A 57,520-nucleotide genomic window follows, 5' to 3' on the forward strand; every position below is an offset into this window, starting at 1 on the left:
TCTCCCGGCTCTCGCCGGGCCACAGGTGCACGCCCTTGTTCTCGTCGCCCAGGTCGCCGAACTGCGACCGGTCGAACTCGAGCACGTTGCGGACGTCCGGCGTCAGCGGGCCGACGCGCAGACCGACCTTGGCGTCATGGCCCCTGCCGATGTTCCTCACGGTGATCGTGGCGCGCATCGGCTCGGCGATGTCGTACGACGGCTTGTCGAAGCTCGCCGTGACGGTGATGGTCGGGCGGTGGCCGACGTCGGGCACGTCGACGTCGCTCGGCACGACGGTGAGGTCACGCGTGACCGTCTGGTCGGCGACGATGTCGACGACGAACTCGTTGCCGTCCTGCGGCTTCCACTTGCCCGCGACCTGCAGCACGACCTTGCCCGGGGTGAGGCTGTAGATCCTCAGGTCGCCGTTGCCGTCGACCAGGATGGTGTCCTTGATCGCGCGGCGCGTGACCGGGTCGAGCACGTTCACGACCGCGCCGCGCAGGAGCTCGCCGTTCTCGGCGTTGACGACCTTGCCCTCGAACGCGCCGTTCACACCGGTGACGTCCGCGCGGACGTTGCCCCCGTACGCGGCACCGGCGGTGTTGCGTCCCTGGTTGCCGAAGAAGCAGTTGGCGTAGATCCACGGGTTGGTCAGCTTCGGCATGTCCGTGGTGACGGACACCGTCAGCTCGCCGCTGGCCGGCACCGTGACACCGGGACCGTCCGGGCGCAACGCCGAGAAGGTGTCGCTGTTGAGGTACCCGGAGATGTTGCCGTTGCAGACCGCGACGACGCGTTCGAGCGGCAGGTCGCCGGAGTTCTTCAGCGTGATGTTCAGGCCGGGCTTCTCGGTGGCGTGGTAGGTCGACTTGGTGAACGCCATGGTCGCCGTCAACGACTCACGCACCGGTGCCACCACGGGCACCTCGAAGTACGCCTGCTTGCCGACCTCGATCACGAACTCGTTGTGGCCGGGCTTCACGGCGCGCTGGTCGTTCCCGACCTGCGAGATCGTGTACTTGCCGGCGACGGCGCTCCACACCCTGAACACGCCGTTGGAGTCGCCGTGGCCCCAGACGTCGCCGATCGGCGTGCCGCCCCTCGCGACGAAGTACGAGTTCGGGAGGCCCTCGCCCTGGTCGAACGCGCCGTTGTTGTTCGCGTCGACGTAGATGACGCCGGTCGCGGATCCCGTGCTCTGACGGATCCGCAGGTACAGGTCCCTGCCGTTGTCACCGGGCGTCGGGTCGGCGATGCCGTCGACGGTCGCGCGGAACTGGAAGGGCACCGACTCGGTGGTCGGGTTCGACGGCCGCAGCACGACGCGGAAGGACTTCTCCGCACCGGGCGCGAGCGACGGGCGGCTGCTCAGGTCTCCGGCACCGGAGACCAGCCAGGCCTGCGTGCTCTCGTAGCCCAGCCGGACGTTCACCGCGGGCGCCTGGCCCTTGTTCCTCACCGTCAGCGTGAGCCCGAGGTCTTCGCCCGCCGGGAACTCGGCGTGGTCGGGGGTCACGGTCACGGCGAGGTCGGGACGCTGCTCGTCCACACGGGCGATGGCCGGCGGCACGTCCTTCTTCTCGTCCTCCGGCTTGGTGTCCGGCTTGTCCGCGGGCTTGTCCTCCGGAGTGGACGGTGGCGTGGCCGGCTCGCTCGGGGGCGTGCTCGGGTCGGCCGGGGGCGTGCTCGGGTCGGCCGGCGTGCTCGGCGGTGTGGCCGGCTCGCTGGACGGTGGCGCGCTCGGCTCGTTCGTCTGCGTCGGCTCCACGGCCGACGTAGGCGCTTCCGGCTCCTGCGCGTAGGCACCCGTGGTGGCGGTGCCGAACGCGAGGACTGCAGCGGTGGTCAAGGCCCCGATTCTGAGCAGGGCACGACTGACCGATCTCTCGGACACTAGGAATCCCCCAAAGACCCCGTAGGAAGTGGTCTGCCTGAGCGTCGACGCCCCCGCACGTGCCTGGCAGACCTCGGCAAGCTACCGGATGAAAGACGAGAAAGGGAACAGGGCCGGTGCCGGAACTCCGGCACCGGCCCTGTGACCATTCCCAGCTAGGCGGTGCGACGGCGGCCGATCACGCTGGCGCCGAAGCCGAACAGCACGAGCAGCGCGCCGAGCAGGCCGAGCCCGAGCACCGAGGCACCGGTCTTGGCGAGCGCGTCGGCCGAGCCGCCCGTCGAGCCGCCGGCACCCGCCGCCGGAGCGGGCGGGGTGATGATGCTCGGCGCCTGGTCCTTCGGCAACGGGTAGCCGGGGTCCTCGACCTCGGGCCCGTCCACCAGCCACAGCACCTGCTCCCGCGTCTCGCCACCGATCCGCACGTGGAAGTACGGGTTCATCCGGCGGTACTCGACCTGGAACGGACCCGGCACGACCACGTCGTAGCGGCCGACCGGCAGGTTGGAGAACTTGAACCTGCCGTCCTCAGCGGTGATCGTCCTGGCGACGACCTTCTTCGACACGTTGTCGACGAGCACCAGGGTCGTGCCGGGAACGGGCAGGTCCTCGACGGAGGGCCCGTCCTTCACCAGCAGACCGACGGCGTCGGCTCGCTGGCCGGGCACCCGGAACTCGTCCCGCGCGTTGGCCGCACCGGGGTCGGACGTGTCGGGCGCGATGTTGCAGCCGACCGTCGCGTATCCGATGCGCGCCGACTCCTCCGGCTGCGGGCCGGAGACCTGGAACGTCCGCGTCTGCCCGTTCGGCACGGCCACACCGGCGCCGTTGCCGGCCAGCGGACCCCAGCCGGCGTCCTCCCAGTTGTAGATCTCGCCGGCCTCACCGGCACCGCTGCAGAACGCCTTGACCGCGGGCAGGTCCGCGCCGGTGTTGTTGGTGATCGTGATGGTGGCCTCGTAGCGCTCGCCCGGCGCGTAGACGCGCTTGGCGAACCTGATCGACGCGGGGAGCTTGTCGGAGATCGGCCGGACCGCACCGACCTCGAACACCGACTCGCTGTTCGCGCTGACGGTGAGCTCGGCGCGCTCGTGCCGCACCCAGCCGTCCTTGTAGTAGGCCCACACCTGGAAGACGCCGACCGGCAGGCCGGGGAAGCGCGCACGGCCCGACGCGTCGGTCTTGCCGTCCTTCCAGATGTTCGGGTTGCTGCCGCCGGACACCGTCACGGTCGTGTCGGTGAGCTCCTCGCCGGCGTCGCGCGTGCCGTTTCCGTTGCGGTCGCCGTAAAGCACGACCACGGCGTCGCCGTCGAGGAACGTGATCGTGGCGTTGCCCCAAGCGATGTCGTTCGCGGAGTTCCTGTCCTCCCACGACATCGTCTTGAGGTTGAGCGTGACCTTGTTGTTGTCCCGCAGGTAGGACGGCGCGCGGCCGACGACGGTGAACTCACGGCTCTCGCCGGGCCACAGGCCGACCTGCTTGCCGTCGGCGAACTCGCCGAACTGCGACTTGTCGAACTCGAGCTCCGAGGAGCCGCTGACCCACTCCGTCGTCAGGCTCACGTCGGACTTGTAGCCCGTACCGACGTTCTTCACCGTGACGTGCATGCGGATCGGCTCGGCGATGTCGTAGGAGTCCTTGTCGAACTTCGTCGTGACCGTGAAGTCCGGCTGGTGCTTGGCGAACTCGGGCACCTCGACGTCGCTCGGTACGACCCGGAGGTCGGCGGTGACCGAGGTGTCGGGCGCGATGTCGGCGGTGAACTCCTCGCCGCCCCCGGGTGCCCACTTTCCGGCCACCACGAGCACGACCCTGCCGACCGGCACGTCCCAGACGGACAGCGTGCCGTCCTCCCAGGTCCTGACGTCCTTCACCGGACGGCGCGTGAGCGCGTCGAGCACACCGACGGAGGTGTTGCGGACCGGCTGGCCGGTCGAGGCGTCCACGACCTTGCCGGAGATGCGGCCGAAGACGCCGTGCACCCGCCCGTAGGCCGTGGGCGCGGAGGCGTAGCCGGTGTCGTTGGCACCGGCGTTGCCGAAGCGGCACGACGCGTAGAACGAGGTGAACCGCAGGCCCTTGGGCACGCTGTCGGTGACGCGGATCTTCGTCGTGCCACCGGCGGGCACCGTGACGCCCGCGCCGTTCGGGGCCAGGGCGCCCCAGTTCTCACTGGTGAGGTTCTCGGCGCTGTAGCTCGAGCAGACCGCGACCACACCGTTGATCGGCTGCTGGCTGCTGTTGCTCAGGGTGATGTCGATGCCCACCGGTTCCGACGGCGTGTAGGACTCCTTGTCGAACGCCACGGAGGCGCTCAGCGAGGTCCCGACCGGCGCGACGACCGGCACCACGATCCGGGTCTCCTCGCCGTGCTTCACGACGAAGTCCGCGAAGCCGTGCTGCGGCACGAACTTGCCGTCCCAGCCGATGCTCCAGACCTTGTGCGTGCCCGCGGGCACGCTCCACATGGTGAAGGCGCCGTTGGCGTCGGTGAGGCCCGTACGTGAGCCGTTCGGGACGCCACCGCGCGTGTCGATCCAGGTGCTGGGCAATCCCTCGCCGTCGTCGAACGCGCCGTTGGCGTTCTTGTCGGCGTAGACGACGCCGGTCACCTTGCCCTGGAGCTGACGCACCTTGATGGACAGGTTCGTGCCGTTGTCGCCCGGCGTCGGGTCGCCGATGCCGTCGACCGTCGCGCGGAACTGGAACGACACCGCCGAGGAGGACGGGCTCGTCGGCCGCAGCACCACGCGGAAGCGCTTGCTCTGCCCCGGTCCGAGCGTCGGGCGCGAGCCCAGGTCGTCGGCGCCCTTGGACAGCCAGGCGAGCTGCATGCCGTGACCGAACCGCACGTTCGGCGCGGTGGTCCGGCCCTTGTTGGTGACGGTGATGTGGAGGCCGATGTCCTCACCGGGCTCGAACTCCGCCTTGTCCGGGGTCACCCGCACGGACAGGTCGGGAAGGTCCTCGCTCTGGATCGACGGGACCTCCGCCGTGAGCTTCTCCTCCGGCTTGGTGTCCGGAGTGGACGGTGCGGACGGCGGCGCGGGCTGCTCGCTCGGCGTGCTCGGCGGTACCGGCGTGGACGGCTCGCTCGGCGGCGTCGAGGACGGTGGCGCGGGCTGCTCCGACGTGGACGGCGGCGGCGTGCTCGGCTCGCTCGGTGCCGCCGGCGGCGTGGGCTCGACGCTGGAGACCGGGGTCTCCGGCTCCTGCGCGAGCGCGCCGGTCGTGGCGGTGCCGAACGCGAGCACGGCAGCGGTGGTCAAGGCCCCGATTCTGAGCAGGGCACGACTGACCGATCTCTCGGACACTAGGAATCCCCCAAGAACACTCATGGTGTGCGTTCGCTGCCGTTGAACCCCCGCAGGCGGCCGCAGAACACCGGCAAGCTACCGCAGCGTTCCCCTTGACGGAAGGCGGTTTCCCGTCTTCCGCGTTCCACTGTGGAGGGATGTGAGACTTCCCTCGATGTGTAACGCCCGGTTCAGGGCCTTGTGCGGCGACCGGCGACGCGAGCACCGAAGCCGAACACCACGAGGAGCACGGCGACCACGCCGAGACCGAGCACGCTGGCACCCGTCTTCGCGAGCGCCCCGCCGCCCGTGCTGCCGGTGCTGCCGGTGCCCGGCGGCTGGGCACGCGGGTTCGGCACGACGAAGAAGTCGCGTTGTGCGACCTCGTCGAGCTTCACCTCCACGCGGCCGGACTCGCCTTCGAACTTCCACACCCCGTCGACACCCGCCCAGAAGTCACCGGTCGGCATCCGGTCGAAGCGCACGGTTCCGTCGGTGCCCGAGACCGTGTCCGCGACCTGCAGCCCGTATTCCCGGTCGGTCAGCAGCAGGACCCGGACGCCTGTGAGGGCCTCGCCGCGGTCGACGACGCCGTTCTTGTTGCGGTCGTGCGCGAGCCTTCCCTGCACCGCGCCGACTCCGACGAGAACGGAGGCGATGTCGAGTGCCCACGGACCGTCGGTGTTGTCCTTGGCGTTCGGCGCGAACGAGCAGCCGACGGCGACCCGCTGCTTGAAGCGCGCGTGGGCGGGCACCGGTTCGGTGACGGTGACCGTCTTCGACTCGCCCGGCCCGAGCGCCACGCCGGCGGCCTCCTGGCGGAGGTCACCCCAGCCTTCGGGCGTGACCTTGCGGTAGCCGCCGCCGAGCTGGTCCTGGTGGCCGAGCGGGTTGCACCTCGCCTGGACTCCGCTGAGCCGGCGGTCCGAGACGTTCTTCAACGTGATGGTGACCTCGGCGGTCTCCCCGATCATGTAGGTGTCCTTGCCGAACGTCATCGTCGCTTCGATCAGCTCGCTGTAGGGGCGGTCCGCCCGCACGGTGAGCCGGGTCGGTGCAGCCGGTCCCACCCACACCTGCTCGGGGTTGGCCTCGTCGTGCACGATCCAGTCGTCGGCCAGCTGGTAGGTGAGCCAGTACGCGCCGGACGAGACGTCCACGAAGGTGAAGGCGCCGTTGGCGTCCGTCGTGGTCTCGTGGTAGCCGTGCGTCGCACCGCCGGCGGCCTCCACCAGGACACCAGGCGCGGCCTCGCCCTCGTCCTGCTGCCCGTTGCCGTTCTTGTCGGTGTAGACCACGCCGGTGATCACGCCGCGGGTCTCGACGACCTCGGCCTCCGCGTGGAACCTGCCGTCGTCGTTGTCCGGCTGACCGAGGTAGCCCACCTCACCGGCGATGACCAGCCTGCCGTCCACCAGGGTCTCGATCCGGCCCGAGACGTCGAAGGTGCGGGACTCCCCCGCGGCGAGCCGGATGCCGGCCCGGTTGGACCACCGGAAGTCGCCCCACTGCTCCTCGGGGACGTCGATCTCGGTGAGCATGCTCCTCAACCCGACCTGCTCAGCGGTGCGGCCGCCCACGTTGGTGATCGTCAGCTCCAGGCCGACCGTCTCGTGCGCGTCGTACCGCTGCTTGTCGAGCTTGATCGACGCACGCACGTCCGCAGGGCTCGCCTGCTTCAGGAACACGTGGCCGAAGCCGCCCTGGCCGGTGACCACCACCCGCTCCTGGCCGGCGTCGCGGAGCCCCCACGGGCCGAGGACGACGGCGCGGTACGTGCCCGCACCGACGTTGAAGAACTCGATCCTGCCGTCCGTGCCGCTCGTGCCTTCGGAGGCGCGGAAGCCGGTCTGCTCGTTCAGCAGCACCACGGTGACGCCGCTGACGGCCTCGTCCGGCCCGATGAGGTCGTCGGCGTTCTTGTCCTCGCCGACGACCATCGCGTAGTTGGTGCTGCTGGTGACCTTCGCCGTGGCCCGCGTCCACAGGCCGAGGTTCAGGTCCGGGTTCGGCGCGAACGTGCAGTCGAGCGTGACGATGCCCGCCCGGCCCGCGCCTTCCGGGACCTCCTCGTCCACCGTGATCGTCCGCCGCTCGCCGGGTGCGAGCGAGACCCCGTTGGTCGTCAGCGCGTTCCAGTTCTTGCCGCGGCCGAGCGCCTTCGGAGAACTCTTGTGGTCGCACCGGGCCCGGATGTTGCTGATCTTGTTGTTGGTGTAGTTGGTGAAGGCCAGGGTGACCGTCGCGGTCGCCGGCATGCGGTAGCTGTCGCGGTCGAGCGATCCGGTCACCGAGAACTGCTCCGCGTACGGCCGTTCCCCGCGTGCGACGACCTGCGCCGTCTTGTTCGGCTCGACCTTGATCGGGTCACCGTCGACGTTGACGACGTGCACGGTCCACTGGTCGTCCAGGTGGTACGTCGCTTTGTAGGCGCCGGGCGCCAGGTCCCGGAAGCTGAACTCGCCGTCGGCGTCGGTGGTCGTCCGGTGTTCGGCGCCGTTGCCGGTGATCATGAGACCGACGTCGGAGGCGGCCTCGTCCTGGTCCTGCTTCCGGTTGCCGTTCCTGTCGACGTAGACGACGCCGGCGATGTGCCCCGTGGCCGCCGCGGGTGCCATGACCGGCGGTGGTGGCGGTGGCGGTTCCGAGGATGGCGGTGCCGAGGACGGTGGCGCCGACGTTTCGGCGGGCGGGGGCGATGTGCTCGTGGGCTCGCTCTGCGCGAAGGCGGCGGTGCTGAACACCAGCACCGCGGCGGTGGCGAAAGCACCGATCTCGAACACGGCGCGGCTGACGGATCTATTGGACAACGGTTCCCCCCGAGTCCCCAGTGACCTGCGGAAAGTACCGCAGGCCGACTACCTGGCGGAAGAGTCGAAAGTGGGGTGCAAATGCGTGAGAAATCTTCTTTGAAATCGGGCAACCGGCAGCACGCGTGAAGCGTGAGCAACGCGGGCACTTCTCTGCGCTCACTCCGGTGGCATGCTGTTCCGCGTGACCCCGGAAGACCTGGCACACCTGCGCCGGGCGCGTGACCTGATGGACCGCGAGTACGCCCGGCCGCTGGACGTGCCCGCGATGGCCCGTGCCGCGCTGATGTCGCCGTCGCACTTCGCCCGCCGGTTCCGCGCGGCCTACGGCGAGACCCCGTACGGCTACCTGATGACCCGGCGGATCGAGCGCGCCAAGGCGTTGCTGCGGCTGGGCACGCTGTCGGTGACGGAGGTGTGCGTCGAGGTCGGCTGCACCTCGCTCGGCTCGTTCTCGGCCCGGTTCACCGAACTGGTCGGCGAGACGCCGTCGGCTTACCGGGCGCGTGCCCACGACGCGCTGGCCGCAGTGCCGGGATGCCACCTGATGGGGCTGACGCGACCGAGCAGGTTTCGAGAAGCGACCCGGTCACGGCGTCCCTAGGGTTTCGGCCATGAAGCTTTCGCACACGTTCCTCTTCGTTCACGACCAGGACATCGCGCTGAAGTTCTACCGCGACGTCGTCGGCCTCGAAGTGCGCACGGACGTCACCATCGAGGACGGCTACCGCTGGCTCACCGTCGGCCCGTCCGAGCAACCGGACGTCGAGATCGGCCTGTCGCTCATCGGACCGCCCGTCCCGCCGACCGACCACGAGGCGCTGCACGCGTTGCTGGCCAAGGGGTCCCTGCAGGGCATCATCTTCGAGCTCGGCGACGTCGACGCGAAGTTCGAGCAGGTCCGCGCGGCCGGGGCCGAGGTGATGCAGGAGCCGATCGACCAGTTCTACGGCGTGCGCGACTGCGCGTTCCGCGACCCGTCCGGCAACATGATCCGCTTCTCGACGCCGCGCTCCCAGCCGTAAAACCGTTTTGCGCCTTGGCTTCGGCGTGGTTCAGTAGCGCCACCAAGCGTTCTCAGAGACAAGGCAGATGCCATGGGCAGCCCCGGACACACCGGGTGCCTTCGCAGTACCCGGTGACTCTCGCGTTCTGATTCTCGCGATCACCAGGAGTTCCACCTTGAGTTGGTACACCACTTTCTTCACCGATCTCGCCAACGGTTTCTGGCGCGGTGCGGTCCAGCCTTCGCAGACCTCCGCCGAGGTCGACTTCCTCGTCGGCCTCGACGCCGGGCCGCGCGTGCTCGACGCGCCGTGCGGCAGCGGCAGGCACAGCATCGAACTGGCCCGCCGCGGCTACGAGGTCACGGGCATCGACATCTCGGAGGAGGCCATCGCGCACGCACGTGCGCTGGCTCCCTCTCTCGACTGGCGGCAGGGCGACCTCGCGTCGCTGGGCTCGTTCGGCGTGACGGCCGACCTGGCCCTGTGCCTCGGCAACAGCTTCGGCTACCTCGACCACGCCGGCTCCCAGCGGTTCCTGCGCGAGCTGGCCGAGGTCGCGCCGGTGCTGGTCCTCGACTACGGCTGCACGGCCGAGTCGTTGCTGCCCTCGCTGCCGGGCGAGATCCGCATGTCGGCGGGCGGCGTAGAGATGGTCGCCGTCAACACCTACGACGTCGCCTCGGGGCGGCTGCTGATCGACTTCACGTTCTCGGACGGGGAGCGGACGCAGCGGTCGGCCTGCGTCCAGCACGTGTACACGGCGGCTGAGCTGACCCGGATGTTGAACGACGCCGGGTTCTCCTCGGTCTCGCTGTACGGCGACACCGACGGCGGTGCGTTCGAGGTCGGCAGCCACCGGTTGCTGGCGGTGGCGCGCCGCTGATCCGACAGGGGGCCGCAACGTCTCCGTTGCGGCCCCCTGTCATCGCTTCGTCAGCCCAGGTTGTTCGTGTCGAACGTGTTGCAGCGGGCGGGATCGCCCGTCTGCAACCCGGTCGTGAACCACTTCTTGCGCTGCTCCGAGCTGCCGTGGCTGAACTTGGTCGTGTCGACCTTCCCGCCGCCCAGCTCGCTCTGGATGAAGTCGTCACCGATGCGGCCCGCAGCGTCCAGGGCGGCGTCGACGTCCTCCTGGGTGATGTTCGAGATGAGGGGCTGGCCGTTGGCCGACGGGATGGTCGTCGCGGCCTTGCTCCAGGCCCCCGCGTAGCAGTCGGCCTGCAGTTCGAGGCGCACCGAACCCGAGGTGGGCCCGGTCTCCCTGCCCACCCGGTCGGAGGTGCCGAGCAGGTTCTGCACGTGGTGGCCGTACTCGTGGGCGAGCACGTAGGCCTCGACGAACGGCCCGCCGGTGGCGCCGAACTTGGTCCGCAACTCGTTGAAGAAGTCCAAGTCGATGTACACCTGGGAGTCCGCGGGGCAGTAGAACGGGCCGACCGCGGACGAGGCGTTGCCGCAGCGGGTGCTCACGCTGTTGCGGAAGAAGTTGGTCTTGGTGACCTGGTAGGTGTTGCCCGAGCGGGCGAACTGGTCGGTCCAGAAGCCCTGGATCGAGTTGATCGTGGCCAGGACCCTGCAGTCGCTGTCGCGGTTCGCGTCAGCGCCCGTCTTGCACTTGTCGAGCAGCTGACCGGACTCGACCTGGGTGTTGTTGCCCAGGCCCTCCAGCCCGCCCGCGGGCAGCTGGATGCCCGTGAACTGCTGGATCAGGAAGTAGATGATCAGGCCGACCACGCCGAGGCCACCACCGACGCCCGCGACCCTGCCGCCTGAGCCTCGTTGGTCCGAAACCTGAGAAGTGTCGAGTTCCGCGCCTTCGTTGAACTGCACCGCATCCTCCTGCCAAGGACCCCATGGGTGCCGCAAACGATAAAGCACGAAACATGCCTTGGTGCGGAGCCCGACGTCGGGGCACCGCACCAAGGCTTTCCCATGTGGAAGTGACGACTACGGCCCACGAAGGTTGGCGTGGCGCTCAGCCGGTGACGCCATGAGACGACACCGAAGCCGAGCTCAACAGCGTCGAAGTGCGCCGAGCGACGCCTGACGGCGCCTGGGCACCCGAAACCTCGTGTCCGTCGCTACGCAGTCGCGCTCGGACCGTTCACGTCCGATCCGCTCGCGGGGATGCGACAGACCGCGTTTCGCCACAGCGAGGAGATACCTGCACAGCACCACCTACCCCTTCTGGGCGTGGCCTCCGGGTGGTCTCGTTCATTCACCTTCCGGTTGCCAGCTCGTTATCGACTATGCGCTTGATCAGCCCATTTCTCAACACTTCACACCAAACCTGAATTGGTGAAGTCAGACGGGTGACCTGCGGAGATCGACAGTGCAGACAGCAATCGCCCGGCGAGAGAATCTCTCGCCGGGCGATTGTGAGAAATGATCAGGATTTGTTGATCAGGCCTTCGTGACGCGACGCGCACCGCGGCGGGCCATCACGCCCGCGGTCATCAGGCCGAGGCCCACCAGCAGGAACTCGAGCGGATCCGCGCCGGTCCGCGAGAGGTTCGGGATGACGGCCGAGGCGTGCTGCGAGGCCTTGTCACCGGTCTGCGGGGCGCCGGCGCCGGAGTCGTCGCCCGTGGTGCCGCTGCCGTTGTCGGCGTCCCCGTTGTCGCCGCCACCGGGGTTGCCGTTGCCGGGGTTCTGGTTGCCCGGGGTCTCGTTGCCCGGCTGCTCCGGGTTCTCACCGGGCTGCTCGGGGTTCTCACCCGGCTGCTCCGGCTGCTCGCCCGGCTGCTCGGGGGTGTCGGTCTTGCCGCAGTCGCCGCTCGCGGTGCCGAGCACGCCCGCGGCGGTGCCGCAGACGGTCACGGGCGCCTCGACGGTGCCGTTGGGCTCCTCCGGCTTGGTCTGGCCGCAGCTTCCGGTGCCACCACCGGCGATGCCGACCGAGTTGCCGCAGACCGTGGCGGGCGCGGAGACGAGGGCCTTGTCGGCCTGGACGCGCTCGGCGGGCTTCTCGTCGCACGTGGCGTCGCTGGTGCCCAGCACGTTGATCGCGTTGCCGCAGACCTTGACCGGGACGCTGACGAGGTTGCCGGCGCGGACCTCGTCGTCGACGTTCAGCGGCACCGGGACGGCCTGTGCCCAGCCGGCGGTCGCGATCATCAGGCCACCGGTGAGCAGAGCGGCGGACATGGTGCGGTTGAGGTTCTTGCGCATGACTGTTCTCCCTGGAAAGTGACGGATCCCCTGTGCTGAGTGCGGCACTGGTGGATCAGTCGGGAGAGAACGTCGGCTCTTCCACGTGCACGGCGCGCGGCACGTCTCGTTGCTCGGTGCTGATTTCCGAAGCTGTGGTGGTGGGCGGCCGCATCGCGTGCGGCAGCGTGCCCGCCGGGATCTGGGTGGTCGTGCTCGACCCCGCGCCGCTGCTCTGCGGGAGCGTGCCGGGGATCGGCTGCTCGGCCTGCGGTTGCGGCTTCGGCTGCTGAGGCGCCGGGTTCGTGGGCTCGGCCGTGAGCGGTGCCGGCTCGGGATGCGCGTACCCCTGTTGGGGCACCTCGACCCGTGTGGGTACTTCCGCTGCGGGAGCCGGTGTGGCCACGGGTACGACTTCGGGAGCCTCGACGCGCGGTTGCGGCTTCGGCGGGACCGGCTGCTCTCGTGGCGGCGGCGCGGTCTCGATCCTGATGCCGACGTCGACGACGGGGAGTTCGACCTCGATCTGGAGCTGGTCGAGCTCGACCCGGACGTCGGCGTTCGCCTGGCCCGCGCCGCCCAGCAGCCAGGCACCGGTCACCAGACCGGCGAGCAGCAGGAACCGACGCATCCACGACATCGGCCCTCACCCTAGATCAAATGGAGCAACGGGGCACACGAGAAAGGCCGTCCCGGCGACTTTCGTCACCGGGACGGCCTTCAGCCGCGGTCTGCGGCTACGGCAGCTGCGTGATGCGGTCGAGCGCCGGAGGCGCCTGGTTCGGGTGCGCCTCCAGGTAGGAGCGGAACGCGTCCAGGTCGATGCCGGCACCGGTGATGTTCGTGCCCTTGGTGAACTCGCTGAAGCCGTCACCACCGCCCTGCAGGAAGCTGTTGATCGTCACGCGGTAGCTCGCGTTCGGATCGAGCGGCACGCCGTTGAGCGTGACGTTCGAGACCTTGGAACCGAACGCGGCGCCCTTGGACCAGGTGTACTTCAGGCCGGACGACGGCTGGAGCACGAACTGCCGGGCGGCGGTGAACTGCTGCTCCAGCACGGCCTGGATGTTCGCGCCGGTCAGCGTGATCGTCTGCAGGATGTTGCCGAACGGCTGCACGGTGAACATCTCGCCGTAGGTGACCACGCCGTTGCCCTCGCCGACCGGCGAGGTGGCGTAGGTGAGGTCCGCGCGCACGCCACCGGGGTTCATCAGCGCGAGCACCGCACCGTTGCCCTTGGTGGCCTCGAGCTGCGAGTCGGCGATCAGGTTGCCGAGCGGGGACTCACCGGCGGGGTTCTGCGCCCGCAGGATGTCCGCGCCGATCGTGCCGACCTCCTCGTTCGCGATCGGGGCCGACTTGGTCTTGGCCAGGTCGATGATCGCCTGGACCGTCGGGTCCGGCGTGACCGTGCGGGTGACGATCTTGTTGTCGGCCTTGGTCTCGCCGCGGATCACGTCGCGCGTCCGGCGGTCGATCTTGAGGTCGACGACGCTGAGCTCACGACCGAAGGCCAGGCCCTCGATGAACGGGCGCGGGTTGCCGGCCGGGTCCTTGACCACGCAGTTGTAGTGCTGGTGGCTGTGGCCGGAGAAGACGGCGTCGATCTTCGGGCTCACCGACGTGGCGATGACGCTGCCGGGGTTGTTGGCGGCGACGTTGCACGCGTTGGGCCCGCCACCGGGCGAGGTGACCTGGTCACCCTGGTGCACGAGCAGCACGATCGACTTGATGCCGATGGCGTCGAGGAGGTTGGCGTACTTGTTGGCCGCCTTCACCTCGTCACCGAACTTGAGGTCCTTGATGCCGTTCGGGTCGACCAGGATCGGCACGTCCTTGAGCGGCATGCCGATGAAGCCGATCGGGATCCCGTCGCGGATCTCGACCCAGAACGGCGGCAGAGCCGGCAGCCCGTTCTTGGCCTGCGTGACGTTGGCACCGAGGATCGGGAAGTTCGCACCCTTGTACTTCTCGCTGAACTGGCACCCGTCCACGGGGTGACAGCCACCGCGCTGCATGCGCAGCAGCTCCTCGTAGCCCTCGTCGAACTCGTGGTTGCCGGCCGCGGTCGCGTCCATGCCGACCTTGTTGAGCACCTCGATCGTCGGCTCGTCGTGGAAGAGCGCGGACACGATCGGCGACGCACCGATCAGGTCACCCTGCCCGACGATGACGGAGTTCTTGACCTCCTTCTGGAGGTTCTTGATGTGCGTGGCGTTGAACGCGGCGCCACCAGCGTCGACGGTCGTGCCGTCCGGCAGGATGACGCGTCCGGAAGACCCGCTGGGCGGCTCGATGTTGCCGTGCAGGTCGTTGATGCCGATCAGGCGCACGTCAACCGTGCCCCGGCCGCGCAGTGACTGGACATCGGCCTGGGCAGGCCCGGTAGCGCTGATGACAGTGGCCGCGGCGGCGGTGATCGCCAGAACGGAAAGCCGTCTGAACGAACTCATGGATTGGAGCCTTTCCAAGGCGTGGTTAACGCGCGTGTACGGCCCGGGAGTCTGCCTTCCGGAGGCCCCGTTTTCCAGAGGAGCGACAGGATCGTCATCGTCAGGCTTAGTCTTGTTCGCGTGACACCAAGTGAGCAGGAGCCGCACTGGCTCGACGAGGGCGAGATGCGCGCATGGCGCACCTACGTGAACGGTTCCTCCATGCTCATGGACCGCCTGCACCGAGAGCTCCAGGACACCCACGGAGTGTCACTGGCGGACTACGAGATCCTCGTCCGCCTGTCGGAACAACCGAACCAGCGCATGCGCATGACCCAACTCGCCGAGGACGTCGCCTCCTCGAAGTCACGCGTCTCGCACCAGGTAGCCCGCATGGAGAAGGCCGGGCTCGTGTCGCGCCGGGAGTGCACAGAGGACGGACGCGGGGTGCTGGCCGAACTCACTGCTGCTGGGATGGCGCAGCTGGTCGCGGCCGCCCCCACACACCTGCGCGGGGTGCGCGAGCACATCGTCGACCTGCTGACCCCCGAGGAGGGCGAGGTGCTGGCCAAGGTGTTCGACCGGGTCATGACACACCTGCGGGAGTCGAACGGCTAGGCTTCGGGCCGACGCTCCTGGCGTCGTTGGAAGCGTGGCAGAGCGGCCGAATGCACCCGCCTTGAAAGCGGGAGACGGGCAACCGTCCGGGGGTTCAAATCCCTCCGCTTCCGCAGTTCAGAGGGGGTGTGACCGGCCGTTCAGGCTGGTCACACCCCCTCTGGTGTAGCAACGGGTGTAGCAACGACCTCAGCCCAGCTCGTCCGTGAGCCGCTTCAAAGCCTCCCGCTTGTCCTCAAGGGAGACGGCCGCGTAGATCATCATCGTCACCTCGATGTTTGAGTGACCGACGATGTCCCGGACGATGTGCGGCGGGACGCCGAGCCTGAGCAGCAGCGTCACGCACGAGTGCCGGATGTCGTGAAAGCGCACGTTGTCCAGGCCGGCGCGCTTCCGGATCGGGTACCAACTCGATCTCAGGTAGGTCGGATCGATCGGCCCGCCGAGGACCGTCGCGAAGATCAGCCCCGACTCCTCCCACCTGTCCCCTGCCGCTTCCGCTTCGTCGTCCTGGCCGTCCCAGTGATCGACCAGCGCCCAGGCGACGAGGAGCGGCAGCGGCATGACCCGCTCTGACCGGTCCGTCTTCGGCGGGACGAACACCAGCTTGGTTCCAACCCGCTGAAGCGTCTGACGGATCTGCAACGACGGCGCGTGCTGCTCCGCGCAGTCCTCACAGAACTCGTCCGCGTGTTCAGCGCACGGCTCGTCCCACTTGTCCCAGTCGATGTCCTTCCACCTCAGGCCGAGCAATTCGCCCCGCCGCATTCCGAGGTAGAGCGCCAGGACGTACAGCGCCTTCAGCCGATCTTTGTCTGCCGCCTTGAGAAGCGCCTTTGCCTGATCGGCCGTCAGGCCACGATTCACGTCGTACCGAGGTGACTTGACCTGAACGAGCCTGGCGACGTTCCTCGTGATCACTTCCTCCCTCATCGCGTGCGCCAACGCATTCCTCAGAACCGCGTGGATTTGCTGAATCGTCCGGTCGGACAACACCGCTTTGCAGCACTTCCCCTTGGCGCAACAACGCTGTGCGTCCTTCGGCCGGTTGGCATCGATCTTCTCCGCGCAGCACCGGCAGTCGTTCCGGAGCCGCGTGATGAAGGTGCGGACCTCCTGTGCCGTCAGCCGATGCAGCCTCTTCGTCCCGAGGTTGGGCACCAGGTGCCGCCTCACGACCACCCCGTACCCCTCGATCGTCCGAGGCCTCTTGGTGGCGGCCACTGTGGACATCCAGTACTTGAGGTAGCTCTCCAGCGTCCACGTCTCCGCAGCTACCGGGATGCCGGCATCGGAGTCCGCGATCTTCTTCCGAAGCTTCTTCCAGGCCTCCGACTCAGTGGTTGCCGAAACAGTGACGCGCTTGCGGTGCCCGGTCGTGGTGAGCACGTACGCCGCGCCGATCCACATCCCGTCCTTGCGCTGGTAGACAGAGCCCTCACCGTTGGACCGCTTGCCCCCGGCCATCACGCGGCCTCCGCGATCAGCCGAGACAGGTACGCCTGCACCGACGAGGCCGGAACCCGACGACTCCCACCGATCTTGACGGACACCAGCTCACCGGCCCTGATCAAGTCGAACACCTTCGTCCGCCCCACCCGAAGGGCCCGAGCGACTTCTTCAACGCGGTACGCGATTTCGTTCATGTCTTCCCCCTTGGTTGGTCAGGCCGCTGTTGCCGAAAGATCCGGCGGTTGCGCCGCGAGCAGCGCGCGGTCGTACTCGGCTTTCCACGTCACGCGTTGCGCGATGGCATGCATGAGCAGGTGAGCCCGTGGCGGCACGTTCGGATCACCAGGCCGGACCTTGTGCCAGACGAGCCGAGCAGGGTCCTTCTCCGGCTTCTCGATCCCGACGGCCTTGAGCGCCTGGACCACGAACCGCTTCCGATCGGCCTTGTGGTCCGCGAGCGTCTTCCCAGACCACTTGCGGGACACCAGAACCCGCCGCCCAGGCAATCCGAGCGTGGCTCTGCGGTGAGCCCGTCCCTTGCACCGTCCTGGGCTCAGGCGGGAGTTCGCGCCGCGAGGCTGGACGCCGTACAGGAGCCAGTTCGCGCACCGGTCCGAGCAGGGCGTGACGGCCAGCTCGTCCGCCAGACGGTCCGCATGCCGGCGTTGCCGTTCGGTGTCCTGCTCGACCACCTCACCGATGGACTTGGTGAGGTACTTCGTCAGGTAGCCGATGTGCCGACCAGCTTCCTCAGACCCGCCGAGGATGCCCTTCGAGTGCACCTGTCGCCCGAACTTCGCGACGTGCGCCGGTTCTTCGACCTCCGCGTCTTCCCAGGTGGTCAAGGCCCTTCGGGTGTCTGGATCAATGAACGCCTTGGCGTCGAAGTCCCAGGCCGGCAACCGGTCCACATAGACGCGTTCGTCATGGTTTGGCCACCACACCTGGTGATAGGTGGCCGCCGTGACCAGGCGAATCACCTCGTGAGGGATCGAACCGCGGAGTGCCGCGTGCAGGTGCGGAGCAGCCCGTTTCTGAGGCTCGACCGTGGCGAAGTACTGCACTTCCCACCCGACGACCCGCCGAAGGTTCTGCCACCACCGGTCAACAAGAGACGCGAAGTGGACAGCATCCCTTGCAGCACGGCGGTAGTCGTAGGTGTCCGGGTCAACGGGTGTGCCGTCGTCGAGCACCTTGCCGTAGGTGTCGAGCGTCAGCGTTACGAACATCGAAGGCCGGAAGGCTCCCGCGAACTCCCGCCCAACCGTCCGCTTCTCAACCCGACGCCGAGGCAGCTCCGGCGCATCCTGCCGACGCTTCGTCGAGCGCTTCACGGGCCGCTTGCCGGGGTCATCCGGCGAGGGCAGGCGACCACGGACGCCAAGTTGCCGAAGTTCTTCGTCGACGCTGTGGATCTCCTCCCGCAGCTCGTCCGCCTCCGCTGACCCGCCTTCCTCCTTGTAGGCCTTCATGAGGTCAGCTCGGTACTCGAGCAGCTCCATCTGGTCCTTTGTGGGCGGTTCCGGGGTGAAGTCAGGCTCAACATCCATGTGCCAGCCCTCGCGACACTGAGCCATCCGCAGGGCCTTGGCCTTCTTCGCACAGGGTTTGCAGACGCTCTCGATCGTCGAGCCGCACGGCACCGCGACGTACCGAACCTCGAAGGACTCGTGATCCTCGACTTCCATCGTGAACGGCCGGACGCACACCCCGTGCTGTTCAGCGGCAGCCTTGGTGACGTCAATCGCGGCAGGCTGCCTCATCCGCTCCGCACGGGTCTGGCCTGCAACATCGCCGGGAAACGTGGTGACGTTGGTGCTCATGCTGCCCTCCGCTCGCTGCTCGCCGGGAAGTCGTGAACAGTGGCCGGGGCGAAGTAGATGCCCAGCTCGACCAGGTCCGCGTCCGTGACATGGAAGGCCCGCGCCCTCTCCGGTTCGCGCTGCCCGTCCTCCTTGAGCCACGCGACACCAGGCGTGCTCTCGCTGATCTCATGAGCTGCCGCGCCACGTTGCCGAACGCCATCGCCCAAGACCATGTCCACCTGAATCGGCTCGTCCAGGCGCAGCGCCACCCGAGTGGTAAACAGATGCCGGAAGCTCACGACCTCCTTGCGCGGGTCCTGCACCAGCGCCACCGTGGCCACACCTGGAGCCCGCCCCTGCGAGCTGATCGTCTGGACAGCACGACCGGCACGTTCCCGGAGCTGCTTGTCCTGCTGGTAGGCGACAAGGTCCGCCAGCTCGTCGACCACCAGGACCGTGAACGGCTCACCGGCGTTGCGAGTCCACAGCCTCCGCACACCCCGGTACCGCGAAGCCCGAGCCTTGACCTCCGCCGCGATCTCTTCCAGCAGCTCAACGGCTTCCGGCCCGTTGTCATAGACAACCTTGTCGAAGGCGTCGGGACACTGGCCGAGTTCCATCCCGCCCTTGGGATCGATGCCGACGAGCCTCACCAGGCCGGCGCGAATGGCGGGGGCGAGCTGCCAGACGATCGACCAGAGCACCGAGCCCTTACCCGCGCCGGGGACGCCGACCACGAGGATCTGAGAGCCGAGCAGCTTCAACCGCCACGGCTTACCGGTCTCCGTCCGCCCCACGACCAGCTTCTTCAGGTCGACCTCCGCGGAATCCCCCAGCGGCGGAACTACCACAGGCCGAGCCAGCGGGTCAGCGTGGATGAAGTCGAGTTCGAGCAGCCGAGGCTTCAACACGCGCACCCGGCAGGACCGAGCGTTGAACAAGTGCGCCAGGTTGTCCCGGCGCGCTTCCCACTGCTCCGGAGATTGCGCCGGGATCATCCGTACCCGGACCTTGTCCCGCCAGCCCTCAGCCCGAACCCGTCGCAGCTGAGGCCGGTACTCCTTGCCTTTGTGTTCCTTGGCGAGGTCCGCCAGCCGCATGACTGTGCGCCACTTCGGCACGTAGACCGTGGCCCTCCGCCACTCAGTGACCGCGCGGTACCAGCAGTGCCGCAGAAACGACGGCTGGTGAAGCCCGAACCAGATCAGCAGCCCGGCAACAAGCGTGAGCAGCGCCAGCACGAGCGGCGAGAGCCCGAACTCCCGATAGGTCGCAAGCCCGGTGACGGCCAGGCCGGCCACGACCGGGTACCGCAGGAGAACGAGCATCAGGCGGACGCCCAGCCACACGGCGAACCCAGCCAGCACGAACGGTGCCGCAACAACCTTTGCCCACCGAGGAAGCCAGATCCACCAAGGGAAACGCGGCCGAGCGCCCTCGAACGGGGCCGGATCGACCCACTTCGTCCCGCTCATGCCGCACCGTCCAGGCACGAGACGCAGCGGAACACCATGCCCGTGCTCGGAATGAACCCCACGGGCTGGAACGCGCTCGACCCGTTGCCGCACAAGCGCTTGCACGTCAGGCACTCGAACCCTTCGGCCTGAGCCTGAGTGAGTTCGAGGCTGACCAGCCCGCCGCCGTCGACCATCACCGTGTAGGTGTCGACAGCCTGCAAACGCTCCACCATCGCGGCGAACCGGTCCTGTCGACTTGACGCACCCCAGGTACGCGCAGATACCCTATGCATGACTCGAATCTCCTTGTGTCCCAACAATTTCAGGGTCGTTCGAGTCGGTGTACGTCGCCGGGAACAGTCAAGGCCCGCCAAGACTTTGGACTGTTTCCGCGCGACACACACCAACGCTGTTTGTTCAGTTGTGGATCAGCTCTGACCGAGCTTCTTCGCGAGCGCCCTGCACCAGGAGCAGCGCGGCCGTTTCTCCGTCTTGCGGAACCACCCGCCGCCCAGACACCGCGAGCAGTTCCGGTACTCCATCCGAACCCGCCCGGTCACCGGGTGCTTCGCGGTCAGGTTCATGCGGTACATCAACCGAGCCAGCAGGCGAGGCCTCACCGGCACCACCGCCTAACGCGGCTAGATGTGCGGAAGCCCGCAGCAGCACCGGCCACAGTCACACCGGCAGGCGTCGAGGACCGGGCCGAACCCCAACGCCTTGCGCACCGACAACCCGAGCGGCACCGCCATTACGTGCAGCACCTCGAAGTTCGCCCGGATCAGCCACCGCGACGACCGCAGCCCGTCTGGCGAGACCCAGTACCGCCAGGGCCGTTCCTGCTCTGGCCAGAACGGCACCCGTTGCACCAGCCCGCAGCGGCGCAACCGCTCCATCCGCCTGTAGACGGTCGCCAGCGGTTGCCGAAGAAACTCGGCCAGCTTCGGCACGGTCCACAAGCTCCACGGATCGTCGAGCAGGGCCACCAGCATCAGCTGAACCTGCACGTCGTCCGCGAACTCACCGAGCATCACGTCAGACAGTTGAAGTTCGTCGAGCATGGCTAACCCCACTCAGTCAGCGGACCAGGGGTGTTGCCGACCCAGCCAGCACCCTTGGACGGTTCGAGCACCGCAGCCAACAGGCCGGCGTGCTGCGACAGCGTCCGCAGGAACGCCGCCAACTGCTCCCGACCTTCAGGCCCGTCCGGCACGTGGATAGCGATCTGCGCCGGATCGAGGTTCAGCCGCAGGCAATGTTCCGCAGCGGCCGAGTCGGGCCACGCCACGATGTCTGCCGATGCCGCAGGACCAGGCGAGATCATGAGCTTCAACATCACGACTCCTCCCCAGAACGGGACTGTTCAAGCCGCGCACGGCGCTCGAACTCCTCAGCAGCGATGGAGCAGGCGTGACGCGCCCACAGCGGCACCGCCAGATCAGCGGCCAAGATCCGCCACGCCTCCGCCACCGCGGAGTAGCCCAGAGCCAGACGAAGAAGTGCCTGCTTGTCGCCCGTACGGGACGCCGCAAACAGGGCCGCCGTCTGCTCCGCATACGCGGTGTTCCACCGGGCGACCGCCTCACGCGACGGCCGCGCCACTGTTAGGCCGCCGACTTCTGATCGGGCTGACCCTGCTGACCCGCAGGCTTGTTCTCACGCTTGGGCGGAGCCCCGACCTGAGGCGCGCTGATACCCGTGGCCCGGATCGTGAAGCCCTGGTACTTGAACCGGTCCCCCATGACGCGCGGCTCGACCGTCAGCCCCTCGAACGCGACCGGCCGGACCTCAACGCCGGGCATGACCTGCACGGCCTGAGGAGGAACGGGCTGAACGTCCGCGAGCACGGTGATCGTGACCGACGCGTCCCGCTCCTTCTCGGCCGACGGGTCGGTGACGACGACCTTCCACTGACGCTTTCCGGACCGCTCGTCGACCTTCTGCTTGGCCTGCTTGCCGCGCGCCTTGTCCTCGTTGCTCATGTACTCCATGTCCGGAGCGACCACGCCAACCATGAGCGCGCCCTGCGGAAAGACCTGGTCAAACAATGTCTCAAAGCGAGTGCCGTACGGAACCGCCATGACTGCAACCTCCCTAGCCCGGCTAGGCCGTCTGTACGACCTAGACAAGTTACAAGCTAGCTAGGTTGTCTAGCCAGGTCAAGTAGTTCATCGTTTTCGCAGGTGAGCTAGCTCCCTAGGCGGGCTAGACAAGTGGCTCTATCATGCGAGGGAGAGGCTTGCTTGCAAGCAAGCAGGCGTGCATGCACGCACGAGCAGCGCTAGGAACCTATTGCTGCTCCGACATCGAGAGGCAGACATGGGACTGGACCCGGACGACCCGCGACCGCCGTACGTGCAGGTAGCGAATGCCTTGCGGGCCGCCATCCTGACCAAGGTCTTCAAGGCCGGCGACAAGCTTCCTTCACGCGCCGAACTCGCGAAGAAGTACGAAGTTGCGCCGATGACCGTGCAGAACGCACTGCGCGAGCTGCGCGACGAAGGCCTGATCGTCTCCCGACAGGGCAGCGGCGTCTTCGTCCGCGAGCGCACCGAACGCCCAGTAGGACTCCGCCCGCACATCGAGCGCGCGTTCGAGGCTGAACGCGTCTCCATCGACTTTGCTGGCTTCTCTGGCGAGACGCTGCAAGGCGTTATGCAGGAGCCGCTGGACAAGATCCGAATCGGCCGACTGACGCCCACCTCGATCAACATCCGGATGCTCGTCCCGGACACATCTCAGCCGTGGGCGATACCGTGCCAGGTCGAGGACTTGCAGGACAGCCCAGGCTTCCGCAAGCGCATGGACGAGATCATGCGCCGCCACACTCTCGCGATCGTGGACAACGTCCAGGAACTCGGAGATCTCGGCCTGGTCAAGGACGTCTCCGTCGAGATCAAGGTTCACCGCGCCGCGCCGCTGTTCAAGCTCTACCTACTCAACAACGAGGAAGCCTTCTTCGGCTTCTACCCTGTCCGCGAGCATGTCATCCGCTTCGACGGCGAACCCAAGCCGATCTACGACCTCGTCGGCAAGGAAGCCATCCTCTTCCAGCACAGCGTCACCGACGATGACACAAGCACCGGCAGCCAATACGTCGAGCAGGCACGCATGTGGTTCGACTCGATGTGGGACACGGTGTCGACGGAGTACTTGCGGTGACGAGGAGCCAATCGCCTACCGACGATCCTAGTATCCTTCGCGATACGCTGGCTGGAATCGATGCACTTCTACTTGACTTCGATGGACCTGTCTGCTCAGTATTCGCAGGATTCCCGGCTCCGGTGGTCGCCGACCAGCTTCGCGAAGTCCTTCACGAGGGCATGCATGGACCGTTGCCGACAGATATCGAGAAGACAGTTGATCCGTTCGAAGTATTCAAGTACGCCGCACTACTTGGAACCTACGAAGCGAGATTCCTTGAAGCTGCGCTGACAGCTCACGAAGTAGAGGCCGTGAAGACGGCACAGCCAACGCCAGGAGCGATCGAAGCAATCCGAAAGTGGCACAACTCGGGTCGCCCTATTGCAATTGTAAGCAACAACTCCACCATTGCAATCGAAGCATATCTGAGCCTTCAAGATACATCTTCAGGAATATCTATTTTCGGCCGCGACAGCTTCGATCCAGAAGACCTGAAGCCAAACCCCAAGCGAGTACTTGATGCCATCAGTCTACTTGGAATCCAAAACGATCAGTGCGTGCTAGTGGGCGACTCTGTCTCTGATGTGCTCGCCGCAAATGCCGCAGGCGTCAAATGTATAGCCTACGCAAATAGGCCTCACAAGACGAAGGATCTATTGGACGCGGGACCAAGTTGCATCATTACTGACATGAGGTCAATTGTTAAGTCGATCGGCTGACTACTTGGTCTTCTCAGACGCGAGATCGCCCACATGATCTTCTTTGATGGATACGTGCACATTTGAAACGATCGGTATGTAGTGACCACGCTTGACGGACGTCGGCACAGAAAGCGCGTCTGAGGTATTTATCTTGCCCGAGGCCACCCAGGTATGACCGTGTTCATACAGGTACAACTTTCGCTCACCTAGCAACCTGATGGCGTCGGCCTCTGCCACGACTGAGATGTCACCTGCAACGCCGTACTTGGTGAGGGGGGCTTTTCCAGCAACTTCCTTAAAAGCCCGAGCAAGATCATCGCGCTCCGCGGCGGTTGCATCATCAGCAACGAAAATGCAAGTCAGTTGAACAAGTGTACCTGAGGTACTCTCAGGATTCGTCTTTTCAACCAGGACAATTCCTACGCTTGGAATCTTAAGCTCAGGAAAGCGTGAGCGAACGGTTGTAAACAGCGCTTTCGGATATTTTAGCGCTCGAAGGTGCACGACTGTGCGTGGAGTTGGGCCGTCGCTCTTGTCACGGCTCGCAGTTTTGGCCATTTTCGACAGAATATCTGGCCGCACCAGCTTCTTGTATGCTTCAACAAACTTCGGATTCAGCTCAGTACCAATAGGACGTCGACCCATGGCTTCTGCTACTGCCGCGACGGTCCCAGATCCAGCGAATGGATCGCACACGATATCGCCCTCATCGGTGGACAACATCAGAAGGCGGCTCACCAAGTCTGGCGGAAACGGACACGCATGTTGTACCGCAGCGTTCGCCCAACTACCCTGAGTTGGAATAGGAATATGCCAGATATTGTCTGGAGCTTTGCCTTGCGGATTGTACCGCTCAGGATACCGAACCCACCAATGTGCGATCTGACTAGCGTCACGAAGCCTCGACGAGTGGAACTTAAAATCGGAAGTCTTAACCAAAAGCAAAACGTATTCGAAAGAGTTGCGCAAGCGACCGTGATGAGACCAAGGCCGAGTTTTATCCTTGTGCCAAATAATTACTTCACGCAAAATCCAGCCAGCCTGGCCGGCTAGCTGCGCCAGCTCAAATGGAAGCGGCCGCAAGGACGACGGCCGAGGATCCCTTGGTCCGCGACGTGATTGTTTCTGAGGCTTTAGGTAGGTGTCAGCTACGAGCCATAGACATCCGTCGTCTTGGGTACGTCGATACAGAACATCAAAGATATTCTTGCAATCGGCTAGATAGTCGTCGTCATTTTGTCCTCGACCGATTTGGTTCTCGACCCCGTAGTCGATCAAGGAACTGTAAGGAGGACTGGTGACTGTCGCGGTGAGAATCGGGGCATCCGGCTGCTGGGGATCCAGAGCCACTGCCGCCCGACGAAGGTAGGATTCAAGACGCCGTGAGTCCGCCCGGTGAACCGTGAAGATCGAGTCGCCCTGGCCGGTCATGACAGGCTCCTCCTTCGCCACTTTTGCTGGTGGCACAAGCATGTTGGGCCTAGACCCCGGCATCGCTGCCTGGTCAGGCGGATCTCCTGGTAACTCTAGTGGAACTCTGCAAGGAGATCTACTTGTACCGCAGCCTGCGGCTACCAGAGCGTGCCCGAAGCCGGCAGATGCTCCACGGACCCATCTCCTAGCACCCTGCACATCGCCGCGGGCAGCTGCTCCCGGCAGGTCTTGCTGGTCTGAGCGGGGGTGACGCGGCCAGTGTCATTCCACTCGAAGTTGATGACGAAGGTGACCATCGGAGTTTCCTGTGGGTGTTCTCCGTAACCGGCAACGTATTGACAGTTCACACGCCACCCACGTGCACATGCAAGCTGAATTATTCTGAGTGGCACCAGAACCATCAGAAGACGCTGCACGATGGCCTTATCCCAGCTGTCAAGCACTTCGGGTTTTTGCTCAAGTTCATCTAGCTGGTCCCGAAGATGAGTTTCGACCCACAGCATAAGATCTGGACAGTCGAATACCTGATCAGCAATGAAAGCCGCTTGCTCGCCTCGCTGCTGCGGAGTGCAGATTAGATCTGCATTCAGAGTTAGACAGAGAGTCCAATCGATCGGAGGGCGATTTATATCCCCTTCATGAATTCGCGCAATCTTATCGATCGCATTCAAGACCGGAATTGTTCCGTCCGGGTGCATTTTGAGTGACTGATTGAAGTCCAAGTTCACAACAGCGGCGCGAAACTGCTTCTTGTTCTTCGAGTCAGGAAAAACATCTGGAAAGTTCCATGAGAGCATCCCTGAAATGTTTTCTTGCCTAACACTGAGACCCGGGATCTTTTTACGCAGCAGACCACAAGCCATCATGTTTGATTCGATCGCGACAATTCGCGAGGCGTCAGCAGCCACAATCGGGCCTGCCTCGGTTGTCCGGATGACACCCTCATCAATCAGAAGCTTGATATCAAGACCGTGTTGTCCAGGAAGAGTCAGATAAAGAGGAACACCGTTCGCCAATGCCGCTTTGTCGTGAGCGCGAACCGACGCGAGCCACCACTGCCTAATGGTAATCTTGGCAGGTCGACTAAGCTCCATGGCGTCGTCAATGGATCTTTTCGTGGGCTCAGTCACGGAGCCGCCGGGTCAACTCTGTAATGAATTGTTCAGCCAGGTCTGCTGGAAGAACTTCTTGAGCTACATCAACCGCGATCTCGTAGACGTCGCCCACCGAATAAGTCCGGGTAAGCTTTCGGACTTCCTTCTTGGTCTCGCTCGCAGAAGCTTTCTCTGTTGTATTCGCCCACGTTGAGGTCAACTTGGCCGCTGTTTCTTTGCCGTATGATTCCTCGACGCGCTTGGCGACCTCCTTAATCTTTTCGCGCTGCCCTTGCGCACGCTGAACCTGGCGCTCTTCGCTTGGCGTCTTGTACATCTGGGTACGCACATCGCGCAAGAATGCGCGAAGTTCCTGAATGAACCAAGACTGAAGCTTTACATACGAGGAATGTGTGTCGCGAAGCGTGCGACGATCGATGTTCAAAGCATCATCGAGCTCGCCATTGACATACAACTCGCCGGTCACCCAGTCCTGAAAGAGTGCCTCGATGTGCTTCGGGAAACCGAGAAATCCGTTGTCGTAGTCACCAACCGCAGACTCGCGAATTCGCAACAAGATCCCGTTAAGCTCGCTGGGTTTATACACGCCATGTCTGGCGAACAGATACCCATGCACCTGAATCTCTTCGTCCTCATAGTTGAGAACTTTTAGCAGATTCATCTTTTTGGGATCTGTGAGAACGGCCGGCTTTACGAGGTCGGTTCCGTCATAAATTACTCGAAAGTCAGAAGCCGCTGCTCGTTTGGTGAAAGAGGCCAACGCACCTTCATGTTCCGGCAAAGTCCAATTGGGTAGATACTTAACCGGAACGTTCATGCCGATTCGGAGGCGAGTCTGACTGTAAAGATCAAGCTCGTCCCAAGTATTTAGGCTCGCTAGAACTCTTCTTACGGTATCTTCATTTAGTCCGTAGATCGACTTTGAGGATTCCTCAGAGAGATTTCCAGTTTCGGCAATAAACTGCGGCAGCGCTTCTTCTCGGATCCTTTTAAGGTACACTTTTGTATAGTGTTCCTTCGGATCCTCTTCCAGAATGACGCCGTCGTAGTCACCCTTCTTCACGTCTCCTGAGGGTGTCTTACGTTTCTCATACGACCGGTTGCGGATCTCGCCGAAGCGGATCGTTACGTGCAGTAGCTCCGGGCTTCCCTTACAGGTTGAGTAGATTTCCATCTCGTCACACAGCTCATTTGCTGCGATGAACCCGATGCCGATCTTGCCGATCTTCTTGCGCTTCTTCTCGGTTTCTTGACCTGAGTCGCGCTTGTGTGATTCAGCCACCCTGCTGAAGTGTTCGACAAACTGCGCCTGGGTCATTCCTGTGCCGTTGTCTTCAATCGCAATAAAGTCAGCATCGGGTTTGACGGACACAACTACTTCCGTGGCGTCCGCGTCATAGCTGTTGTTGATCAGCTCTTTCAAGCATGCTGCGGCGTTCTCGTATAGACCTGAGGACAGGTAGTCGATCACCCGGGCGGCGACCTTGATCTCGCCCTGGAAGCTCCGATCTTCGTCGGTCATGTACCCCCAACCTTCCGCTGCACTGATCAGCATCGTAGGGACGCTGCTGATGTCAGAGTGGCGCAATCTGGTCAACAACGCTGGGCCATCTAGGTGATGTTGCTCTTGCACTGACGCCTTTGACCGCAGAGCGAAGCCATCCCGACACAGCGGGGTATGACAGCGCCCGCATCCACGCTAGACGTTGCCGAACTTGGCTCTATGGGATCAAGGCGCGCCGCCGTCGGCGGCGCGCACGGGGCCTGTCGCGTTGGCACCGGCTCCCATCCATCCCGGCACGCCGGGCTCCCGCTTCGCTCCGCCCGTCGGCCGTGCGGCGCGGCCGGCGTCCATCCACGGCAGCGCGCCACCGACGGCGACGCGCAGGAGCTCCCAACACCCAGGCTCGGGACGATCGCGCGATCCAAGACCTGACCAAGCCGGGCACGGCGATCGACGCCCGCCAACGCTCCGCGTCATCGGCCACCGGACATGCCAAAGCCGCCCCACCGAGGACCAGCGGGACGGGACAGCCACAAGGCCAGCCACCTGAACGAGGTGTAGCTACGGGTGTAGCAACGGTCCGGGACAGGTTGGGACGAGACAGCACCCCTGATCAGCCAAGACCGACAACCGCGGACTAACCCGAACAAGCCTGGACAGCCAGATGCAGCCTTGAAAGCGGGAGACGGGCAACCGTCCGGGGGTTCAAATCCCTCCGCTTCCGCTCAATACCCCGGCCTGCGGAAATGCAGGACTGAGGAAGTCTTGAACGCATGGCTGAGCAAGCAGAACACTTCGCCGCTCTTGCGCGACTTCCGACGGTGGACCGGAACGCCCGCGCGTCGACGCGGTTCGTCCAGTCGCGCGTCGTCAGGAGCCCGGCGCCATTCCTCCCAGCCGTCGACGCTCGTGTTGCCCGAGGCGGAACAACCGCCTGACGGCGGCGCGAACGTCCGCCAAGCGGATGCAGCCCGTAGCCGGCGCAGTCGCCCTGTGCAGCTCGCCGGCTGTCAGGTGTCTCCGGTTATATCGAGGCGGCAGTCCAACGGCAGATCGAGCGTGACGGCCTCGACGAATCGTCGCCGCGACCGACCGAACCGGCCCGATCGCCGCCGAGGAGATCGAGGCCGAGCACCCGGCGACTCGGCCGGCTGCTTGAAAGCGGAGACGAGCAACCGTCCGGGAATTCGAATCCCTTCGCTTCCACAGTTCAGAAAGGTCGCGAAGGCGGTCGGGAGGCCCCTCTGCCCGGAGGCAGAGGGCTCCGGGTCACGCTGTCACCAGCGGCGGTTGGCCAGCTGCACGCCGAGCCAGGCACCGTGCCGTGCCATGGCCCCGAGCTTGCTGACACCCAGTCGCTCGGCGGCAGCCATCCGGCTCTCCCGCAGGCGTTCCGCCTGCCCGTCGAGCATGGTGCCCTTGCTGTGCTGGTTGGGGTGCACGCGGTAGGACAGCAACTCCTCGCCGAGCACGTCCACGCCGTGCGTGCCCAGCATCCGCAGCCACATGTCGTAGTCCTCGGAGCGGGTGCAGCGCTGGTCGAAGTTGCCGAGCCCCTGTGCGACCGACTTCCGCAGCATCATGCTGGGCGCGATCATGCAGTTGAACCACAGCAGCGTGCGGGCGACCTTGTCCCGGCCGATGGGCGGGTGCATCTCGCCGATCCGCGTGCCCTGGATGTCGATCTTCTGTGCCCAGGTGCCGAGCGCGGCCAGGTCCGGCTCGGCGGCGAACCGCTCCACCTGCTTGGCGAGCCGCTCCGGGGCGGCCAGGTCGTCGGCGTCGAGCAGCGCGATCAGCTCGTGCGACGCGGCGGCCAGGCCGAAGTTGCGGCCGGTCGCGACGCCGCTGCGCGGGGCGGGCGTCAACACGTACTTGACTTTCTCACGAGGCAGGAATTCGGTGGCTGCCCGATTCTGCTCGCATTCGCCGTCGAGCACGAACACCAGTTCCCAATCCTGGAAAGTCTGGTCGGCGAGTGTCCGCAGGGTCTCCGGAAGATAAGGCGCTTTCGGCGCCACGGTCATTACGACAGAAACCGGGGTGGACACTGGAAAACCTCCTGGAACGGCGACCCTACCGAAGCGCGACGTGATTCTATCAGGAGCATTTCTTTGCCCACTCGGCGCGTTTCCGGATCAGACCGAGCTCGCCTGCGGACGACCCCCGAACCGGCGGAGCAGCGAACAAGGCGCCGCGTCCGCAGCAGCAGCGTTTTGCCTGCTCGTGCGGCTGACTTTGCAACCCACGTGACGAGATCTGCCGAGCGGCGGCCAGGTTCGGTCGAGATCAAGTAGCCGCCTCATCCTTAGGGAGTGATTCACATCTCCGATTCCATGAGTGGGCGACCTGAGTCAACGAAAGCGTCGACCAATGCCCGCTCCGGGCGGGCGTGACAACCTTAATTCGCGTCCGGTCTGCTTCTCGGGCCCACTTGGAAACGAAACAGCGGCGGAGCCCGAAGACACCGCCGCCGTTTTAGATCAAACAGCTGACTACGAGACGGCCGCGTGCGAGTGGTCGTCGTGCGAAGCCGACTTCAAAGCCGCCGAACGGGCCTCAGCTCGCTTCGAACGAGGCGGCACCCCGTTGACGTCCTCAGTGGACACCCCGTAGGCGGCGGTCACGAACGCGATGGCCCCGGCGTTGCGGCCCAGAGCCACGCGGTCGACGTTGCCGAGGTTGTCGCACTTCGAGTGGTAGCACGGGTCATAGGCGACGCCGGCCGTCCCGCCCCACTTGGCGGCCTGGGCCGCGGTCTTGACGCCCTCGGCGCCGGTGAAGAGGCCGCCGGCCGGGATGCCCTGGGCGATGAACTCGCCGTAGTCCGAGCGGCCCGAGAAGTCCGTGCCCTCGGTCGGGACGCCCTTGGCGGCGAAGTAGTCGGCGAAGGCCTTTTCGATCTGGGCCGAGCCGTACGGGCCCGCGCCCGCGCCCACCGCGTCGGAGTCGTCGCCGTCGTAGATGAAGTACGCGGCGTTCGGGGAGCCGACCATGTCGAAGTTCAGGTACAGGGCGATGTCCAGCTGCTGTTCGAACGTCAGCGAGCGGACCCATTCCTCGGAGCCGATGAGGCCGCGCTCCTCTGCTCCCCACCAGGCGAAGCGGATGGCGTTGTCGACCTTCGGGCGGGAGCCGAGCTGGAGTGCGGTTTCGAGCAGTGCGGCGGAGCCGGTGCCGTTGTCGTTGATGCCCGCGCCCAGTTCGACGCTGTCGAGGTGGGCGCCTGCCATGACGACGTTGTTCTTGCGGCCGGTGCGGGTATCGGCGATGACGTTGCGCTGGGTGCGGGTCTCGGTGTGGTAGCGCATGTCCACGGTGACCGCGGCGCCTGCCTTGCCGGCGAGCGTGGTGCCGTCCGCCTGGGAGATGCCGCCGGTCGGGATCAGGCCCGGGTTGGTCAGCGTCACGTTGGACAGGGGGCCCGCGGTGTTGTTCGAGACGAGCACGGCGATGGCGCCCGCCGCGGCCGCGTTGAGGTGCTTCTGCTCGAACGTGCAGCCGCCTCGGCGGATGAGGGCGACGCTGCCGGTGTAGCTCTGGCTCGCGAAGTCCGTTGCCTCGCAACCCGTGGTGGCGTCCTCCGGGACCACGCGCAGCGGGCCGGTGATGCCGCCGACCGGGGTCTGGGGTGAGGCGGTCATGACGATCGCCTGGTAGTTCACGCCGTCGACGCGGGCGGTTTCCGCGTCGGTGACGGGGACGTCGAAGCTGAAGTTCGGGGTCGTGACGATGAAGCCCTCGGCGCGGAGCTTGCCCGCGACGTACTCGACGCTCGCGTCGTAGCCGGGGGTCAGGGCCGCGCGGTTGCCGCCGTTGCGGTCGGCGATGCGCTGGAACGCGATCAGGTGCCGGTTGACACCCTCTACGGTCACCTTCTTCGCGAGCTTCTTGGCGAGTGCGGGGCCCGCCGGGTCTGCGGCGGCGGACGCCGTTGCGGTAGGGGCAGCGACTAGTGCCGAGATGGCAAGCACAGCCGCCAGCTTGGTTCTGCCGGACATGAACGTTCCCCTTCGTTCGAGATGGCTGCACCCTCACAAAAAGGAGACGCGGGACACAATCCGTCGGTCGGCGGGAGTTCAGCTGGTGATCAGGTGAACACACTCCGCTAGTCCCTCGACCGCGACCTTCCACTCCGGGCGCACGAAATTCGCCTCGTCCAGACGCAATCGCACGTGCTCAAGGCGTTCTCCGCGGGGAGCCAGGCCCATCGTGCCGTCGTGCACGTAGCCGAGCTTGGCGCTGACGCGGTTCGACGCGTGGTTGCCCTGCCAAGCCGCCGAACGAGCGATGCGCGCGCCCAGGTGGTCGAACGCGAACTGCAGCACGGCGACACGCATCTCCGTGCCGAACCCGTGGCCGTGGAACTCCCTGCCCAGCCACGAGCCGGTGCTCACCTCGCGCAGCACCTCGAACTCGCGCGCGCCGACGTCCTGCACGCCGATCACCCGGCCCTCGTGCCGGACGATGAACGTGATCACCCAGTCCTTCGCGGTGAACCGGGCGCGCGTCCCCCAGAAGTGCTGGAGCATCCCGAGCCCGCCGTCGTCGGCGAGGGTGTCGGTCCACGGCACGTTGAACGGCATCTCGGACGGGTCGTGCACGCCTGCCTGAGCGACGCGCACGAGCTCGAACAGACCGGCGTCGTCGTCCGGGCGCAGCTCCAGGCGCGGGGTGCGGAGAACGAGGTGTCGTAGCGGCCAGGCGTCCATGATCCGATGGTGCCGGACCTGTCGAACAGTATTACGGTCGACTGTATGCATGCCATCACTGTTCGCGAACCCGGCAGCCCGGACGTGCTCGAGTGGACCGAGGTCGCCGACCCGTCCCCCGGCAGGGGCGAGGTGCTGATCGACGTCGCCGCGAGTGCGGTCAACCGCGCGGACCTGTTGCAGCGGCAGGGTTTGTACCCGCCTCCCAAGGGCGCGTCGGACGTCATCGGGCTGGAGTGCTCGGGCACGATCGCGGCGGTCGGCGAGGACGTCACGGACTGGCACGTCGGCGACGAGGTGTGCGCGTTGCTGGCCGGCGGTGGTTACGCGGAGAAGGTCGTCGTGCCCGCGGTCCAGGTGCTGCCGGTCCCCCAGAGCGTCGACGTCGTCACGGCCGCCGCACTGCCCGAGGTCGCGTGCACGGTCTGGTCGAACGTCGTGATGGACGGCCGGCTCAAGCTCGGCGAGACGTTCCTCGTGCACGGCGGTGCGGGCGGCATCGGCACGCACGCGATCCAGGTCGCCAAGGCACTCGGCGCGACCGTCGCGGTCACGGCGGGCTCCGACGAGCGGCTGCGGAAGTGCGCGGAGCTCGGCGCCGACATCACGGTCAACTACAAGACCCAGGACTTCGTCGAAGAGGTCGGGAAGGCCGACGTCGTCCTCGACAACATGGGTGCCTCCTACCTCCCCCGCAACATCGACGTCCTCGCGCCGGACGGCCGGTTGATGATCATCGGCATGCAGGGCGGCGTGAAGGGCGAACTGCCGATCGGCAAGCTCCTCGCCAAGCGGGCGTCGGTGATGGCGACGGGCCTGCGCGGCCGGACCGTCGACGGCAAGGGCGCGATCGTGGCCCAGGTCCGCGAACACCTGTGGCCGTTGATCGAGAGCGGCGCGGTGAAGCCGATCGTCGGCCAGGTCGTGCCGATGTCGGACGCCGCGCAGGCGCACCGGTTGCTGGAGGCGAGCGACGTCTTCGGGAAGGTCCTGCTCAGGCGAGACCGGTAGCCACGGCCAGCGTGGTCCGGGGAGCCGTGCGGAACTCCAGCCCGAACTCCTCGGACCACCGCGTCAGCACCGCCTGCTCGTCCGGCCGGTCGGCGTCGTCGGCCAGCATCGTGGCCCCCGGCGCCAGCACGGCGTTGAGCACGGGCATCGCCGGATACCGCGAGTCACCGGACCCCGGCCCGTCCACGAGCAGCAGGTCCACCAGACCGAACTTCTCGACGTACCCGAGCACTTCGTCGTGCACCTGCTGCGGCGCGTACCACTGGCCGTGCCGCGACAACGCCGCCGGATGCCGCGACAACGGCGCGTGCACCACACGGGCGGCCGAACCCAGACCCTCACGTCTTATTTGCGACGCAACGAAAGCAGCCGTGCGTTCGTCGTGCTCGATCGACAACAGGTGCCCGAAACCGCGCTGCTGCAACAAACGCGCGAGCAGGACCGTGGACGAGCCGCAACCCAGTGCCACCAGGACGGTGCGGGCGCCGAGCACGATCTCGTCCATCACCGCGACGAGCGCCGACGGCCGGAGGTCGCCGGCGAGCTGCGGGAGGTACTCGGTGTCCAGGGAGCCGAGGCGCTGCAGGGCCGAGAGGTCGGCGAGCTCGCGAGCCAGCGAGTCGTCCACAGGTGCTCTCCCGAATCCCTCAGCCCAGTTCGGCCACCGCCCGGACCAGGTCGTCCATCTCGACCGCGTTCGTGTAGTGCGCCAGCCCGATGCGGATGGCGCCGCCGATCTCGCCGACGCCCAGCACCGAGAACACGCCGTACTGGCCAGGGTCGGCGAACGCGCAGACACCCCGGGACGCGAGGTGTTCGACGCCGTCCTCCGCCTTGACCCCGGCGATCGAGAACGCCAGCGCGGGCACCCGTCGCATGGCGTCGCCGATCACCATCACGTGCCGCAGCGAGCGCAGTTCGTTGATCAGATTAGCGAGCAGCCCGGCCTGGTACGCCTTCACGGATCCCAGCGACGTCAACACCCGCTCACGGCGCGTGCCGGACGCCGCGTCGTCGAGGTCCGCGAGGTACTCGACGGACGCAACGAGCCCGGCGAGCATCGGATACGCGTGCGGGCCGAGCTCCAGTCGTTCAGGGCCGCGCGCCATCGGGTCGACCGAGACCGACGGCAGCCGCTCCAGCACCGACGGGTCGCGGAACACCAGCGCACCGACGGGCGGACCACCCCACTGACCAGCGGAAAGAGCCACGACGTCGGCACCCATGCCAACGATGTCCAACGGCACGAACGGCGCCGCGGACGAGGCGTCGACCACCATCAGCGAGCCGTGCGCGCGTGCCACCGCGGAGATCTTGCCCAGGTCCGGCCGCGTGCCGACGACACCGGACGCCGCCGTGATGGCGATCAGCTTCGTGCGGTCGGTGACGAGCTCGTCGAACTGCCAGCTCGGCAGCTCGCACGTCTCGATGTCGATCTCCGCCCATTTGACCGCGCTGCCGGTCCGCTGAGTCGCACGCAACCACGGTGCGATGTTCGCCGGGTGGTCCAAGCGGGAAACCAGGACCTCGTCGCCCATGAACCAGTCGTCGGTCATCGCATCGGCGAGGCGTTGCAACAACACGGCCGAGGAGGGACCGAGAACGACTCCGGCGGGGTCGCCCCCGACCAGGTCCGCGACGGACCTGCGGGCGGCGTCCACGATGCCCTGCGCCCGCTGGGACGCGGGGAAGATGCCTCCTGGCCCGGAGACCGGGGCGCGCAGCGCGGTGGAGACGGCGGTGGCGACCTGTTCGGGCACCTGCATGCCGGCGGGTGCGTCGAGGTGTACCCAGCCGTCGCCGAGCGCGGGGAAGAGCCCTCGTACCCGTGCGACGTCGAACGCCATGAGTAACACCGTACGTAGGCGAGCAAACACGGCGACGACCAGCCCCACCCCGATTGGTTTCGAAAACGTGAATCACGCGAGGATGGAGACCATGAACCAGGAGCAGCCCGTCGTAATCGTCGGCGGCCAGGACGGCGACATCGCCGACCTCGTCGAACAGCCGGCCAAGGTCATGCGGATCGGCACGATGATCAAGCAGCTGCTGGAGGAGGTCCGCGCGGCACCTCTGGACGAGGCCAGCCGCAACCGTCTCAAGGAGATCCACAAGCGGTCGATCGAGGAGCTCGAGGACGGCCTCGCGCCGGAGCTGCGCGACGAGCTGGAGCGCCTCTCGCTGCCGTTCACCGAGGAGGGCACCCCGTCCGACGCCGAGCTGCGGATCGCCCAGGCCCAGCTCGTCGGCTGGCTCGAGGGCCTCTTCCACGGCATCCAGACCGCGTTGTTCGCCCAGCAGATGGCGGCGCGCGCCCAGCTGGAGCAGATGCGCGGCCGCGCGTTGCCCGCCGGCAGCGGCGGCGAAGGTAACGAAGGCGGAACAACAGGCAAAGGGACGGGTCAGTACCTCTAGCTGAACCGGGCGGGTTTGGCTCTACGATGCGCGCTGACCGTTCTGGAGAGGAGCCCTCGTGCTCGACAAAGTCCGCAAAGGCCTGCAGGCCAAGGAGCTTCGTCACAAGCTTCGTGTCAAGGCCATCGAACTCATCCAGGACGCCCTGAAGCCGCAGCAGGAGCAGATCGCCCGCATCCAGGTCCAGCTGGACGGGCTGCGCGACGAGGTCGCCCAGCAGGCGAACCGGATCGTCGACCACACCGTCGGCCACGAGGTGCGGGCCCGCCGCGACATCGTGTTCGCGGCGGACCGGGAAGCCTCGTCGCAGAGCGCTCAGTTCGTGCACAAGAACATGCCGCGGGTCCCGCACTTCGGCTCGCCGCACGAGACCCTCGAGTTCGCGCTGGCACAGGCACCCGAGGCCGGCATGGCGCTCGAGTTCGGCGTCTACACCGGCGGCACGCTCAAGATCATCGCGAACGCCCGCGAGGGTTCCGGCGTCTACGGCTTCGACTCCTTCGAGGGCCTGCCGGAGAACTGGCGCAACGGGTTCCCCGCCGGCACGTTCACGATGGACGGCCTGCCGGACGTGCCGGGCGCCGAGCTCGTCGCCGGGTGGTTCGACGAGACGCTGCCGAAGTTCCTCGCCGACCACGAGGGCCCCGTGACGTTCCTGCACGTCGACTGCGACCTGTACTCGTCCACCAAGACCGTTCTCGACCTGGTCGGACCGCGCCTGGTCGAGGGCAGCATCATCGTCTTCGACGAGTACTTCAACTACCCGCAGTGGCAGGAGCACGAGCACAAGGCCTGGCTGGAGCACGTCGCCGCGCACGGCGTCGAGTTCGACTACCTCGGGTACACCTACGACCACGAACAGGTCATCGTCAAAGTGATCAAGGTCTGACCGCACCGTGACCGACCGGTGAGCATGCCGCTCATCGGTCGCCGGTACGCTCAGTCCTCGTGCAAGCCACCAGTACGCTCGACCAAGCAGAGGCGCCCCCTGCCGTCAAGTCGCGCAGCTTCAAACGCGCGTTCGCTGACGTGCGGGAGGCGTGGGACCACCGTGAGCTGTGGGGCCACCTCGGCTGGCAGGACATCAAGCAGCGCTACCGCCGTTCGGTCATCGGGCCGTTGTGGATCACGATCTCGATGGGCACCACGGCGCTGGCGCTGGGCTTGCTGTACTCGGTGCTGCTCGGCGCGGAACTGCCGGCCTTCCTGCCGTACATCACCGCGGGCTTCATCGTCTGGAACTTCATCCTCGGCTGCATCACCGAGGGCACGGACGTGTTCATCGCGAACGAGGGGCTGATCAAGCACCTGCCGGCGCCGATCACCGTCCACGTGATGCGCATGGTGTGGCGCCAGATCCTGTTCCTGCTGCACAACCTCGTGATCTACGTGATCGTCATGCTGATCTTCTTCGGCACGCTCTCCGAGCCGTACCGGATGACCGAGAACGGCCCGCTCCAGCCCGGACTGAGCTGGACGATCGCGCTGGCCATCCCCGGCTTCGTCCTGCTGGCGGTCAACGCCGTGTGGGTCTCGTTGCTGTTCGGTGTCATCAGCACGCGCTTCCGCGACATCCCGCCGGTCGTGAACAGCTTCATCAACCTGGTGTTCTTCATGACGCCGATCGTCTGGGACGCGAGCATCCTGACGAAGGTCGTCAAGGGCGACCCCGAAGACGGTGCCTGGCGCATGTGGATCGCGGAGCTGAACCCGGTGTACCACTTCGTCGAGATCGTCCGCGCCCCGCTGCTCGGTCACACCGTCGACTGGCACCACTGGGCGGTCGTCGGCGGCTTCACCGTGGTCGGCTGGATGCTCGCACTGGTCATCCTGCGCAACTACCGCGCCCGCGTTTCCTACTGGGTCTAGAGGAGGTCGACACCCCATGGTCAGCATCGACGTCTGGAACGCATCGGTCGACTTCCCGATCTTCGACGCGAAGTCGAGGTCGCTGAAGAAGCTCGCGCTCGGCAAGGTCGGCGGCAAGATCGGCTCAGAGGGCCGCGTACCGATCATCGAAGCCCTGCACGACATCACGCTGTCGATCAAGGACGGCGACCGCGTCGGCCTGGTCGGCCACAACGGCGCCGGCAAGTCGACGCTGCTGCGCCTGCTGGCGGGCATCTACGAGCCCACCCGCGGCCAGTCGCGCATCGTCGGCAAGGTGGCGCCGGTCTTCGACCTCGGCGTCGGCATGGACCCGGAGATCTCCGGGTACGAGAACATCATGATCCGCGGCCTGTTCCTCGGCATGAGCCGCAAGCAGATGGAATCCCGCGTCGACGACATCGCGCAGTTCACCGAGCTCGGTGACTACCTGCAGATGCCGCTGCGCACGTACTCGACGGGCATGCGCGTCCGGTTGGCCCTCGGCGTGGTCACGTCGATCAACCCGGAGATCCTGCTGCTCGACGAGGGCATCGGCGCGGTGGACGCGGCGTTCATGGCGAAGGCGCGCGACCGCCTCAAGAACCTGGTCGCCCGTTCTGGTCTTCTGGTGTTCGCGACGCATTCCGACGAATTCCTCGCGGAGTTCTGCGACAAGGCGATCTGGATGGACGAGGGCCACGTCAAGATGTTCGGAAGCCTTCGCGAGGTGCTGACCGCGTACAAGGGCTTCGACCCCTTCGAGCGCATGCACCCGCACGAGGAAACCCCCGTCCTCAGCGGAAACGGTGGCGAGTAGAGCATGAACCCCGAGGCACTGCCCAAGGGCTCCGTCGTGGCGGTGGTGGTCACCCGCCACCGCAGGGAGCTGCTGGCCGAGTCGTTGAAGGCCCTGGCGACCCAGACGCGCGTTCCCGACCACCTGGTCGTCGTCGACAACGGTCCCGACCAGCCGGTCGGCGACCTGGTCGAGCAGTGCCCGCTGCCCACCACGTACCTGCCGTCGCACCGCAACCTGGGCGGCGCCGGCGGCTTCGCGCTGGGCATCCTGCACGCGCTGTCCCTCGGCGCGGAGTGGGTGTGGCTGGCCGACGACGACGGCCGCCCGGCCGACGAGAACGTGCTGGCCGTGCTGCTGGAGGAGGCGGAACGGCGGAAGCTCGCCGAGATCTCCCCCGTCGTCACGAACATCGACAACCCGGACAAGCTCGCGTTCCCGCTGCGCCGCGGCCTGACCTGGAAGCGCTCGGCCGCCGAACTCGGCACCGACTTCCTGCCGGGGATCGCCTCGCTGTTCAACGGGGCGCTGTTCCGGGCCTCGACACTGGAAGTCGTCGGTGTGCCGGACTTCCGGCTCTTCTTCCGCGGCGACGAGGTCGAGATCCACCGGCGGCTGATCCGCTCCGGGCTGCCGTTCGGCACGTCGCTGCGGGTCGCGTACGTGCACCCGGACGGCACCGACGAGTTCAAGCCGATGCTGGGCGGCAGGTTCCACGCCCAGGACCCGGAGAACCCGATCAAGCGGTACTACACCTACCGCAACCGCGGGTACCTGCTGTCGCAGCCGGGCATGCGCAAGATCGGTGCTCTCGAGGTGCTCCGGTTCGGGCTGTACTTCCTGGCCGTGAAACGGGATCCGAAGGCGTTCTTCGAGTGGATCAAGCTCGTGCGCCTCGGTCGGCAGGAGCGCTTCTTCCGCAAGTGATCTGCTGGGGGCGGGATCGCTCGGAGCGGACCGCCCTCAGCCCGTCACCGCAACGCGGTTCGCCGAACGGCATGAGCGAACTCGTCGCGCACTTCGAGTAACCACTCGCGCACTTCGCGTGATCGGAGTAAGACGGGATGAGTGATCTCCCGACGCAGACTTCTTTCACTCGCCGGCGCGAGCGCGCTGCTCGCGGCGTGCGGTTCGAACACCGGCCGAGGCGACGACGGCCAGGCCCTCAAGCAGTGGTACCACGCGTACGGCGAGCCCGGCGTGCAGCAGGCCGTCGAGCGTTATGCCAAGGCGTACGCGAAGACTCCGGTCGACGTGCAGTGGAACCCCGGCGACTACGATTCCAAGCTCGCGACGAGCCTGCTGTCCGGCGGCGGGCCGGACGTCTTCGAGTCCACCCCGCAGCTCAGCTCGGTCAGGGCGGGCCAGCTGGTGCCGCTCGACGACGTCTTCGGTGACGCCAAGTCCGACTTCTCCGAGTCGATCCTCGCGACGCACACCGTCGACGGGAAGATCTACGGTGTACCGCAGGCCGTGGACATGCAGATGTTGTTCTACCGCAAGAGCTTCTTCACGCAGGCCGGAGTCCAGCCACCGTCCACCGTGGACGAGCTGGTCGACGCGGCGCGACGCCTCACCACGGGTTCGGTCAAGGGCCTCTTCGCCGGCAACGACGGCGGTGGCGGCGTGCTGGGCGGGCCCGCGCTGTGGTCGGCGGGCCTCGACTACGTGCGGGACCGCCAGGTCGGGTTCGACGATCCCCTTGCGGCCACGGCGGTCGGCAAGCTCCGCGAGCTCTACACCAGCGGCAGCCTGCTGCTGGGAGCGGTGAAGGACTGGGCGGAGCCGGACGCGTTCGTCCAGGGCCTGGTCGCCATGCAGTGGACCGGGTTGTGGGCGGTGCCGGCGGTCGTCAAGGCGCTGGGCGACGACTTCGGCGTGTTGCCGTTCCCCGCTCTGAGCAGCAGCGGAAAGCCCAGCGTGCCGGTCGGGGCGTTCGGCGCGATGGTCAACGCCAAGTCGAAGCGGATCGACGAGGCCAAGGACTTCGTGAAGTGGCTGTGGATCGAGAAGACCGACTACCAGGAGGACTTCAACCTCAGCTACGGCTTCCACATCCCGCCTCGCAAGAGCATCTCGGAGAAGGCCTCGAAGCTGACCTCGAGGCCGGCGGCCGACGCGGTGAAGTTCGTGCGGGACAACGCAAAGGCGTCCAACCCGCCGGACTGGACCTCGGTGATGCGCACGGCGTTCAACGACGCCGTGTCGCGGGTGGTCCGGGACGGCGCTCCCGCCGACGCCGAGCTGAAGGCCGCCGCGGGCGTTGCCCGTGACGAGCTGAAGCGCCTGTACGGATGAGGAACGGACGCGCGTTCTGGCTGTTCGTCGGGCCGTTCGCCGCCGGGCTGCTGGTCTTCGTGTACGTGCCGATCGGCTGGAGCCTGTTGCTGTCGTTCTTCGACGCGCGCAACACGGTGACGCCGACGGAGTTCGTGGGGCTGCGCAACTACGCGGACATGCTGACCGACGGGCCGTTCCTGAGCAGCCTCGGCACGTTCAGCGTGTTCGCGGCGTTCATCGTGCCGCTGACGTTCGTGCTGGCTCTGGCGTTGGCGTTGCTGGTCAGCCAGATCAGCTTCATGCAGGCGTTCTTCCGGTCGGTGTTCTTCCTGCCGACGGCGTGCTCGTACGTCGTGGCGTCGCTGGTGTGGAAGCTGTCGATCTTCAACGGCCTGCGGTCCGGTCTCGCGAACACGGTGCTGGGCTGGTTCGGCGCGGATCCGGTGGCGTGGACGGTCTCCACGTCACCGCCCTGGTACTGGCTCGTGCTCGTGACGCTGCGGCTCTGGTTGCAGCTCGGGTTCTACATGATCCTGTTCATCGCCGGCCTGCAACGGATTCCTGCCGTGCTGTACGAGGCGGCGGCGTTGGACGGCGCACGGTCGTGGCAGGCGTTCCGGTTCGTCACGCTGCCGCAGCTGCGCACGACGTCGGTCGCGGTGTTGCTGCTGCTTCTGATCGGTGCGTACCAAGCTTTCGACGAGTTCTACAACGTGCTCGGCACCGACCGCGGCTACCCACCGTTCGCCCGGCCGCCGTTGATCTACCTGTACTACACGGCTCTGGGCAGCGGAGGTCAGGACTTCGGGCACGGCAGCGCAGGCGCGGTGATCCTGACGTTGCTGATCGTCGGCGTCACGCTGCTGCAGGGAAGGGCGGTCCGACGGTGAAAGCGTTGCGGTATCTCGCTTTGAGCATCGCGGCCGTGTTGTTCCTCGTGCCGTTCTACCTCGTCGTGCGCAACGGGCTCGTGGCGGAGTCGGAGATCAGCGCTCCGTCGTGGACCTTCCTACCTTCGGCCGTGCGCTGGGAGAACTTCGGCGAGCTGTTCGGCAACCCAGCCGTGCCGCTGGTGCGGAGCATGGTGAACTCGCTGGTGGTGGCGGTGTTGCAGACGGCTGGGCAGCTGCTGTTGTGCTCGCTGGCCGGCTACGGGCTCGCGCGGATCCCGTACCGGTACGCCAACGTGGTGTTCTACTTCGTCGTCGCCACGTTGATGATCCCTGCGGCGGTGACGTTCGTGCCCACGTTCGTCGTCGTGTCGACCCTGGGGTGGGTCTCGGACCTGCGCGGACTGGTGATCCCCGGGCTGTTCAGCGGATTCACGGCGTTCCTGTTCCGGCAGTACTTCCTGAACTTCCCGCGGGAACTGGAGGAGGCCGCCCGGATCGACGGTCTCGGGCACTGGGGCACGTTCTGGCGCGTGGTCGTGCCGAACTCGCGCGGGTTCTTCGCGGCGCTCGGCGTGATCGCGTTCGTGACGTCGTGGAACCAGTTCCTGTGGCCGTTGGTGATCGCCCAGGACCAGGACTCGTGGACGGTGCAGGTGGCGTTGTCGACGTTCCTCACGGCTCAGTCGATCAACGTGCACGAGCTGTTCCTGGCGGCGGCGGTCTCCATCACCCCGCTCGTCATCGTGTTCGTGGCGATGCAGCGGTGGCTGGTGCGCGGGGTGACGGAGACCGGGATCAAGGGCTGATGCCCAGGCCACCGGTCTCAGCGCTCGAACACCTTCCGCCACGACTCCGTCGACGTCAGCTCCGGCAGCGCGGCCCGGTAGACCCGCGTCATGCGGTCCCACTCCTGGCCGAGACGGCGGTAGTTGCGGGCCGCCCGCGCCGCCAGCGCGCGGAACTCCTTCGGGTCGCGCTTGTAGAACGCCACCGCGGTGCCGTCGGCGGTGGACACCGTCGCGCTGTCCAGGTTGCCGAGCAGGAACCACCGGGCGCTGAGCGCCGGCACGTTCATCTGCGGACGTCCGGCGGCGTCCGGGGCGGGGCTGCTGAAGTTGTGCAGCAACGACTTCGCGGCGCGCTTGGCCGTGGTGACCTTGGAGGTCGACGGCTGCAGCAGGGCCTCGGCGCGGACCTGGTCGAACGTCGGCGGCGGGAACTCGCGGGCCGAGGGCAGGGTCTGCGCGTCGGAGTACTCGGCGCGCAGCCTGCGCACCTCCGGCAGCGCGGTGCGCAGCGAGTCGAAGAGCAGCGACGGCCCGGCGAGGAAGTCCTCGATCGCCTTCTGCTGCAACATGACCGTCGAGTACTCCATCGACAGCAGGTGCCGCAGCGACAGCTTCAGGCCGTGCTTCACGATGCCGTTCTTCACGTCGTGCGGGCTGTGCAGCGCGGCGAGGATCAGGCGGTTGCGCGTGTGGAAGTACGCCTGCCAGTCCGTCGAGTCGTTCTTGTCCGTCCACGGCATGTGCCACACGGCGGAACCGGGCAGCGACACCGTCGGGAACCCGTGCTCCAGCGCCCGCAGCGAGTATTCCGCGTCGTCCCACTTGATGAACAGCGGCAGCGGGTAGCCGATGCGGCGCACGACCTCGCGGGGGAACAGGCACATCCACCAGCCGTTGTAGGTGGCGTTGATCCGCGGATGCAGTTCCTTCGTGTCCCGCAACGAGTCCGTGGCGAAGTCGTGGTCCGTGACCGCGCCCGGTGCCGCGCGCCAGAAGCACGTGTTCAGGTCGACGATCTCCGCGAAGCTGTGCAGGCGCGCGCGCGAGTGCAGGTTCAGCATGTGGCTGCCGACGATCACCGGTTCGGCGGCGGCGCGCGCGAACGCGTTGGAGCGCAGCAGCGCGTCCGGTTCGAGCCGGATGTCGTCGTCCATCAGCATGACCTGGTCGACGTCGGTGTGCTCGATCGCCTCGTACAGGCCGCGGGTGAAGCCGCCGGAACCGCCGAGGTTGTCCTGCTCGATGACCTGCAGCTTGTCGCCGAGCAGCGCCGCCGCCTCCGCGAAGCCCTCGGTGTCGCGCAGCTTCACGGGCCCCTGGTCGGCGACGAAGACCTTGCCGAGCACGTCGAGCACGGCCGGGTCCTCCCCCAGCGCGTGCAACGCGATCACGGCGTCGACCGGCCGCATGCTCGCCATGCCGATGGCGACCTTCTGCGGGGGCAACGGTTCGCGCACGGTCCAGGCCGCCTCGCGGATCTCCAGCGGCGCGTCGTCGGTGAAGACGTCGAACCAGATCCAGCCACCGTCCTCGAACGGCTTGAGCGGCACGGTGAACTCGACGTCGGTCCACTCGTCCGCGTCACGGACGTACCGGCCCTCGATGTGGATGATGTCGCCGGACGGACGCGAGCGGTACACGTCGACCCGGCCGGTGCCGCGCACCGCCAGGCGCAGCACGACCTCGTCGACGGTCGTCCAGCGCTTCCAGTAGGAGGCGGGGAAAGCGTTGAAGTACGTGGAGAAGGAGACCTTCGCCGACGGGGGGACCGTGGTGCTGCGGCGGGACGCGACGTGGCAGTGCACCGAGTCCGGCTCGTCCAGGTAGAGCGGACGGACGTCGAGCGGGTCCTCGTCGCGGGGCAGGATCACCCGTTGCAGCACGCAGTTCTGGTCCACGGACCCATCCCCTGTCAGTAGGACGGGCGGCCCGGAATGATCCCGGGCCGCCCGTGTGCAGCGTTCGTTGTGTGAATCAGAGGTCGTACAGACGCGACCAGGTGTCGCGGCTGGTCAGCTGACCCATCGCGTCCCGGTAGGAGCGCTGCATCTCCGGAGCCCTGCGGTACAGCTCGCGGAAGACCTTGGCGCCCTGCTTGGACAGGCGCACCGCGAGTTCCTTGTCGCGCTTGCGGACCCGCACGCCCTCCTGCGACGCGTCGGTCACGACCGCCGTGTTGAACAGCGAGACGTGCCACCACGCCGAGTCACCGGCGGGAACGGCACCCGCCTCGTGCACGGTCTTGCCGAGCAGCTGGTTCACGAGGCGCTTGACGAACACCGGCGCGATCAGCTTCGGCGTCGGCGCCGAAGTGATCATCGGCAGGCTGCCCGGCTTGAAACCGGGGATCTCCGACGCCGGGTGCCGCACGGTCTCGGGGAACTCGGCGCGCAGCTTGCGGATGTCCGCCGCCGCCTGCACACCGCCGTCCTCGAGGAAGTCCGGGCCCTTCATGAAGTCCTCGATCGCCTTGAGCTGCGTGGCGGCGAGGCCGTACTGCATGCCCAGGATGTACGTGGCGAACTGCTTGGCCATGCCGCGCACGATCATCTTCGGGTCGAAGCGGCTGTGCAGCGCGGAGGTGATCAGGGCGTTGCGCAGGTTGAAGTACCTGTGCCAGTCGTCCCAGTCCTTCCAGTGGAAGTCCGCGTGCCAGACACCGGCACCGGGCAGCGACACGGTGGCGAAACCGTGTTCACGCGCGCGGTAGCCGTACTCGATGTCGTCCCACTGGAAGAACAGCGGCAGCGGGTAGCCGACCGCCTTCACGATCTCCGACGGGATGAGGCACGACCACCAGCCGTTGTAGCCGGCGTCGACGCGCTTGTCCTGGACGTTGCGCTTGCCCGTCTCCTCGTCGTACCCGGTGAGGTCGGCGTTGAACAGCGCGCCTTCCACGACCTGGCCCGGCGCGAGGGTGTCGAGGTTCGCGTACTCGGCACCGACGTGCAGGAAGTTCGGGTGCAGCAGGTAGAGCATCTGACCGCCGACGATCGTCGGCTGCGTCGTGCGGTTCGCGAACGCGGTGAGCCTGATGACGATCTCGGGCTCGCACAGCACGTCGTCGTCCATGAACAGGACGTTGGCGTGCTCGGCGTGATCGATCTCGGTGACCTCGTACAGGCCGCGCGTGAAGCCGCCGGCACCACCGAGGTTCGGCTGGCGGATGTAGCGCAGCTTGGGCCCGAGGGCGGCCGAGACCTCGGCGAACCGCTCACGCGACTCGACGGCGTCCGTGCCCTGGTCGACGACGTAGACCGTGTCGACGAGCTCGAGCGGCTCCGGGTCCGACGCGAGGGCGGCCATCGTGTTGAGGCAGTCGTCCACACGGTTGAACGTGCAGATGACGACCGCGGTCGGCCGCACCGACTTCGGCGGCGAGACCGTCCAGCGGACCTGCTCGACCGCGAGCGAGTCTTCCGCCGTGGTCACGTCGAACCAGAGACCGCCACCGTCGGTGAACTTGTCGATCTTCGCGGAGAGGCGCACCTTCTGCGCTTTCGCGCCGGCGACCTTCTCCGCGGCGACCGTGCGGGTCTCACCCTCCGAGTCCGAGGCCACGAGGGCGACCTGGCCGGAGCCGGTCACCTCGAGCTCGAGCTCCACCTCGGGGCTCACGCACCACCGCTGCCAGTACGACGCGGGGAAGCGGCCGAAGTAGGTGTTCATCGTGACCGTGGCGTTCGGGTGCACCACCATGCGGTGGCGCTCCCTGTCCGCGATCCCCCGCTTCACTTCGGCGTAGAGGTCCTCCGAAACGATCTGCGAGGGACCTGCGAACAGGCCACGTTGCGTCAACAGCTTCTCCGGAGCCTCGTGCTCCACGAGGTTGGACTTGCCCGGCATTGCGATTCAGTCCTCCAGCGACCCGTCCAGCGCCTGACCGGACGCCAGGTGCGGAGCGATCTTGTTGTCGAACACACTCAGCGCGGAACCGATCGCCATGTGCATGTCCAGGTACTTGTACGTGCCGAGGCGGCCGCCGAAGAGCACGTTGCGCTCCGCGGCTTCCTTCTTCGCCAGCTCGCGGTACCGCTCGAGCTTGGCGCGGTCCTCGGCCGTGTTGATCGGGTAGTACGGCTCGTCGTCCTTCTCCGCTGCGCGGGAGAACTCCCGAACAATAACCGTCTTGTCGTTCGGGTACTCGCGCTCCGGGTGGAAGTGGCGGAACTCGTGGATGCGCGTGAACGGCACGTCCGCGTCGTTGTAGTTCATGACCGGCGTGCCCTGGAAGTCGCCGATCGGCAGCACTTCCTGCTCGAAGTCGAGCGTACGCCAGCCGAGCCAGCCCTCGGAGTAGTCGAAGTACCGGTCGACCGGGCCGGTGTAGACGACCGGCGTGCCGGCGGGGATCTCGTCCCGCACGTCGAAGTAGTCCGTGGACAGCTTGACGTCGATGTTCGGGTGGTCCGCCATCTTCTCGAGCCACGCGGTGTAGCCGTCGACCGGCAGGCCCTCGTAGGTGTCGTTGAAGTAGCGGTTGTCGAAGGTGTAGCGCACCGGCAGGCGGCTGATGACCGCGGCGGGCAGCTCCTTCGGGTCCGTCTGCCACTGCTTCGCGGTGTAGGCCTTGATGAACGCCTCGTAGAGCGGGCGGCCGACCAGCGAGATCGCCTTCTCCTCGAGGTTCTTCGCGTCCTTGCTGTCGATCTCCGAAGCCTGCTCGGCGACCCACGCCTTCGCGTCCTCGGGCGACATGTACCGGCCGACGAACTGGGACAGGAGCCCGAGGCCCATCGGGAACTGGTACGCCTGACCGTCGTGCATGGCGAACACGCGGTGCTGGTAGCCCGTGAACTCGGTGAACTGGTTCACGTACTCCCACACGCGCTTGTTGGACGTGTGGAACAGGTGCGCGCCGTAGCGGTGCACCTCGATGCCTGTCTCGGGCTCTGCCTCCGAGTAGGCGTTGCCTCCGATGTGGTCACGCCGCTCCAGCACCAGCACCCGCTTGTTCAGCTGGGAGGCGGTGCGCTCGGCGACAGTGAGGCCGAAGAATCCGGAACCGACGACGATCAGGTCATATCCAGCGAAGCTCACGGCAAGAGGGTAGCCGTGACGCGTGCCCGCTCCGAAAGCCCCCATCGACACGGGGCGGGGCATGCGCCGAACCCGGCATCCGTAGACTTCGGCCTGACACGCGGCGGCCATGATCACCGGCTGCTCTGCGGCCCAAATCACCCGCACCGTGAGGTAGATCGACGATGAGTTGGTTCGAGGCCGTCCCCACGGCCCTCGCAGCGGTCGCCTGGTTGCTCGGTCCCGGTCTGGTGCTGACGTGGGCCGTCGGCCTGCGCGGGCTGTCCGCGCTGGGCATGGCGCCGACGTTCAGCCTCCTGGTGGTCTCCATCACCGCCGTGGCGGGGCAGAAGGCCGGCATCAGCTGGTCGATCTGGCTCGTGCTCGTCGTCACGGCCGTGTTGGCGGCGCTCGCGCTGCTGGCGTCGCTCCTGCTGCGCCGGGTGGCGCGGCCCAGGGCGAGCGACCCGGCCCGCACGCTGCTGGTGTCCGCCGCGGGCATCCTGCCCGCCGTCGTGATCGCGTGGTTCGTCGTGGTCAACGGCATGGGCGAGCCGGACCAGCTGTCCCAGACCTACGACGCGATCTTCCACTACAGCGCGGTCAGCTACATCCTCGACTCCGGTTCGGCCTCGTCGCTCACGATGGCCTCACTGGGCAACCCGGGCACCCCGGCCACCTTCTACCCCGCCGGCTGGCACGGGGTGACGTCGCTGGTGGTGCTGACCACCGGTGCCGAGATCGCCACCGCCGCCAACCTGGTCGCGTGGGCGATCGCGGGCGTGGTGTGGCCGGTCGGCTGCCTCGTGCTCGTCCGCCAGATCGTCGGCCGCAACACCGCGGCCATGTTCATCACGCCGCTGCTGGCCGTCACGTTCACCGCGTTCCCGTGGGGCCTGCTCAGCTTCGGCGTGCTCTGGCCGAACCTGCTCGCCGTGTCGCTGGTGCCCGCCGGTCTGGCCGCGGTGCTCGCCGCCACCAGGCTCGCCACCGACGACGTGATCGGCATCCGCCGTTCGTTCGTGCTCGCCCCGATGGTGCTCATCGCCACCGCTTTCGCCCACCCGAACGCCGTGTTCAGCCTCGCGGTGCTCGCGCTCTTCCCCCTCGGCACGGTCGTGCTGCGTTACGCCCTCGAGCAGCACCGCGAAGGGCGCACCCTGCGCGGTGTGCTCGTGCTCGGAGGATCGCTCGCCGCCCTCTTCGCGGTCTGGTACTTCCTGGCCACCACCGGCGCGCTCAAAGGGGTGCGCGAGCAGTACTGGCCGCCGTTCGAGACCCCCGCGATGGCCGTCGGCGAGACGCTGCTGAACGCGACGAACGGCCGTCCGGCGCTCTGGGCGCTGTCCGCGCTGACGCTCGTCGGGCTCGTCGTCGCCTGGCGCACGGTGAACCGGCGCTGGCTGGTCGGCGCGGTCGCCGCCACGACGGCCCTGTTCACCATCACCGCGGCGCTGAACCGGCCGGGCACGCAGATGTTCACCGGCTACTGGTACAACGACTCGTACCGCCTCGCGGCGATGCTGCCGATCACCGGTGTCCCCCTCGCGGTGCTCGCCGTGCTGCTGATCGCGGGCAAGATCGGCGACCGGCTGCCCGCGAACGGCCGGTTCCCGCTGCTGCGCACGCCCACGGCGCTCACCCTGCTGGTCACGCTCGCGCTGGTGCCGTTGACCAAGGGCCTCTACTTCCAGACCAACGTCGACACCATCGCCACGAACTACCGGACGGCCAGCAAGACGGACGGCACCCTGGTCGACCAGACCGAACTGGCGTTCCTGCCCGAGCTGGGCGCCTCGCTGCCCAAGGGCGCCTACGTGGCGAACAACCCGTGGGACGGCAGCGCGATGATGCTCGCCGAGGTCCGCCGCAAGCCCGTGTTCGGACACGTCCTCATGGATTGGAACAAGGACCAGAAGTACCTGGCGGAACACCTGCGCGAAGCCTCCACCGACCAGGAGGTGTGCGCGGCCGCCGGGCGCATCGGCGTTCAGTACATGTTGGTGGCGAACAAGACGTTCATGCCCAAGGACGACCGGGTGAAGGCCTACCCCGGCATCGGTGAACCGAGGGGCACGGGCGCGTTCGAGCTCGTCGCGTCCGAGGGCAGCGTCAAGCTCTACCGCCTCGACAAGTGCGGCACCGCGTCCAAGCCGACCTCCTAGGCCCTGTCCGTTGCGGTCGGCGCTGGTCACACTCGGTTGCGCTGGAACGCACAGCGGGTCAGCCCGAGCAGGGCTGACCAGGTGACCGGGGTGACAGGCCCGCAGGTATGCTGGCGCCGCCCACGGCTGGTCGAAGCCTCATCCCGGTACCCCCGCTTCTGGGGAGCTGTGCGGACTTACGGGACGACGGTCCTCACGGTGTACTCCGTGCACCAGAACGATCGTCGCGTCGCACGGGGTGCACGAAGCCGTCCACTATGACCGGAATCTATGGACTGTGAGACTATGGACTGTGAACTGACCATTCTGATGCCGTGTCTCAACGAGGCCGAAACACTGGCCACGTGCATCCGGAAGGCACAGGGATATCTCGAGCGGTCTGGCGTCGTCGGCGAGGTGCTGATCGCGGACAACGGCAGCACCGACGGGTCCCAGCAGATCGCCACCGACCTCGGCGCCCGAGTCGTCCAGATCGAGGCCAAGGGTTACGGCAACGCTCTGCTCGGTGGCATCCGGGCGGCTCACGGTGAGTTCGTGATCATGGGCGACGCTGACGACAGCTACGACTTCTCCAGTCTCGACGAGTTCGTCGCCAAGTTGCGCGACGGAGCCGACCTGGTCATGGGCAACCGGTTCAAGGGCGGCGTCGAGCCGGGCGCGATGCCCCCGCTGCACAAGTACCTCGGCAACCCGGTGCTGTCCGCGATCGGCGTGCTGTTCTTCAAGGCACCCACGCGCGACTTCCACTGCGGCCTGCGGGGCTTCCGGCGCTCGTCCATCCTGGGGATCGGCCTGCACACCTCCGGCATGGAGTTCGCGAGCGAGGTCGTGGTCAAGTCCTGCCTGGCCGGGCTCCGCATCGAAGAGGTCCCGACCACGCTGAAGAAGGACGGCCGCAGCCGCCCGCCGCACCTGCGCAGCTGGCGGGACGGCTGGCGCCACCTGCGCTTCCTGCTCATCTACAGCCCGCGCTGGCTGTTCCTCTACCCCGGTCTCGCCCTCACCGTGCTGGGCCTCGTGACCACGCTGGGGCTGCTCATCGGCCCGATCAAGCTCGGCTCCGTGGGCCTCGACGTCGGCACCATGACCTACGCCGCGGGCCTGACCGCGGTCGGCTACCAGGCCGTGCTGTTCTCGGTGATGGTGAAGCTGTTCGGTGCCAGGGAAGACCTGCTGCCGATGAGCAAGCACTACCGGCAGCTCGTCGAGAAGTTCACGGTCGAGCGCGGGCTGATCCTCGGCCTGCTGATCTTCGTCGTCGGCTTCCTGGTGGCGGTGTGGCAGGTGGTCCTCTGGGGCGGCGACGGCTTCGGCACGATGGACGCGGCGCAGACCGTGCGCACGGCGATCCCGGCCGTCCTCGGCCTCCTGCTCGGCTTCCAGACGATCATGTTCAGCATGTTCGCCGGCGTGCTGAGCATCCCGACCACGGACGGCCTCACGGCCGCCAAGGCGGTCAACGCCCCCGAGCCGGCCAGGAGCGCGCAGTGACCGGAGCACCTCCGGCCCCTGCAGTCGCACTTCAGAAGAACGAACCGGGTGAGTCGACGACGGAGGAAACCCCGCCGCCGGCCTCCCGGTTGCGCCGGGTGCTCCTGTCGCCGGTCACGGTCGCCCTCGTCACCTGGCTGCTCGCCGTGCCGGTCGCGGTGGTCGTCCCCGGAGTCGCCGACGTCAGCCCGTTCAGCGAGAACGGAATCTTCCTGCCGCTCGCAGTGGGCTTCCTGACGCTGGCGGCGGTCACCGCGGTGGCGTGGAGGTCGCGCGCAGGTGAACTGGTGTCCGCCTGCGCGGCCGGGCTGATCGCCGCCTGGGTGGTCCTCGTCTTCCGGATCGGGTACTACGGATCCCCGTTCGGCTCCACCGGCATGATCAACGGTGGCGACCGGACGCGGATGGCCGCGCTGGCGGCGAAGAACACCGTCACGTCGCTACCGACCGACGCGTTCGTGGTGGACGTGACGTCGGAGTACCCGCCGCTGTTCCCGTGGCTGGTCGGCAAGACGTCACTGCTCGTCGACGTTCCGGTCTGGCGTCTGCTCGTGGTGGCAGAGGTCGGTCTGCTGTCGCTCGCCGTACTGGCCACGTTCCTCATGTGGCGCCGGCTGGTTCCGGCTCCCGCCGCGCTGGTGATCAGCTCGGTCAGCCTGTTCGTCAACGGCGACCCGCGCAAGGCGTTCGCGGTCATGACGTTGTTCGTCACGGTGCCGTGGCTGATCTCGACGCTCGCCGAGCCCCGGCGTGGGCGCTTGCACTGGCTGCCCGCCGGCATCATCGCCGGATTGATGATGCTGCTCTACAACGGCTGGTACGCGTTCGGTGTGATCGGTCTCGTGGCCGTCGTCGTGTCGACCTGGCGACGGGTGACCGACAGGGCCGCCTACGTCCGCCACGTCCTGCTGGCCGCCGTGGTGGCCCTGGTCGTGGCCTCCCCTTATCTGCTGCCCTACGCCATCGCGGTGTTCACCGAGAAGGGCCAGGCGACCGGCGACGAGTTCGTGTTCAGCGGCCAGACCCTGAACGCCTTCCCGTTCCTGAAGCCGACCCTGCTGGGTGTGCTCCAACTCGTCGGCCTCGCGGGGTTGGTCTGGTACCGAAGCCGCACCGACTGGGCTCGGCCGCTGCTCTACCTGATGGTCGGCGCCTACGCCTTCTGGCTGTTGGCCGGTCTCCGATTCGTGTTCAGCAAGCACACCACGTTGTACTTCTACGCGCCGGTGCTCGTCGGTGCTGTACTGGTGGCGGCCGGGGTGCTGACGCTCGCCACGGCAGGGCCCGCACTGGCCAGGAGGTTCTCCTTCGTCCCGCCGTACCGCACAGGAGCCGCAGTCGTCGCCGCGTCGATGGTGTGGTTCATGTTCGCCTACTGGCAGGACTGGCGGCCGAGCACCGATGCGGCTCCGGCGTTCGCCTACAACACAGCGAGCACGTACAACACGTACACAGCCTGGGCACACCTCTCACCACTGCCCGACTGCACCTACCCGAGGTTCGCGCCACAAGAAGGGCGTTTTCCCTGCCTTCCGGCCGACCGCATCAAGGCGGAGGTGGAGCAGGTGCGCGGCGTCGGCGCGATGCCACGCACGTTGTCCGCGGACGAACGGCTGTTCGCCTATCTGCCGTGGCCGGGTTACACGGGCGTGGACCGCACGGCGGCCGGCTCGCGGACCCGGTGGGACGATCGCCAGGCGGAACTCCAGCGGCTGTCGAAGATCACCGATTCCACCGAGTTCACCCGAGCCACCGCCACCACCGAGTTCGGCCCAATCGACGTGTTCGTGATGAACCGGTCCAGCGAAAGCAACTGGGACGCCGTCCAGGCAACGTTCCACCCCGAACAGTTCGACTCCGGGGAATGGACGGTCGTGCGGAACCTGCCCGGCGACACCGTTGTGGCGATCCGGAAGCCGTAGTGCACGTCAACGCCCCCGTCCGCTTCCCGGTCTCAGACACCGGGAAGCGGACGGGGGCTGTTGTGCCTTCACGGGATCGCGAGCGTCGAATCCGCGCGTGCAAGGTGCAGCGGTCCCTCGACGAGTTGGGTAGGTTCGACGGGGTGATCGTCCCTGACAACGGCCCGCAGGACGACGCGCGCGCCGGTCGCGCACCGTCGGGCAGGACGATCCATCCCACGCCGCTCACTGGCTTTGATCTCGTCCGGCAACCATATGATCACCGTCAGTTTCGTGTTCAGCCTCTTCCTCATCGGCCAAGACTGAAACCCGCAAAGGTCCTCCATGGAAACCTCGAAATCGACCGACGGCTCGGATTACACCGAACGGCTCGCCCGTTTGCAGCAGCCGCTGTGGAAGCGCGTGCTGGACGTCCAGGCGCCCTACCGATGGAACGTGCGCCGCTTGTTCGGTGACCGTGAGGTGCTCGACATCGGCTGTGGCATCGGCCGCAACCTCGACCACCTCGCGCCGAACGGTGTGGGCGTCGACCACAACGAGCACTCGGTGCAGATCTGCCGCGACCGCGGCCTCAAGGCGTTCACGATCGAGGACTTCAAGAAGAGCGAGTACGCACAACCCGGCCGGTTCGGCGGGATGCTCGCGGCACACCTCGTCGAGCACATGCCGAGGCCGGACGCCGTGAAGATCCTGGAGAGCTACCTCGAGTACCTCGCACCGGGTGCGATCGTCGTCCTGATCTGCCCGCAGGAGCGGGGTTACGCGACGGACGCCACGCACGTCGCGTTCACGGACCTCGACGGCCTCGAGGACGTCGCCACGCAGTTGGGCCTTTCGGTGAACAAGCGCCTGTCGTTCCCGTTCCCCCAGGCGGCAGGCAAAATTTTCACGTACAACGAATTCGTTCTGGTGGCCCAGAAAGCGTAGTGCTTCCGTCTCATCACCACCCGTGACGCCGGTGACCCGGCCGTGCCGAAAATGTGCTCTGAATTCCTGTTGACTGACCAACGTCCACCGATAGGATGAAAAGGCTTCTGAGCCTGGGGGGTCACAGGGGGTTTTCGAGTCGCTTCGCCGTCTGGCGGAAGCGGGGCGCACAGGCCTGCGCTGGGATCACCCGGGTTCATCTGGGATTCATGGAATTTTCCATGCGCTTGGTCGAAGGAATTCCTTCGCCGGCAAACGATGGGGGTCGTAGTGAGACGTAGCACGACAACGGCAGTCGTGGCCGCATTGGCCACGACGCTGTTCGCAGCCGGCGCGCAGGCACAGGCCGCGCCGGACACTTCGAAGGACAAGCGGGGGGTCGAGGCCGCGAGCGCCGGCGGGAGCAAGCTCGCCGCAGCCGCCGAGGCGCTGGTCGAGGGCAAGTCGGGACTCGTCCCGGTCACGCCGAAGCGCGTGCTCGACACGCGTGACGGCACCGGCCCGGGCGAAACGGCACCGATCGGCCAGGGCAAGACGATCACCCTGGACCTGTCGACCGAAACGCCGGTGGACGCGGGGTCCGCCGTGCTGAACCTCACGGGCACCCAGGTCACGGGCTCCACGTACCTGACCGTCTGGCCCATCGAGGCGCCGCAGCCGCTGGCCTCGAACATCAACCTCAACCCCGGTACGACGCGATCGAACGCCGTTGTCGTGGCACTCGGCCCGTCGCGCCAGGTCAACGTCTACAACAACAGCGGATCCTCGCACGCGATCCTCGACCTGTCGGGTTACTACAGGTTCGACACGGGCAGCAGGTACACCCCGAGGACGCCCGAGCGCGTGCTCGACACCCGCAACGGCGGTCCGGTCGGGCAGGGCGGCTCCGTCGACATCGACTTCTCCGGCAGGGTCCCGTCCGACGCGACGGCCGTCACCTTCAACCTGACGGGCATCAACGCGACGGCCGGCACGTTCGTCTCCGCCTACCCGTCCGGGACCACGCGGCCGAACGTGTCGAACCTGAACCTGGCCCCGAACGAGATCACGCCGAACCTCGTGACCGTGCCGCTCGGCACCAACAAGAGGGTCACGCTGTTCAACAACGCCGGCAGCGTCCACCTGGCCGCCGACCTGGCCGGGTCCTTCTCGCCAAGCACCGGCTCCTACTTCTACTCGTTCCCGCCGGTGCGCGAGGTGGACACCCGCACGGGCACGCTCGGACCGCTGGACCCGAGCTGGGCCCTGGTCCTGCATTGGTACAAGGACGAAGTCAAGGGCATCACGGGCAACCTCACCGGCACGGAGCCGACGCAGCCCGGCTTCGTGAGCGCGTGGCCGGGCGGTCAGGACCAGCCGTTCACGTCCAACCTGAACCTCGTTCCCGGGCAGACGGCCGCCAACATGATCTCCGTCGGCGTGGGCTACGAGCCCGGTTTCGACGGGAAGTCAGTGCTGTTCGCGAACCAGAACGGCTCGGTCCACGTGATCTTCGACGTCGCCGGGGTCTACGCCGACTTCGCGTGACAGATCAGCTCGACTGAGTGACCACCGGAGCCGGGTTGGTCGGGGCAGTAGCCCTGAGCAGCCCGGCTCCTGCTATCACGACCACCACCATCGGGCCGATCAGCTGCGCGACCACCGCGCCGTCGATCGGGTCGAACGGCAGTGCCATCAGGGCGATCAGCACCGCGGTCCCGACGATCCACGCCACGAACACCGTGCGCTGCTTGCCCAGCGCGACCAGCGCGGGCTGGAAGACCAGGCTGACCAACAGCAACATCGTCGACAGCGCCAGCAACGCCATCACCGCCGCGGGTGGCCTGACCTCGGCGCCGAAGAACGTGACCACGGCCCAGGGCCCGATCAGCCCGGCACCGGCGATCGCCGGCACGCCGATGACCGCGAGCGCCATCAACGCCTTCCGCATGGTCCGCCGGAGAGCCGCGTGATCACCGCGCACGGTTGCCGCCGTGAGACCGGGCATCATCATCGACTGCACGGGCCCGTAGAGCAGCAGCGGCACCCGGCTCAGCACGAAGGCGAAGTTGAACGCGCTCGCCACCGCCGGCTGGTCGACCATCTTCGCGCTGACGAGCAACGGGGCCAGGTTGGACACGAGCTGGGTGAGCAGCGTCGCCGTCGCCAGCAACGCGAGGCTCATGGCGATCCGCCCGAACCGCTGTGCGTCGTGGACGGCCTCGACCGAATCCATCGTTCCCGCCGGCTCGAAGGTGCGCACCCTCGTCCGCAGGCGCGAAATCGCCGGCAACGCCGCCACCAGTGCACCCGCGGCGAACAGCAGTCCGAAGAGGTTCTGGTTCGCGCTGCCGATCACCGCGAGCGCGAGACACGGCACCAGCCTCGCGGCGCCCTCGACGATCAGCGTCACGGAGTACGTGCCGAACTCGCCGTAGCCCGCCAGGGCACCGCGGACGAAGTAGATCGCGGCGCCGGCGAAGATCCCGAGCACGAGCCAGGCCATGAACGACGTGTGCCCGCCGAAGTTCCGGCTCACCAGCAGGGGCGAGAGCGCCAGCACCACCACGACGGCCGCACCGCTGAGCAGGAGGCTCAGGACCGCCACGCGCCGCAACCCCGTCGCCGGGTTCACCCCGCCGGCGAGCCCGCTGCTGACCAGGCGGCTCGTCTCCTGCTCGACCGAGTAGAAGAGACCCGGCCCGACAATGGTGATGATCATGTACAGACCGGTGACAGCCACTGCCTCCGTGCTCGACAGGGTGTTGCCGACCACAGCGAGGAAGCCGAAACCGGACAGGCCGACGACCAGTACGCCGACCGTCATCGCCGCGGCCGAACGAGCTTGCCCGCCAGGGGTTTCCAACGCCATGCGGGAGACCATATGCCGGGGGAGCCGGTCGGGACGCTGCGGGTAAGGTCGGCGAATGCTACCTGCCGACCTGCCGACGGTGAGCGCGATCGTTCTGGCGTGGAAGTCCGAACCGTGGCTGCGGCGCTGCGTGACCGCACTGCTCGGCTCGGAGAAGGTCGCCGTCGAGGTCGTCCTCGTCGACAACGGCTGCACGGACGACGACGTGGAAGTGCTGTCGGAGCTCGACGGCGTCACGGTCGTCCGCCCCGGTGAGAACCTGGGTTACTCCGGCGGCAACAACGCCGGCGTGAAGGTGTCGACCGGCGAGTACGTGGCCCTCATCAACGGCGACGCGATCGTGGAGCCGGGCACCCTGGCGCGCCTGGTCCAGGAGCTCCAGGACCGGCCCGACGTGGGCATCGCCGCCGCCAGCGTGCGGCTCGCGGAAGACCCGACGCTGCTGAACTCGCGCGGCAACATGGTCCACGTCCTCGGCATCAGCTGGGTCGGCGGCCTCGGCGAGCCGGAGACCCGGACGGCGCCGACGGACACGGCGGGCGCGATGGGCGCGGGCCTGGTCACCACGCGCGCG

General features: G+C 66.8%; 50 protein-coding genes and 1 tRNA gene (2 of these 51 cut by a window edge). 23 read left to right on the forward strand and 28 right to left on the reverse strand.

What is annotated here, in order from left to right; all coding sequences use genetic code 11:
* The 3 genes from IEY88_RS21025 to IEY88_RS21035 all read right to left on the reverse strand — a co-directional run.
* Positions 1-1,834, reverse strand: the 5' portion of a protein-coding gene (locus IEY88_RS21025; protein ID WP_189156476.1) for a hypothetical protein. 1,250 nt of this gene lie to the left of the window's left edge; 1,834 of the gene's 3,084 nt are visible here — the first part of the coding sequence; it begins with the start codon at positions 1,832-1,834; its stop codon lies beyond the left edge, outside the window.
* Positions 1,835-2,034: 200 nt separating this feature from the next.
* Positions 2,035-5,151 carry a carboxypeptidase-like regulatory domain-containing protein gene (locus IEY88_RS21030; RefSeq protein WP_189156477.1) on the reverse strand — a complete coding sequence of 1,039 codons (3,117 nt, stop codon included), beginning with the start codon at positions 5,149-5,151 and terminating at the stop codon, positions 2,035-2,037.
* A 218-nt stretch (positions 5,152-5,369) separates the two neighbouring features.
* Positions 5,370-7,796, reverse strand: a complete 2,427-nt coding sequence (locus IEY88_RS21035; protein ID WP_189156478.1) for an SdrD B-like domain-containing protein — start codon at positions 7,794-7,796, stop codon at positions 5,370-5,372.
* On the opposite strand from IEY88_RS21035, the gene IEY88_RS21040 reads away from it, so the two are divergent.
* From IEY88_RS21040 to IEY88_RS21055, 4 genes are all read left to right on the forward strand, one after another.
* A complete protein-coding gene (locus IEY88_RS21040; RefSeq protein WP_189156479.1) occupies positions 7,795-8,091 on the forward strand; it encodes a hypothetical protein in 297 nt (98 codons plus the stop codon). The genes IEY88_RS21035 and IEY88_RS21040 overlap by 2 nt on opposite strands.
* Positions 8,092-8,160: 69 nt before the next feature.
* Positions 8,161-8,592, forward strand: coding sequence for a helix-turn-helix transcriptional regulator (locus tag IEY88_RS21045; protein WP_373294150.1), 432 nt, complete (start codon positions 8,161-8,163; stop codon positions 8,590-8,592).
* A 10-nt stretch (positions 8,593-8,602) separates the two neighbouring features.
* Positions 8,603-9,013, forward strand: a complete 411-nt coding sequence (locus IEY88_RS21050; RefSeq protein ID WP_189156481.1) for a VOC family protein — start codon at positions 8,603-8,605, stop codon at positions 9,011-9,013.
* A 157-nt stretch (positions 9,014-9,170) separates the two neighbouring features.
* Complete coding sequence (locus tag IEY88_RS21055; protein ID WP_229693589.1) at positions 9,171-9,878, forward strand: class I SAM-dependent methyltransferase; 708 nt, start codon at positions 9,171-9,173, stop codon at positions 9,876-9,878.
* A 50-nt stretch (positions 9,879-9,928) separates the two neighbouring features.
* On the opposite strand, the gene ypfJ is transcribed toward IEY88_RS21055, so the two are convergent.
* From ypfJ to IEY88_RS21075, 4 genes are all read right to left on the reverse strand, one after another.
* Positions 9,929-10,825 carry a KPN_02809 family neutral zinc metallopeptidase gene (gene ypfJ, locus IEY88_RS21060; protein WP_189156482.1) on the reverse strand — a complete coding sequence of 299 codons (897 nt, stop codon included), beginning with the start codon at positions 10,823-10,825 and terminating at the stop codon, positions 9,929-9,931.
* 573 nt (positions 10,826-11,398) lie between these two features.
* A complete protein-coding gene (locus tag IEY88_RS21065) occupies positions 11,399-12,166 on the reverse strand; it encodes a chaplin family protein (RefSeq protein WP_189156483.1) in 768 nt (255 codons plus the stop codon).
* Between the two features lie 55 nt (positions 12,167-12,221).
* Complete coding sequence (locus IEY88_RS21070) at positions 12,222-12,785, reverse strand: hypothetical protein (protein WP_189156484.1); 564 nt, start codon at positions 12,783-12,785, stop codon at positions 12,222-12,224.
* Between the two features lie 97 nt (positions 12,786-12,882).
* Complete coding sequence (locus tag IEY88_RS21075) at positions 12,883-14,598, reverse strand: bifunctional metallophosphatase/5'-nucleotidase (RefSeq protein ID WP_189156485.1); 1,716 nt, start codon at positions 14,596-14,598, stop codon at positions 12,883-12,885.
* A gap of 165 nt (positions 14,599-14,763) precedes the next feature.
* On the opposite strand from IEY88_RS21075, the gene IEY88_RS21080 reads away from it, so the two are divergent.
* The gene (locus tag IEY88_RS21080) at positions 14,764-15,195 is read left to right on the forward strand and encodes a MarR family winged helix-turn-helix transcriptional regulator (protein ID WP_189156662.1); all 432 of its coding nucleotides are present in this window, start codon (positions 14,764-14,766) and stop codon (positions 15,193-15,195) included.
* A 28-nt stretch (positions 15,196-15,223) separates the two neighbouring features.
* A tRNA-Ser gene (locus IEY88_RS21085) sits at positions 15,224-15,308 on the forward strand.
* A gap of 76 nt (positions 15,309-15,384) precedes the next feature.
* Here the strand turns inward: IEY88_RS21085 and IEY88_RS21090 are convergent.
* From IEY88_RS21090 to IEY88_RS21130, 9 genes are all read right to left on the reverse strand, one after another.
* Entirely contained in the window at positions 15,385-16,584 is a 1,200-nt protein-coding gene (locus IEY88_RS21090) for a tyrosine-type recombinase/integrase (protein WP_229693590.1), read from the reverse strand.
* 77 nt (positions 16,585-16,661) lie between these two features.
* Positions 16,662-16,841 (reverse strand): helix-turn-helix domain-containing protein, encoded by a 180-nt coding sequence (locus IEY88_RS21095; RefSeq protein ID WP_189156487.1) that lies wholly within the window; start codon positions 16,839-16,841, stop codon positions 16,662-16,664.
* 18 nt (positions 16,842-16,859) lie between these two features.
* The gene (locus IEY88_RS21100; RefSeq protein WP_189156488.1) at positions 16,860-18,470 is read right to left on the reverse strand and encodes a replication initiator; all 1,611 of its coding nucleotides are present in this window, start codon (positions 18,468-18,470) and stop codon (positions 16,860-16,862) included.
* The gene (locus IEY88_RS21105) at positions 18,467-19,819 is read right to left on the reverse strand and encodes an FtsK/SpoIIIE domain-containing protein (protein WP_308426003.1); all 1,353 of its coding nucleotides are present in this window, start codon (positions 19,817-19,819) and stop codon (positions 18,467-18,469) included. The genes IEY88_RS21100 and IEY88_RS21105 overlap by 4 nt, the downstream gene beginning before the upstream one ends.
* Before the next feature lie 104 nt (positions 19,820-19,923).
* Positions 19,924-20,130, reverse strand: coding sequence for a hypothetical protein (locus IEY88_RS21110; protein WP_189156490.1), 207 nt, complete (start codon positions 20,128-20,130; stop codon positions 19,924-19,926).
* 207 nt (positions 20,131-20,337) lie between these two features.
* Complete coding sequence (locus IEY88_RS21115) at positions 20,338-20,529, reverse strand: hypothetical protein (RefSeq protein ID WP_189156491.1); 192 nt, start codon at positions 20,527-20,529, stop codon at positions 20,338-20,340.
* A gap of 21 nt (positions 20,530-20,550) precedes the next feature.
* Entirely contained in the window at positions 20,551-20,970 is a 420-nt protein-coding gene (locus tag IEY88_RS21120; protein WP_189156492.1) for a helix-turn-helix domain-containing protein, read from the reverse strand.
* 2 nt (positions 20,971-20,972) lie between these two features.
* Positions 20,973-21,245 (reverse strand): hypothetical protein, encoded by a 273-nt coding sequence (locus IEY88_RS21125; RefSeq protein ID WP_189156493.1) that lies wholly within the window; start codon positions 21,243-21,245, stop codon positions 20,973-20,975.
* 268 nt (positions 21,246-21,513) lie between these two features.
* Positions 21,514-21,990 carry a hypothetical protein gene (locus tag IEY88_RS21130; protein WP_189156494.1) on the reverse strand — a complete coding sequence of 159 codons (477 nt, stop codon included), beginning with the start codon at positions 21,988-21,990 and terminating at the stop codon, positions 21,514-21,516.
* A gap of 238 nt (positions 21,991-22,228) precedes the next feature.
* Between IEY88_RS21130 and IEY88_RS21135 the strand changes: the two genes are divergently transcribed.
* On the forward strand, positions 22,229-23,071 hold the full coding sequence (locus tag IEY88_RS21135; RefSeq protein ID WP_189156495.1) for a GntR family transcriptional regulator: 843 nt from the start codon (positions 22,229-22,231) through the stop codon (positions 23,069-23,071).
* Positions 23,068-23,772 carry an HAD family hydrolase gene (locus IEY88_RS21140; RefSeq protein ID WP_189156496.1) on the forward strand — a complete coding sequence of 235 codons (705 nt, stop codon included), beginning with the start codon at positions 23,068-23,070 and terminating at the stop codon, positions 23,770-23,772. The genes IEY88_RS21135 and IEY88_RS21140 overlap by 4 nt, the downstream gene beginning before the upstream one ends.
* Here the strand turns inward: IEY88_RS21140 and IEY88_RS21145 are convergent, their stop codons facing one another.
* The 6 genes from IEY88_RS21145 to IEY88_RS21170 form a co-directional block, all read right to left on the reverse strand.
* Positions 23,773-25,185, reverse strand: coding sequence for a DNA-methyltransferase (locus tag IEY88_RS21145; protein WP_189156497.1), 1,413 nt, complete (start codon positions 25,183-25,185; stop codon positions 23,773-23,775).
* Between the two features lie 140 nt (positions 25,186-25,325).
* Entirely contained in the window at positions 25,326-26,318 is a 993-nt protein-coding gene (locus IEY88_RS21150) for a hypothetical protein (RefSeq protein WP_189156498.1), read from the reverse strand.
* A complete protein-coding gene (locus IEY88_RS21155; RefSeq protein ID WP_189156499.1) occupies positions 26,311-27,858 on the reverse strand; it encodes an ATP-binding protein in 1,548 nt (515 codons plus the stop codon). The genes IEY88_RS21150 and IEY88_RS21155 overlap by 8 nt, the downstream gene beginning before the upstream one ends.
* Positions 27,859-29,084: 1,226 nt before the next feature.
* A complete protein-coding gene (locus tag IEY88_RS21160) occupies positions 29,085-29,858 on the reverse strand; it encodes a glycosyltransferase (protein ID WP_373294151.1) in 774 nt (257 codons plus the stop codon).
* A gap of 444 nt (positions 29,859-30,302) precedes the next feature.
* Entirely contained in the window at positions 30,303-31,808 is a 1,506-nt protein-coding gene (locus IEY88_RS21165) for a M28 family metallopeptidase (RefSeq protein WP_189156501.1), read from the reverse strand.
* A 78-nt stretch (positions 31,809-31,886) separates the two neighbouring features.
* Positions 31,887-32,519: a GNAT family N-acetyltransferase gene (locus IEY88_RS21170; protein WP_189156502.1), complete on the reverse strand. Its 633-nt coding sequence runs from the start codon at positions 32,517-32,519 to the stop codon at positions 31,887-31,889.
* A 45-nt stretch (positions 32,520-32,564) separates the two neighbouring features.
* On the opposite strand from IEY88_RS21170, the gene IEY88_RS21175 reads away from it, so the two are divergent.
* Entirely contained in the window at positions 32,565-33,530 is a 966-nt protein-coding gene (locus IEY88_RS21175; RefSeq protein WP_189156503.1) for an NAD(P)H-quinone oxidoreductase, read from the forward strand.
* On the opposite strand, the gene IEY88_RS21180 is transcribed toward IEY88_RS21175, so the two are convergent.
* Both IEY88_RS21180 and IEY88_RS21185 read right to left on the reverse strand, forming a co-directional pair.
* Positions 33,514-34,158 (reverse strand): class I SAM-dependent methyltransferase, encoded by a 645-nt coding sequence (locus tag IEY88_RS21180; RefSeq protein ID WP_189156504.1) that lies wholly within the window; start codon positions 34,156-34,158, stop codon positions 33,514-33,516. The genes IEY88_RS21175 and IEY88_RS21180 overlap by 17 nt on opposite strands.
* A 19-nt stretch (positions 34,159-34,177) precedes the next feature.
* Positions 34,178-35,377, reverse strand: coding sequence for a cysteine desulfurase-like protein (locus IEY88_RS21185; RefSeq protein WP_189156505.1), 1,200 nt, complete (start codon positions 35,375-35,377; stop codon positions 34,178-34,180).
* A 91-nt stretch (positions 35,378-35,468) separates the two neighbouring features.
* Here IEY88_RS21185 and IEY88_RS21190 point away from each other — a divergent pair, with 91 nt between their 5' ends.
* From IEY88_RS21190 to IEY88_RS21225, 8 genes are all read left to right on the forward strand, one after another.
* Positions 35,469-35,945: a bacterial proteasome activator family protein gene (locus tag IEY88_RS21190; RefSeq protein ID WP_229693593.1), complete on the forward strand. Its 477-nt coding sequence runs from the start codon at positions 35,469-35,471 to the stop codon at positions 35,943-35,945.
* A gap of 58 nt (positions 35,946-36,003) precedes the next feature.
* Positions 36,004-36,834, forward strand: coding sequence for a class I SAM-dependent methyltransferase (locus tag IEY88_RS21195; protein WP_189156507.1), 831 nt, complete (start codon positions 36,004-36,006; stop codon positions 36,832-36,834).
* A gap of 59 nt (positions 36,835-36,893) precedes the next feature.
* Positions 36,894-37,814, forward strand: a complete 921-nt coding sequence (wzm, locus tag IEY88_RS21200) for a galactan export ABC transporter permease subunit Wzm/RfbD (RefSeq protein ID WP_189156508.1) — start codon at positions 36,894-36,896, stop codon at positions 37,812-37,814.
* 16 nt (positions 37,815-37,830) lie between these two features.
* A complete protein-coding gene (gene wzt / locus IEY88_RS21205) occupies positions 37,831-38,631 on the forward strand; it encodes a galactan export ABC transporter ATP-binding subunit Wzt/RfbE (protein ID WP_189156509.1) in 801 nt (266 codons plus the stop codon).
* Positions 38,632-38,634: 3 nt separating this feature from the next.
* A complete protein-coding gene (gene glfT1, locus IEY88_RS21210) occupies positions 38,635-39,537 on the forward strand; it encodes a galactofuranosyltransferase GlfT1 (protein WP_189156510.1) in 903 nt (300 codons plus the stop codon).
* 141 nt (positions 39,538-39,678) lie between these two features.
* Positions 39,679-40,908 carry an ABC transporter substrate-binding protein gene (locus IEY88_RS21215; protein WP_229693594.1) on the forward strand — a complete coding sequence of 410 codons (1,230 nt, stop codon included), beginning with the start codon at positions 39,679-39,681 and terminating at the stop codon, positions 40,906-40,908.
* Positions 40,905-41,780, forward strand: coding sequence for a carbohydrate ABC transporter permease (locus IEY88_RS21220; protein ID WP_189156511.1), 876 nt, complete (start codon positions 40,905-40,907; stop codon positions 41,778-41,780). The genes IEY88_RS21215 and IEY88_RS21220 overlap by 4 nt, the downstream gene beginning before the upstream one ends.
* A gap of 5 nt (positions 41,781-41,785) precedes the next feature.
* Positions 41,786-42,589 (forward strand): carbohydrate ABC transporter permease, encoded by an 804-nt coding sequence (locus IEY88_RS21225; RefSeq protein ID WP_373294152.1) that lies wholly within the window; start codon positions 41,786-41,788, stop codon positions 42,587-42,589.
* Positions 42,590-42,606: 17 nt separating this feature from the next.
* Here the strand turns inward: IEY88_RS21225 and IEY88_RS21230 are convergent, their stop codons facing one another.
* The 3 genes from IEY88_RS21230 to glf form a co-directional block, all read right to left on the reverse strand.
* Positions 42,607-44,469 (reverse strand): glycosyltransferase, encoded by a 1,863-nt coding sequence (locus IEY88_RS21230; protein WP_229693595.1) that lies wholly within the window; start codon positions 44,467-44,469, stop codon positions 42,607-42,609.
* 76 nt (positions 44,470-44,545) lie between these two features.
* Complete coding sequence (locus tag IEY88_RS21235; RefSeq protein WP_189156513.1) at positions 44,546-46,417, reverse strand: glycosyltransferase; 1,872 nt, start codon at positions 46,415-46,417, stop codon at positions 44,546-44,548.
* Between the two features lie 6 nt (positions 46,418-46,423).
* On the reverse strand, positions 46,424-47,656 hold the full coding sequence (gene glf, locus IEY88_RS21240; RefSeq protein WP_189156665.1) for a UDP-galactopyranose mutase: 1,233 nt from the start codon (positions 47,654-47,656) through the stop codon (positions 46,424-46,426).
* Between the two features lie 119 nt (positions 47,657-47,775).
* Here glf and IEY88_RS21245 point away from each other — a divergent pair, with 119 nt between their 5' ends.
* The 5 genes from IEY88_RS21245 to IEY88_RS21265 all read left to right on the forward strand — a co-directional run bounded on the left by IEY88_RS21245 (position 47,776) and on the right by IEY88_RS21265 (position 55,622).
* A complete protein-coding gene (locus IEY88_RS21245) occupies positions 47,776-49,755 on the forward strand; it encodes a DUF6541 family protein (protein WP_189156514.1) in 1,980 nt (659 codons plus the stop codon).
* Positions 49,756-50,040: 285 nt separating this feature from the next.
* On the forward strand, positions 50,041-51,246 hold the full coding sequence (locus tag IEY88_RS21250) for a glycosyltransferase family 2 protein (protein WP_229693597.1): 1,206 nt from the start codon (positions 50,041-50,043) through the stop codon (positions 51,244-51,246).
* Positions 51,243-53,168, forward strand: a complete 1,926-nt coding sequence (locus IEY88_RS21255) for an arabinofuranosyltransferase (protein WP_189156516.1) — start codon at positions 51,243-51,245, stop codon at positions 53,166-53,168. Before IEY88_RS21250 ends, IEY88_RS21255 begins: the two co-directional genes overlap by 4 nt.
* A gap of 324 nt (positions 53,169-53,492) precedes the next feature.
* Positions 53,493-54,095, forward strand: a complete 603-nt coding sequence (locus IEY88_RS21260; RefSeq protein WP_189156517.1) for a class I SAM-dependent methyltransferase — start codon at positions 53,493-53,495, stop codon at positions 54,093-54,095.
* Between the two features lie 297 nt (positions 54,096-54,392).
* Positions 54,393-55,622: a hypothetical protein gene (locus IEY88_RS21265; RefSeq protein WP_189156518.1), complete on the forward strand. Its 1,230-nt coding sequence runs from the start codon at positions 54,393-54,395 to the stop codon at positions 55,620-55,622.
* A gap of 4 nt (positions 55,623-55,626) precedes the next feature.
* Here the strand turns inward: IEY88_RS21265 and IEY88_RS21270 are convergent, their stop codons facing one another.
* Complete coding sequence (locus IEY88_RS21270) at positions 55,627-56,946, reverse strand: lipopolysaccharide biosynthesis protein (RefSeq protein WP_189156519.1); 1,320 nt, start codon at positions 56,944-56,946, stop codon at positions 55,627-55,629.
* 55 nt (positions 56,947-57,001) lie between these two features.
* Here IEY88_RS21270 and IEY88_RS21275 point away from each other — a divergent pair, with 55 nt between their 5' ends.
* Positions 57,002-57,520: the 5' portion of a glycosyltransferase family 2 protein gene (locus IEY88_RS21275; protein ID WP_189156520.1), read on the forward strand. Its footprint extends 513 nt past the window's final position; 519 of the gene's 1,032 nt are visible here — the first part of the coding sequence; it begins with the start codon at positions 57,002-57,004; its stop codon lies off the right edge, out of view.

The sequence above is a fragment of the Lentzea pudingi genome (assembly GCF_014646255.1).
GTDB lineage: Bacteria > Actinomycetota > Actinomycetes > Mycobacteriales > Pseudonocardiaceae > Lentzea > Lentzea pudingi.

What these genes read in the sequence shown, in the direction of transcription:
- IEY88_RS21185 (WP_189156505.1), bottom strand. Translation starts at nt 35,377, where the DNA reads ATGGCGTTCGACGTCGCACGGGTACGAGGGCTCTTCCCCGCGCTCGGC.
- IEY88_RS21125 (WP_189156493.1), bottom strand. Translation starts at nt 21,245, where the DNA reads ATGTTGAAGCTCATGATCTCGCCTGGTCCTGCGGCATCGGCAGACATC.
- glfT1 (WP_189156510.1), top strand. Translation starts at nt 38,635, where the DNA reads ATGAACCCCGAGGCACTGCCCAAGGGCTCCGTCGTGGCGGTGGTGGTC.
- IEY88_RS21260 (WP_189156517.1), top strand. Translation starts at nt 53,493, where the DNA reads ATGGAAACCTCGAAATCGACCGACGGCTCGGATTACACCGAACGGCTC.
- IEY88_RS21070 (WP_189156484.1), bottom strand. Translation starts at nt 12,785, where the DNA reads ATGTCGTGGATGCGTCGGTTCCTGCTGCTCGCCGGTCTGGTGACCGGT.
- IEY88_RS21065 (WP_189156483.1), bottom strand. Translation starts at nt 12,166, where the DNA reads ATGCGCAAGAACCTCAACCGCACCATGTCCGCCGCTCTGCTCACCGGT.
- IEY88_RS21120 (WP_189156492.1), bottom strand. Translation starts at nt 20,970, where the DNA reads ATGCTCGACGAACTTCAACTGTCTGACGTGATGCTCGGTGAGTTCGCG.
- IEY88_RS21220 (WP_189156511.1), top strand. Translation starts at nt 40,905, where the DNA reads ATGAGGAACGGACGCGCGTTCTGGCTGTTCGTCGGGCCGTTCGCCGCC.
- IEY88_RS21075 (WP_189156485.1), bottom strand. Translation starts at nt 14,598, where the DNA reads ATGAGTTCGTTCAGACGGCTTTCCGTTCTGGCGATCACCGCCGCCGCG.
- IEY88_RS21080 (WP_189156662.1), top strand. Translation starts at nt 14,764, where the DNA reads ATGCGCGCATGGCGCACCTACGTGAACGGTTCCTCCATGCTCATGGAC.
- IEY88_RS21045 (WP_373294150.1), top strand. Translation starts at nt 8,161, where the DNA reads ATGCTGTTCCGCGTGACCCCGGAAGACCTGGCACACCTGCGCCGGGCG.
- IEY88_RS21040 (WP_189156479.1), top strand. Translation starts at nt 7,795, where the DNA reads ATGACCGGCGGTGGTGGCGGTGGCGGTTCCGAGGATGGCGGTGCCGAG.
- IEY88_RS21095 (WP_189156487.1), bottom strand. Translation starts at nt 16,841, where the DNA reads ATGAACGAAATCGCGTACCGCGTTGAAGAAGTCGCTCGGGCCCTTCGG.
- IEY88_RS21250 (WP_229693597.1), top strand. Translation starts at nt 50,041, where the DNA reads ATGGACTGTGAACTGACCATTCTGATGCCGTGTCTCAACGAGGCCGAA.
- IEY88_RS21135 (WP_189156495.1), top strand. Translation starts at nt 22,229, where the DNA reads ATGGGACTGGACCCGGACGACCCGCGACCGCCGTACGTGCAGGTAGCG.
- IEY88_RS21165 (WP_189156501.1), bottom strand. Translation starts at nt 31,808, where the DNA reads ATGTCCGGCAGAACCAAGCTGGCGGCTGTGCTTGCCATCTCGGCACTA.
- IEY88_RS21035 (WP_189156478.1), bottom strand. Translation starts at nt 7,796, where the DNA reads ATGGCACCCGCGGCGGCCACGGGGCACATCGCCGGCGTCGTCTACGTC.
- wzt (WP_189156509.1), top strand. Translation starts at nt 37,831, where the DNA reads ATGGTCAGCATCGACGTCTGGAACGCATCGGTCGACTTCCCGATCTTC.
- IEY88_RS21245 (WP_189156514.1), top strand. Translation starts at nt 47,776, where the DNA reads ATGAGTTGGTTCGAGGCCGTCCCCACGGCCCTCGCAGCGGTCGCCTGG.
- IEY88_RS21270 (WP_189156519.1), bottom strand. Translation starts at nt 56,946, where the DNA reads ATGGCGTTGGAAACCCCTGGCGGGCAAGCTCGTTCGGCCGCGGCGATG.
- IEY88_RS21050 (WP_189156481.1), top strand. Translation starts at nt 8,603, where the DNA reads ATGAAGCTTTCGCACACGTTCCTCTTCGTTCACGACCAGGACATCGCG.
- IEY88_RS21235 (WP_189156513.1), bottom strand. Translation starts at nt 46,417, where the DNA reads ATGCCGGGCAAGTCCAACCTCGTGGAGCACGAGGCTCCGGAGAAGCTG.
- IEY88_RS21175 (WP_189156503.1), top strand. Translation starts at nt 32,565, where the DNA reads ATGCATGCCATCACTGTTCGCGAACCCGGCAGCCCGGACGTGCTCGAG.
- IEY88_RS21190 (WP_229693593.1), top strand. Translation starts at nt 35,469, where the DNA reads ATGAACCAGGAGCAGCCCGTCGTAATCGTCGGCGGCCAGGACGGCGAC.
- IEY88_RS21130 (WP_189156494.1), bottom strand. Translation starts at nt 21,990, where the DNA reads ATGGCGGTTCCGTACGGCACTCGCTTTGAGACATTGTTTGACCAGGTC.
- glf (WP_189156665.1), bottom strand. Translation starts at nt 47,656, where the DNA reads ATGGGGGCTTTCGGAGCGGGCACGCGTCACGGCTACCCTCTTGCCGTG.
- IEY88_RS21100 (WP_189156488.1), bottom strand. Translation starts at nt 18,470, where the DNA reads ATGAGCACCAACGTCACCACGTTTCCCGGCGATGTTGCAGGCCAGACC.
- IEY88_RS21170 (WP_189156502.1), bottom strand. Translation starts at nt 32,519, where the DNA reads ATGGACGCCTGGCCGCTACGACACCTCGTTCTCCGCACCCCGCGCCTG.
- IEY88_RS21155 (WP_189156499.1), bottom strand. Translation starts at nt 27,858, where the DNA reads ATGCTGATCAGTGCAGCGGAAGGTTGGGGGTACATGACCGACGAAGAT.
- IEY88_RS21145 (WP_189156497.1), bottom strand. Translation starts at nt 25,185, where the DNA reads ATGACCGGCCAGGGCGACTCGATCTTCACGGTTCACCGGGCGGACTCA.